General features: G+C 44.5%; 62 protein-coding genes and 5 pseudogenes (1 of these 67 only partly in view). 20 read left to right on the forward strand and 47 right to left on the reverse strand.

The annotated features are described in order from the left end of the window. Positions 1-436: DUF1565 domain-containing protein (locus B2751_RS07140; RefSeq protein WP_290773840.1), on the reverse strand; the 436-nt coding region annotated here is incomplete at its 3' end. Between the two features lie 116 nt (positions 437-552). Here B2751_RS07140 and B2751_RS07145 point away from each other — a divergent pair. Together B2751_RS07145 and B2751_RS07150 are read left to right on the forward strand one after the other, a co-directional pair. After that, a complete protein-coding gene (locus tag B2751_RS07145) occupies positions 553-807 on the forward strand; it encodes a hypothetical protein (RefSeq protein WP_290773843.1) in 255 nt (84 codons plus the stop codon). Positions 808-815: 8 nt separating this feature from the next. Then, positions 816-1,100: a hypothetical protein gene (locus tag B2751_RS07150; RefSeq protein WP_290773845.1), complete on the forward strand. Its 285-nt coding sequence runs from the start codon at positions 816-818 to the stop codon at positions 1,098-1,100. Between the two features lie 36 nt (positions 1,101-1,136). Here the strand turns inward: B2751_RS07150 and B2751_RS07155 are convergent, their stop codons facing one another. After that, entirely contained in the window at positions 1,137-1,751 is a 615-nt protein-coding gene (locus B2751_RS07155; RefSeq protein WP_023468438.1) for a histidine phosphatase family protein, read from the reverse strand. 144 nt (positions 1,752-1,895) lie between these two features. Here B2751_RS07155 and B2751_RS07160 point away from each other — a divergent pair, with 144 nt between their 5' ends. Further along, entirely contained in the window at positions 1,896-2,783 is an 888-nt protein-coding gene (locus B2751_RS07160; RefSeq protein WP_290773848.1) for an alpha/beta hydrolase, read from the forward strand. Positions 2,784-2,853: 70 nt separating this feature from the next. Here the strand turns inward: B2751_RS07160 and B2751_RS07165 are convergent, their stop codons facing one another. The 19 genes and pseudogenes from B2751_RS07165 to B2751_RS07260 all read right to left on the reverse strand — a co-directional run bounded on the left by B2751_RS07165 (position 2,854) and on the right by B2751_RS07260 (position 22,411). Beyond that, on the reverse strand, positions 2,854-4,254 hold the full coding sequence (locus B2751_RS07165) for an MFS transporter (protein WP_035407717.1): 1,401 nt from the start codon (positions 4,252-4,254) through the stop codon (positions 2,854-2,856). A gap of 204 nt (positions 4,255-4,458) precedes the next feature. Beyond that, positions 4,459-5,145, reverse strand: a complete 687-nt coding sequence (locus tag B2751_RS07170) for a hypothetical protein (RefSeq protein WP_290773853.1) — start codon at positions 5,143-5,145, stop codon at positions 4,459-4,461. Positions 5,146-5,165: 20 nt separating this feature from the next. After that, positions 5,166-5,608 (reverse strand): annotated as a pseudogene (locus B2751_RS07175) (nucleotidyltransferase family protein). Continuing rightward, positions 5,559-5,687: a hypothetical protein gene (locus B2751_RS07185; RefSeq protein ID WP_290773856.1), complete on the reverse strand. Its 129-nt coding sequence runs from the start codon at positions 5,685-5,687 to the stop codon at positions 5,559-5,561. Before B2751_RS07185 ends, B2751_RS07175 begins: the two are co-directional and overlap by 50 nt. 155 nt (positions 5,688-5,842) lie before the next feature. Further along, a complete protein-coding gene (locus B2751_RS07190; protein ID WP_290773859.1) occupies positions 5,843-6,766 on the reverse strand; it encodes a DMT family transporter in 924 nt (307 codons plus the stop codon). Positions 6,767-6,871: 105 nt separating this feature from the next. Further along, positions 6,872-7,342 carry a hypothetical protein gene (locus B2751_RS07195; protein WP_290773862.1) on the reverse strand — a complete coding sequence of 157 codons (471 nt, stop codon included), beginning with the start codon at positions 7,340-7,342 and terminating at the stop codon, positions 6,872-6,874. A gap of 31 nt (positions 7,343-7,373) precedes the next feature. Continuing rightward, positions 7,374-7,691, reverse strand: a complete 318-nt coding sequence (locus tag B2751_RS07200; protein ID WP_035407705.1) for a hypothetical protein — start codon at positions 7,689-7,691, stop codon at positions 7,374-7,376. Between the two features lie 29 nt (positions 7,692-7,720). Beyond that, positions 7,721-10,165, reverse strand: a complete 2,445-nt coding sequence (locus B2751_RS07205; protein ID WP_290773865.1) for an ABC transporter permease — start codon at positions 10,163-10,165, stop codon at positions 7,721-7,723. Beyond that, entirely contained in the window at positions 10,162-10,908 is a 747-nt protein-coding gene (locus B2751_RS07210; RefSeq protein WP_396210756.1) for an ABC transporter ATP-binding protein, read from the reverse strand. Before B2751_RS07210 ends, B2751_RS07205 begins: the two co-directional genes overlap by 4 nt. Before the next feature lie 483 nt (positions 10,909-11,391). Further along, complete coding sequence (locus tag B2751_RS07215; RefSeq protein WP_290773871.1) at positions 11,392-13,452, reverse strand: beta-galactosidase; 2,061 nt, start codon at positions 13,450-13,452, stop codon at positions 11,392-11,394. Positions 13,453-13,488: 36 nt separating this feature from the next. Continuing rightward, positions 13,489-14,304, reverse strand: coding sequence for a sugar ABC transporter permease (locus B2751_RS07220; protein WP_214854717.1), 816 nt, complete (start codon positions 14,302-14,304; stop codon positions 13,489-13,491). A 38-nt stretch (positions 14,305-14,342) separates the two neighbouring features. After that, positions 14,343-15,599, reverse strand: a complete 1,257-nt coding sequence (locus tag B2751_RS07225; RefSeq protein ID WP_214854061.1) for a carbohydrate ABC transporter permease — start codon at positions 15,597-15,599, stop codon at positions 14,343-14,345. A gap of 75 nt (positions 15,600-15,674) precedes the next feature. Further along, complete coding sequence (locus B2751_RS07230; RefSeq protein WP_290773875.1) at positions 15,675-16,943, reverse strand: sugar ABC transporter substrate-binding protein; 1,269 nt, start codon at positions 16,941-16,943, stop codon at positions 15,675-15,677. 115 nt (positions 16,944-17,058) lie between these two features. Continuing rightward, positions 17,059-18,023 (reverse strand): annotated as a pseudogene (locus B2751_RS07235) (LacI family DNA-binding transcriptional regulator). A 284-nt stretch (positions 18,024-18,307) separates the two neighbouring features. Beyond that, positions 18,308-18,730, reverse strand: coding sequence for a cytidine deaminase (locus B2751_RS07240; RefSeq protein WP_290773877.1), 423 nt, complete (start codon positions 18,728-18,730; stop codon positions 18,308-18,310). Between the two features lie 10 nt (positions 18,731-18,740). Beyond that, entirely contained in the window at positions 18,741-19,511 is a 771-nt protein-coding gene (locus tag B2751_RS07245; RefSeq protein WP_149427472.1) for an ABC transporter permease, read from the reverse strand. Continuing rightward, a complete protein-coding gene (locus tag B2751_RS07250) occupies positions 19,508-20,209 on the reverse strand; it encodes an ABC transporter ATP-binding protein (protein WP_290773881.1) in 702 nt (233 codons plus the stop codon). The genes B2751_RS07245 and B2751_RS07250 overlap by 4 nt, the downstream gene beginning before the upstream one ends. 96 nt (positions 20,210-20,305) lie before the next feature. Beyond that, positions 20,306-20,746, reverse strand: a complete 441-nt coding sequence (locus B2751_RS07255; protein WP_290773883.1) for an NUDIX domain-containing protein — start codon at positions 20,744-20,746, stop codon at positions 20,306-20,308. Positions 20,747-20,785: 39 nt separating this feature from the next. Further along, positions 20,786-22,411: a M3 family metallopeptidase gene (locus B2751_RS07260; RefSeq protein WP_290773885.1), complete on the reverse strand. Its 1,626-nt coding sequence runs from the start codon at positions 22,409-22,411 to the stop codon at positions 20,786-20,788. A gap of 159 nt (positions 22,412-22,570) precedes the next feature. Here B2751_RS07260 and B2751_RS07265 point away from each other — a divergent pair, with 159 nt between their 5' ends. Together B2751_RS07265 and B2751_RS07270 are read left to right on the forward strand one after the other, a co-directional pair. Further along, a complete protein-coding gene (locus B2751_RS07265) occupies positions 22,571-22,777 on the forward strand; it encodes a helix-turn-helix transcriptional regulator (protein WP_035407684.1) in 207 nt (68 codons plus the stop codon). Continuing rightward, positions 22,774-23,472: a DUF3169 family protein gene (locus B2751_RS07270; protein WP_290773888.1), complete on the forward strand. Its 699-nt coding sequence runs from the start codon at positions 22,774-22,776 to the stop codon at positions 23,470-23,472. The genes B2751_RS07265 and B2751_RS07270 overlap by 4 nt, the downstream gene beginning before the upstream one ends. Positions 23,473-23,516: 44 nt before the next feature. Here B2751_RS07270 and B2751_RS07275 read toward each other — a convergent pair whose 3' ends face one another. Further along, a complete protein-coding gene (locus B2751_RS07275; protein WP_290773891.1) occupies positions 23,517-23,666 on the reverse strand; it encodes a hypothetical protein in 150 nt (49 codons plus the stop codon). Between the two features lie 100 nt (positions 23,667-23,766). Here B2751_RS07275 and B2751_RS07280 point away from each other — a divergent pair, with 100 nt between their 5' ends. Beyond that, the gene (locus B2751_RS07280; RefSeq protein ID WP_035407678.1) at positions 23,767-23,949 is read left to right on the forward strand and encodes a hypothetical protein; all 183 of its coding nucleotides are present in this window, start codon (positions 23,767-23,769) and stop codon (positions 23,947-23,949) included. A 5-nt stretch (positions 23,950-23,954) separates the two neighbouring features. Further along, complete coding sequence (locus B2751_RS07285) at positions 23,955-24,818, forward strand: NAD-dependent epimerase/dehydratase family protein (RefSeq protein ID WP_290773893.1); 864 nt, start codon at positions 23,955-23,957, stop codon at positions 24,816-24,818. Between the two features lie 48 nt (positions 24,819-24,866). On the opposite strand, the gene B2751_RS07290 is transcribed toward B2751_RS07285, so the two are convergent. Continuing rightward, on the reverse strand, positions 24,867-25,832 hold the full coding sequence (locus B2751_RS07290) for a phosphotransferase (RefSeq protein WP_290773895.1): 966 nt from the start codon (positions 25,830-25,832) through the stop codon (positions 24,867-24,869). Between the two features lie 106 nt (positions 25,833-25,938). Between B2751_RS07290 and B2751_RS07295 the strand changes: the two genes are divergently transcribed. After that, positions 25,939-26,340: a VOC family protein gene (locus B2751_RS07295; RefSeq protein WP_290773897.1), complete on the forward strand. Its 402-nt coding sequence runs from the start codon at positions 25,939-25,941 to the stop codon at positions 26,338-26,340. 9 nt (positions 26,341-26,349) lie between these two features. Then, a complete protein-coding gene (locus B2751_RS07300) occupies positions 26,350-26,673 on the forward strand; it encodes a YnfA family protein (protein ID WP_396210757.1) in 324 nt (107 codons plus the stop codon). A gap of 96 nt (positions 26,674-26,769) precedes the next feature. Here the strand turns inward: B2751_RS07300 and B2751_RS07305 are convergent, their stop codons facing one another. The 7 genes from B2751_RS07305 to B2751_RS15270 form a co-directional block, all read right to left on the reverse strand. Continuing rightward, on the reverse strand, positions 26,770-28,221 hold the full coding sequence (locus B2751_RS07305; protein WP_290773900.1) for a 6-phospho-beta-glucosidase: 1,452 nt from the start codon (positions 28,219-28,221) through the stop codon (positions 26,770-26,772). A gap of 14 nt (positions 28,222-28,235) precedes the next feature. Beyond that, complete coding sequence (locus B2751_RS07310; RefSeq protein ID WP_290773903.1) at positions 28,236-30,074, reverse strand: beta-glucoside-specific PTS transporter subunit IIABC; 1,839 nt, start codon at positions 30,072-30,074, stop codon at positions 28,236-28,238. A gap of 166 nt (positions 30,075-30,240) precedes the next feature. Continuing rightward, positions 30,241-31,083 (reverse strand): BglG family transcription antiterminator LicT, encoded by an 843-nt coding sequence (licT, locus tag B2751_RS07315; RefSeq protein WP_290773905.1) that lies wholly within the window; start codon positions 31,081-31,083, stop codon positions 30,241-30,243. Positions 31,084-31,258: 175 nt separating this feature from the next. Continuing rightward, on the reverse strand, positions 31,259-31,612 hold the full coding sequence (locus B2751_RS07320; protein WP_290773908.1) for a hypothetical protein: 354 nt from the start codon (positions 31,610-31,612) through the stop codon (positions 31,259-31,261). Next, positions 31,609-31,824 carry a helix-turn-helix transcriptional regulator gene (locus tag B2751_RS07325; protein WP_290773911.1) on the reverse strand — a complete coding sequence of 72 codons (216 nt, stop codon included), beginning with the start codon at positions 31,822-31,824 and terminating at the stop codon, positions 31,609-31,611. The genes B2751_RS07320 and B2751_RS07325 overlap by 4 nt, the downstream gene beginning before the upstream one ends. 63 nt (positions 31,825-31,887) lie before the next feature. Further along, positions 31,888-32,229, reverse strand: coding sequence for a GNAT family N-acetyltransferase (locus B2751_RS07330; protein ID WP_290773914.1), 342 nt, complete (start codon positions 32,227-32,229; stop codon positions 31,888-31,890). Positions 32,230-32,849: 620 nt separating this feature from the next. Next, positions 32,850-33,071 carry a MarR family transcriptional regulator gene (locus B2751_RS15270; RefSeq protein WP_396210758.1) on the reverse strand — a complete coding sequence of 74 codons (222 nt, stop codon included), beginning with the start codon at positions 33,069-33,071 and terminating at the stop codon, positions 32,850-32,852. A gap of 90 nt (positions 33,072-33,161) precedes the next feature. Between B2751_RS15270 and B2751_RS07335 the strand changes: the two genes are divergently transcribed. Further along, positions 33,162-33,518, forward strand: coding sequence for a hypothetical protein (locus B2751_RS07335; RefSeq protein ID WP_290750790.1), 357 nt, complete (start codon positions 33,162-33,164; stop codon positions 33,516-33,518). Positions 33,519-33,617: 99 nt separating this feature from the next. Continuing rightward, positions 33,618-34,298 (forward strand): nucleotidyltransferase domain-containing protein, encoded by a 681-nt coding sequence (locus tag B2751_RS07340; protein WP_290773918.1) that lies wholly within the window; start codon positions 33,618-33,620, stop codon positions 34,296-34,298. Here B2751_RS07340 and B2751_RS07345 read toward each other — a convergent pair. Further along, on the reverse strand, positions 34,287-34,904 hold the full coding sequence (locus B2751_RS07345) for an SAM-dependent methyltransferase (protein WP_290773921.1): 618 nt from the start codon (positions 34,902-34,904) through the stop codon (positions 34,287-34,289). The two genes, B2751_RS07340 and B2751_RS07345, sit on opposite strands and share 12 nt — an antisense overlap. Positions 34,905-35,024: 120 nt before the next feature. Between B2751_RS07345 and B2751_RS07350 the strand changes: the two genes are divergently transcribed. Then, complete coding sequence (locus B2751_RS07350; protein ID WP_290773924.1) at positions 35,025-35,660, forward strand: homing endonuclease associated repeat-containing protein; 636 nt, start codon at positions 35,025-35,027, stop codon at positions 35,658-35,660. A gap of 48 nt (positions 35,661-35,708) precedes the next feature. Here B2751_RS07350 and B2751_RS07355 read toward each other — a convergent pair whose 3' ends face one another. Genes B2751_RS07355 through B2751_RS07365 form a run of 3 tightly spaced genes read right to left on the reverse strand, consistent with a single transcriptional unit; the run spans position 35,709 to position 36,981 of the window. Next, entirely contained in the window at positions 35,709-36,119 is a 411-nt protein-coding gene (locus B2751_RS07355) for a DUF4362 domain-containing protein (RefSeq protein WP_290773927.1), read from the reverse strand. A gap of 18 nt (positions 36,120-36,137) precedes the next feature. Further along, positions 36,138-36,644, reverse strand: a complete 507-nt coding sequence (locus tag B2751_RS07360) for an SRPBCC family protein (protein WP_290773929.1) — start codon at positions 36,642-36,644, stop codon at positions 36,138-36,140. After that, positions 36,616-36,981, reverse strand: a complete 366-nt coding sequence (locus B2751_RS07365) for an ArsR/SmtB family transcription factor (RefSeq protein WP_056061757.1) — start codon at positions 36,979-36,981, stop codon at positions 36,616-36,618. Before B2751_RS07365 ends, B2751_RS07360 begins: the two co-directional genes overlap by 29 nt. 151 nt (positions 36,982-37,132) lie before the next feature. Between B2751_RS07365 and B2751_RS07370 the strand changes: the two genes are divergently transcribed. Next, positions 37,133-37,981, forward strand: a complete 849-nt coding sequence (locus tag B2751_RS07370; RefSeq protein WP_422653597.1) for a LysR family transcriptional regulator — start codon at positions 37,133-37,135, stop codon at positions 37,979-37,981. On the opposite strand, the gene B2751_RS07375 is transcribed toward B2751_RS07370, so the two are convergent. Next, a complete protein-coding gene (locus tag B2751_RS07375; protein WP_290773937.1) occupies positions 37,969-38,595 on the reverse strand; it encodes a hypothetical protein in 627 nt (208 codons plus the stop codon). The two genes, B2751_RS07370 and B2751_RS07375, sit on opposite strands and share 13 nt — an antisense overlap. 118 nt (positions 38,596-38,713) lie before the next feature. Here B2751_RS07375 and B2751_RS07380 point away from each other — a divergent pair, with 118 nt between their 5' ends. Both B2751_RS07380 and B2751_RS07385 read left to right on the forward strand, forming a co-directional pair. Continuing rightward, positions 38,714-39,481, forward strand: coding sequence for an SDR family NAD(P)-dependent oxidoreductase (locus B2751_RS07380; RefSeq protein ID WP_290773940.1), 768 nt, complete (start codon positions 38,714-38,716; stop codon positions 39,479-39,481). 62 nt (positions 39,482-39,543) lie between these two features. Continuing rightward, positions 39,544-40,356: pseudogene (locus B2751_RS07385) on the forward strand (SDR family NAD(P)-dependent oxidoreductase). Between the two features lie 11 nt (positions 40,357-40,367). Here B2751_RS07385 and B2751_RS07390 read toward each other — a convergent pair. After that, positions 40,368-41,615, reverse strand: a complete 1,248-nt coding sequence (locus B2751_RS07390) for a polysaccharide deacetylase family protein (protein WP_290773943.1) — start codon at positions 41,613-41,615, stop codon at positions 40,368-40,370. 192 nt (positions 41,616-41,807) lie between these two features. Between B2751_RS07390 and B2751_RS07395 the strand changes: the two are divergent. Further along, positions 41,808-43,224 (forward strand): annotated as a pseudogene (locus B2751_RS07395) (NAD-dependent succinate-semialdehyde dehydrogenase). Between the two features lie 157 nt (positions 43,225-43,381). Then, a complete protein-coding gene (locus B2751_RS07400) occupies positions 43,382-43,837 on the forward strand; it encodes an NUDIX hydrolase (protein ID WP_290773946.1) in 456 nt (151 codons plus the stop codon). Positions 43,838-43,848: 11 nt separating this feature from the next. Here the strand turns inward: B2751_RS07400 and B2751_RS07405 are convergent, their stop codons facing one another. After that, entirely contained in the window at positions 43,849-44,268 is a 420-nt protein-coding gene (locus tag B2751_RS07405; RefSeq protein WP_035407609.1) for a carboxymuconolactone decarboxylase family protein, read from the reverse strand. Positions 44,269-44,387: 119 nt separating this feature from the next. On the opposite strand from B2751_RS07405, the gene B2751_RS07410 reads away from it, so the two are divergent. Beyond that, on the forward strand, positions 44,388-44,819 hold the full coding sequence (locus tag B2751_RS07410) for an Lrp/AsnC family transcriptional regulator (RefSeq protein WP_035407606.1): 432 nt from the start codon (positions 44,388-44,390) through the stop codon (positions 44,817-44,819). A gap of 51 nt (positions 44,820-44,870) precedes the next feature. Here the strand turns inward: B2751_RS07410 and B2751_RS07415 are convergent, their stop codons facing one another. Together B2751_RS07415 and B2751_RS07420 are read right to left on the reverse strand one after the other, a co-directional pair. Next, positions 44,871-46,886 carry a Na+/H+ antiporter gene (locus B2751_RS07415; protein WP_290773949.1) on the reverse strand — a complete coding sequence of 672 codons (2,016 nt, stop codon included), beginning with the start codon at positions 46,884-46,886 and terminating at the stop codon, positions 44,871-44,873. A gap of 56 nt (positions 46,887-46,942) precedes the next feature. Beyond that, positions 46,943-47,851 carry a helix-turn-helix transcriptional regulator gene (locus B2751_RS07420; RefSeq protein ID WP_290773952.1) on the reverse strand — a complete coding sequence of 303 codons (909 nt, stop codon included), beginning with the start codon at positions 47,849-47,851 and terminating at the stop codon, positions 46,943-46,945. An 82-nt stretch (positions 47,852-47,933) separates the two neighbouring features. On the opposite strand from B2751_RS07420, the gene B2751_RS07425 reads away from it, so the two are divergent. Then, positions 47,934-48,458, forward strand: a complete 525-nt coding sequence (locus B2751_RS07425) for a dihydrofolate reductase family protein (protein ID WP_035407598.1) — start codon at positions 47,934-47,936, stop codon at positions 48,456-48,458. A gap of 53 nt (positions 48,459-48,511) precedes the next feature. Here the strand turns inward: B2751_RS07425 and B2751_RS07430 are convergent, their stop codons facing one another. The 5 genes from B2751_RS07430 to B2751_RS07450 all read right to left on the reverse strand — a co-directional run bounded on the left by B2751_RS07430 (position 48,512) and on the right by B2751_RS07450 (position 52,483). Beyond that, the gene (locus tag B2751_RS07430; RefSeq protein ID WP_290773957.1) at positions 48,512-49,816 is read right to left on the reverse strand and encodes a cation:proton antiporter; all 1,305 of its coding nucleotides are present in this window, start codon (positions 49,814-49,816) and stop codon (positions 48,512-48,514) included. 3 nt (positions 49,817-49,819) lie between these two features. Next, positions 49,820-50,320 (reverse strand): cation:proton antiporter regulatory subunit, encoded by a 501-nt coding sequence (locus B2751_RS07435; protein ID WP_035407594.1) that lies wholly within the window; start codon positions 50,318-50,320, stop codon positions 49,820-49,822. A 26-nt stretch (positions 50,321-50,346) separates the two neighbouring features. Further along, entirely contained in the window at positions 50,347-50,565 is a 219-nt protein-coding gene (locus B2751_RS07440; RefSeq protein WP_035407592.1) for an AbrB/MazE/SpoVT family DNA-binding domain-containing protein, read from the reverse strand. 158 nt (positions 50,566-50,723) lie between these two features. Then, entirely contained in the window at positions 50,724-51,830 is a 1,107-nt protein-coding gene (locus tag B2751_RS07445; RefSeq protein ID WP_290773962.1) for a type I restriction endonuclease, read from the reverse strand. 80 nt (positions 51,831-51,910) lie between these two features. After that, positions 51,911-52,483, reverse strand: a complete 573-nt coding sequence (locus tag B2751_RS07450; protein WP_290773965.1) for a GNAT family N-acetyltransferase — start codon at positions 52,481-52,483, stop codon at positions 51,911-51,913. Between the two features lie 130 nt (positions 52,484-52,613). Here B2751_RS07450 and B2751_RS07455 point away from each other — a divergent pair, with 130 nt between their 5' ends. After that, a complete protein-coding gene (locus tag B2751_RS07455) occupies positions 52,614-53,825 on the forward strand; it encodes an MFS transporter (RefSeq protein WP_290773969.1) in 1,212 nt (403 codons plus the stop codon). Between the two features lie 16 nt (positions 53,826-53,841). Here the strand turns inward: B2751_RS07455 and B2751_RS07460 are convergent, their stop codons facing one another. From B2751_RS07460 to B2751_RS07470, 3 genes and pseudogenes are all read right to left on the reverse strand, one after another. Then, a complete protein-coding gene (locus B2751_RS07460) occupies positions 53,842-54,399 on the reverse strand; it encodes a DUF402 domain-containing protein (protein WP_290773972.1) in 558 nt (185 codons plus the stop codon). A gap of 102 nt (positions 54,400-54,501) precedes the next feature. After that, entirely contained in the window at positions 54,502-55,959 is a 1,458-nt protein-coding gene (gene bglA, locus B2751_RS07465) for a 6-phospho-beta-glucosidase BglA (protein WP_290773975.1), read from the reverse strand. A 24-nt stretch (positions 55,960-55,983) separates the two neighbouring features. Further along, positions 55,984-57,297 (reverse strand): annotated as a pseudogene (locus B2751_RS07470) (beta-glucoside-specific PTS transporter subunit IIABC); it runs 575 nt beyond the window's last position.

A 57,297-nucleotide genomic window follows, 5' to 3' on the forward strand; every position in this document is an offset into this window, starting at 1 on the left:
TGACCAAAATGCCGATCGGTGTCGCATCCGACCGTTTCGACTGAACGGCTTCGATCGTCAGTCCTTGGATTGTCACATATGTTCGATTTTTCACCTGAACGATCGGTAAGGTTGCGTTCCGATCTTTGATATTTTTCCCGCTTAACGTGACCTGCTCGTCTTGATAGTTTCGGAATGTGATCGGGCGTTCTTTCGTTCCGTTCTGTCTAACGTTCAGCTTTTCGTGATACGTTCCTTTTCGCAAATAGACCGTCGTACCGGCAGTCGCTTTTTGTGTCGCCTGTCGAATCGTTTTAAACGGATGCTTCAACGTGCCAGTATTTTTATCACTGCCGTTCGGTGCGACGTATAACGATTTTGCCGTCGATTCGGCCTCTTCACTTGTCGAGGCACAACCGACGAGCAGGACGGTTGCTAATAACCATTTGCCTTTCATGATTTCCTCCTTTATTTAGCAAAAACATTGTTGGTATAATCTAGGTATCATTTCTAATTTTTTGAATATTTTATTTTTTCTCGATTCACTATGACTTTGGAAAAGAGTAACACGTCATGAAATACGCGCTCTTATTTACTCTTCCCTTCTTGCTTGGTGGTTGCACAACGGAAGCAACCGTCCTTCCTAAAGAGACCGTCAAGATCAAGAAGTCGTACTTTTCGATCACACCCTCTACCGCGAAAGGCGAGTCGCAGCAACAGCGGACATTTTTCTTAACTGGTACACTCGATCGCCCGCTCGAGCTCAAAGCGGTCCAATTTGACGATACAGAACCACCAGAGGTGCTGATCGCACACCGTTCCAGTTGACATATGATTTGAACCTGCTCAAGGATTCGCATGCCTTCACCTATTCGCTTGATGCGAAGAATGGTATTACTGAGACGAAAACGGTCTATACCTTACCTCAAAATGTCCAGACTGACAGCGGTCAATTCAATGATCAGAAACAGACGAATGCTTTGTTCTACCCCTTACTCCTCAAACGCTATACGACAGGAGAATCGATCATCGGTCGCTCGATTGACACGTTATCCTCTCCTCACCTAAAGGTCAGAAAACAAGAAGGCGCAATTTTGATCTATTTGATGAAATCACGATAAGGAGAACGGCGGACCGAGAAAAAGTCCGCCGTTTTTTTAGTCCGCTATGACATGCGACATGTCAGCTTCTAATCGAATCACGGCTTCCCCATCCCTGTATTCGACGATCGTCAAACTCGTTCCATGAATGAACGGCGGATCCCATAATGTCGCGAACGGCTTACGTTGAAGATATGTCAGCAAGATGTTAAGGAAGATGCCGTGGGTGACGATTAAGATGTTTTCGTCTTCTTCATGGTCTGCCAGTCGTTCCAAAAACGATAGGATGCGCTCGCGGACCGCATCAAAGGATTCTCCACTCTCCGGTATGTAGGTATGCGGCGTTTGCCAAAATGCAGCATGAGCAAGCGGATGCGCGACTTCAATTTCCGCCGCCGTCCGTCCTTCCCAGGTTCCCATGTGCATTTCACGCAATCGATCGTCGATGGTGACCGGAATCGCTGGATCGAGATCCATCATTCGAACTGTTTCTCGGACGCGACCAATCGGACTGATATAGAGATGATCCAGATGAATTTCACGTAAGCGGTGACCAAGGTCCCGCGCATTCTGTCTGCCCTTTGCTGTCAGAGGAGAGTCTTCCCAGCCTTGCATGCGTTTTTCTAAGTTCCATTCCGTCTCGCCATGACGCGTAATGTAAAGTGTTGGCATCTATTCCATCCTTTCGGTTTCTAGTTTCTTTCAAAAGTGTATCAAAACCTGACTGTTTTTTCCTGTAACTAGAGAAAACAAATCCAAAAGAGAAATTCACCAATCTGTTCGGTATGATGAAGGTAGACATAAAGGAGGAATTCGATGAATCGTCAACAAATGATTGACCTTGCCGAACAGATCCGCTCGGGAGAGGAACGCCCTAAAGTCATACCCCCTCAACCACCGCAAGCTATAACGACTACGTTACAGGTGCCGACATCAATCGGCGATGTCCGAGTATTGCTGCACTCGCCGATCGACGCAGCAGACATATTACCTGGATTCATCAGTTTCCATGGTGGCGGTTTCATCACAGGAACGCCAGAGATGGACAAACCATGGAATCTGTTTCTTGCTGAGACCGTCAACTGTCATGTTTTTAATATCGAGTACCCATTAGCACCGGAGCATCCATTCCCCGTTCCAGTCCTCGTCACCTATGAGGTCGTCCAGTGGATATTTCAACATGCTGATACGCTACACCTCGATGCTGCGCGTATCGCGATCGGGGGACATAGTGCTGGTGGGAACCTCGCTACTGCCATATCGTTATGGAACGCCGAGCAGACACATCCGGTTCCGCTCATTGCTCAAATCCTTGACTACCCTCCACTCGATCTCGCAACGGACCCAGCGGACAAACCGTTTTTTAAAGAAGCCATACCTACTGAGCAGGCACGTCAGTTCAATGCGATGTACATCGCTCGCGCGGAAGATGCGTATCATCACCTTGCTTCGCCACTCTATGCGGCTCAACTTGAAGCACTACCGCGAACACTCATTTTGACGGCTGAGCACGACTCACTGGCGCAGGAAGCCCAGCAGTATGCTAAACGACTTCAAGCAGCAGGTGTTCACGTCGAACACCTGGAATTTGCCGGACAACCCCATGCCTTTACGCATCACGGTGACGCAAACGTAGCGCTTCAGGCTTGGCAACGGATTGCTGATTTTCTTAGACATGTCTTTCAGTCTGCTAAACGTTCGTAACGTTGCATCACAAATTCATGAAAAGCAACAGTCCCTCACTCCATCGAGTAAGGGACTGTTCGTTTTATCGTCATTCTTTTTTGTCATCTTCTTTCCACCACAGCGCATCTTCTGGATTTTTTGCGACTTCATGTACTTCCTGTTCCGAAGCAACCGTCGGATGTGATCCTTTGAGCGCCTTACCTGCTGTGTTCTCAAAGAAAAAGAAGAATGTGATGAAGCCAATGACGCTGACGGCTGTCAGGTAATAGGCTGGAGCGAGTGGATCTTCTGTCGTGTGCACAAGCCAGGTCGAGACGAGTGGGGTCGTCCCACCAAAGATTGACACTGCGATATTAAAGGTAACGGAAAGCGTCCGGTATCGCACATCTGAATAAAAAATACTTGGCAACAGACTTGGCATTGTTCCCTCGAAAATTGACAAAAAGAAACCAATAATGAAGATCCCGATGCCGACGAATAACAACCAGTCTTGCCCGATTAGGAAGAATGAGAGGATCGATGTTAAGGCTAACCCCGTCAATCCAAGCAGTACCAATCGTCGATTGCCGCGTCGATCGCTCAAGCGACCGAACGAGAAAGCGAGCGGAATCATGATGATCATGACACCGGTGATTAACATCGTACTCGTTGCACTCGGTAGACCGATGATTTCATCCAGATAAGACGGCATATAGGATAACAACATATAGTTCGTGATGTTATAGAAAGCAACGGCGATAAAGCAGACGATGATGTCTTTCCGGTGTTCTTGGATGATCGTCCGAAACGTCGCTTGTTCCTGTTCACTCTCATCGATCTCATTCTCGAAAATCGGTGACTCATCCAGGTGTCGCCGAAGATAAAGACCAAATAATCCGAGTGGTGCGCCTAAGATGAAGGGAATACGCCATCCCCAAGATGACATTTGATCGTCTGATAGAGAGACGAACAAGATCGTCGCTAACACGGAAGCAAGAATATACCCAGCTAATGTTCCAATTTCAAGACCACTACCGTACGCGCTCCGGTGTTTATCGGGTGAAGACTCGGCGATATAGACCATCGCACCAGCATATTCACCACCAGTCGAAAAGCCTTGCAAGATCCTTGCCAACAGTAAAAGAATCGGTGCCCAGACACCGATTTGATCGTAGGTCGGCAGCAGACCAATCAACAAGGTCGAAAATGCCATCATGACGATCGTCGTCGTCAAGACGACTTTTCGTCCCAGACGATCGCCCATTCGTCCAAAGATCAATCCGCCGAGTGGTCGCATCAAAAAGGCGATCGCAAACGTCGCAAACGTAAAGACCAGCTTCAGTTCATCATTTTCTACACCACTAAAGAAATTTTGACTGATGATGACGGCGAGGTAGGAGTACAACCCAAAATCAAACCATTCCATCGCATTGCCGATTCCGGTCGCATAGACACTCTTTTTCGTTTGCGCCGGATCAACGACATTGACATGCTCCCTTCTGAATCGCATGAAGTTCTCACTTCCTTTTCTATGAATGCGTTACGGTTAACATCTCACCTCACCTTTTTGATCATCGATCGTTTCATTATTTTCAACATATGATTGCATGAATAAGATTCCCGCTATGCATGACCGATAAACGCTTCTTGACCTCAACTATATACAATTTCTCGTAGGGTTACGGAAAATAAAAAAAGACCCACCGAGGCGGATCTAAAAGTCATCGGATAGTTCCGAAATCGGACTGTCAGGAGATGCCGTTATGAGCCGAAGCAGGACTTGTTCCGGTCGATCACTGACGATCCACATCACGTCCGTTCCGTTTTGGTAGGCAAGATTGAGCTGTTTTCCCTGCTTTTGAACATGTACTTCTAATCTCTTGACGGTACGTGTCCGGTCTCCAAACCGTGCCGGAATCTTCTCACTTTTCAGTCGTGTCTCGATCATCGTGTAATGACGATTCGTGACAATTTTCGTCGTCATTTTTTTCTTGTTTCCTTCCCACGCTAGACTCCCTGCGATCACCTCACCTTTTGTTGGTTGATCTCGAATGAGTTCCATCGAACTTCTTAATATCCAGTTCGACTTCTTTTCATAAATCATTAGCGAATCATATCGTCCATCGATGACGCTTGCTAGCAGTAAATTATAGTCATCGAATCGCGCGTCCACTCGGAAATCGTCTTGCTTTAACGTATAGGTGGACTTGTCACTCAAGTCATATTTAAACTGATGCTCGGCCGTCTCTACAGCAGTCGGATAGGAGCCACTGTCGAACAAACTCGTACCATCAACGTGAATCTTTTCCTTCACCTCGTTCTTTTCCGGTGCGCATCCGCTGATACAGAGGAGTCCTACTAGTAGAAGCGGTATCGTTTTTTTATAACTGATTCGTTTCATCACATACGCTCCTTCTTGTTTCATTTACATATTTGTAGACCCGGGTCGTCTTGCCATCCTTTTTCGATCACACGTCGCTGAAAAATCGAATGACGCGCGGTACCGACTTGAAAAGGTGGCGTCGGTCGAATGATCCGATCCATAAAGTCATCTGCTCCATATGGAAGGTAAAGTTCAAAGTCTGGTCGTCTCGTCACGCCGATTGCTGTGACGGTCTCAGGAAACTGTGAAATCGCATCCTTTGCGGACTGATAAGGTGGTAATCCATTGACGAGATGCATTCGCGTTTGATTTTTAACAGACCACGGTAAATCTATCCATTCACATAATTGCCGCTCATGTTTTTTTCCGTCGTTTCAGAAATATCCGATGGGTCAAAATAGACGATATCGATGTCCGACTGTGCGTTTTGATCAATGCCCCAAATCTTCGAACGAAGGACACCGGCACAAATCCGGTAAATCGAGTCGTTCCACGATCGTCAGCATGAACTGCACTTCTGAGTCCTCTCGTAATCGTCGTTCGATATCCACTAAATTCATGCACTTCTCCTCCGAATCTACTTCCTAAATGATGACTCTTTCTTCAGTTTATCTCAATTCATCGATTAGGAAATCATTTCCTTCTTTTTATTGAGAACGATTAAACAAACAGCTCGTTCTCAACATATCTATCCATACGTTCGAACGAGCTGTTCTTAAATGCGGATCAACACGATACCTCCAAGCATGACAAGCAGACTGACGATTTGAACACCCGTGACCGGTTGTTTCTTTGCACCGAACCAACCGAAACGATCAATCAACAGACTGCCAGTCAGTAAACCAATCGTGACGATCACGACAGCGAGACCTGTACCGACGAGCGGAACGATGAAGGCATTGCCGGCAACGAATAATGCACCAATCAATCCACCGATCCAAACCCAGGCGGGGAATGGTTGCGAGCGATCAATTTGCCACTTCGTTCGTAAAATCAGATTCAGCAACAACAAAGCGATCGTTCCGATGACGAACGAAATCAAGGCACCTTTCACGGCTGAACCGAGAACACTTCCAAGATGACCATTGATAGCCGTTTGAGCAGCACCCAACGTACCAGTCAGAATCCCGAACACACGCCAGAGAAACAACGATTTTTCTGTTGATGCCATCTGTTGCTTGTGGCGCCGTGCTAAATAGTCACCGAGCGCGACCGTTCCGACGACACCGAGTAACACAAGCGTTGCACCGATGATCCGCGTTAACGAAAGTGTCGTGACGTTCGCTTCAAACAATCCGAAATGATCAATCAACAGTCCCATGATGACCTGACCAAAAATCGGCATGATGACCGTTTGGACGCCTCCGAGTCGCGGAAACAACAAGATGTTCCCGGTCAAATAGATGACACCGAGTACCCCTCCAGCCCAGATCCAGTACGGTTCATCGGCAGCAGCTGTGAGACCTGTGAGGTTCCCGTCGACCAGCAACACGAGAATCAATAAGAATAATGAGCCAATCGAAAAGGAAATCAGCGAAGCGAGGAATGGCGAACCGACGACGCCCCGCAATCGCGTATTGACACTCGTTTGAACCGGTACGAGCAAACCGATGATAAATCCAATGATGATTGCAAGCATACGAGGACCTCCTTATTCATGTGCCCTTTCATCATACGGCAGTCTCGCACGCTGAAGCGACCGGAATGCTCAAAAAGGAGCCGGTTCAACGACCGGCTCCACGAATTAAATCTTTTTCCACGACTTCGGATGCGTCCGCAATTCCTTCTTCGTCGGATGCTCGACATCGAGACGTTTTCCGTTTCGTTCAAGTAGCATATCTGATACGAGCAAAGCGATAGCAAACACGACGTAGACGGCAAAACTTAGGAAAAATGGTAAATCGAATACGATTAGTATTGGAAAGAATAATCCCATTAAGATGACGAACAGAAAATCCGTTACATACTGCCATTGAATGATTTTCTTCATCTGTGGTTCTATCGTTAAAGCCATATCACGTTCGACTTCTTGCGAGTGAATCCGCGCAATCCAGACTAGTGCTACAAATAATAAAAATAGTGGCCAGTACATGTCCTGATTGGCGACGACCAACAGGATGCTAAAGCCGTACAGTAACGAGCTGTACAAACGTGGTTTAGCGAGTTGACGTTTTTCTTCTTGAATGAACGCGATACGTTCGGCTTTCGTTTTCATTTAAATCCCCCAACTGATTCAACGTACCTGTTTAATCTGATCGAACGGTTCGTGATCGACCAATGTATTCGACCTTATTCTGAAATACGCGGTACATCCGGTATTCTCCAGTCGGTGCCGATTTCAATTGAACGGCAATCTGGTGACGTCGTGATTTTGATGATTCGGACGCTACGAAATAAGGTTTGACTGACGCGATATTGTCGCGCCCGAACTGCTTCGTCACGTGCCGAACGACTTGCACTTCAACAATCTGCTCATAGGTTGCATCCCGTTCATCTGCGATCATCCACCAACCAACACCGCCAATCACTACAAGTAATAAAATCGCCCCGATCGTTTTTCGCAATTCGATCCCCCCGGTTCACTTGCCCATACTTACTGTTTCAATTCGTGAACGAGGTTTTCCTGCTTCCGTCGGGTGACGAACCAAGCGATGGCTAGGACAAGCACCACCAAACCGGCAATAGTTCCAGCAATCGTCGGGACGTTGAGATAGAATGATCCTGTATCATCAATCCGTGTCACGAAGATTGTCGCACCAAGACCACTGATCAGTCCGAAGATGATGCCGCTCCCAATGAACAAGAGCATTTGAATGAGTGTCAATTGACGCAGCCTGTTTCGAGTCAGCGCAATCGTTCGTAGCAAGGCATACTCGCCTCGTTTTCCACTCACGAAACTGAGTAAGGCGTTCGCAAGTCCGAACCAGACGGATCCACTCATGACGACAAGCGCAATGATGAAGACGAACCAACGTTCCGTCGTTTGTTGCTCCGCATCGTGAAGCGCGTCAGATAGTCGATTCATTTGCAATGTCGGATAACTTTGCGTGATCTCTGATAATTTTTTTGTCACTTGCGCCTTCTTTAACTCGGATGGAACGTCGATAAAGACATTCAACATGTGATCGCTTGGTTGCCGTAGCTCCTCGTTCCGCCAATCCACGAGGACGTCTGGTGCTATCTTCTTTTCGATTCCAACGATTCGGAATTGACCGAGCGAAACACTTCGCTCTTGTTCCCCGTCCCATCGGCCGAGCGGCAACGTATCGCCTTTTTGGAGACTGTGTTTTTTAGCGAAGGTACGTGAGATGATGATTCCGTCTGTGTCACTCGTCTGTTCTCCTTCTAAGACGTCAAGACGACGATAGTCCGTCACTTCGTACTCGATTGAGACATCTTCCTGAGGCAACTGGTATTCAAAGGAGCTTCGAGACGATAGGAAGGTCGCTTTTGCGCCAGGTAACTCGGTTTCAATCCGTCGAATCAATTGCAGCGGATCCCCTTGCGATCCTTCATCCAAGCGACTCTGTAAGACGACTTCCGTCGGATATTGGCTGATGATGTAGTTCCGCTCGTTTTGTTGTACCGTCTCAAGGAACGTCGATCCAATGACGACGATAATCATCAATACTTGAACGATCAGCATCAACCAGGCGTTTTTCCGAAGTTGCGGCAACACGCCCCGGAAGGCGACGAAACTCGTCGGTCCCGCTAACCGACGAACGATCGGTTCCGCTCGATGGAGCACTCCTTTCAAGAGGAGCGGCGTCGCGAGATACATCGTCAGTAAAAAAGCGACGGTCGCACCGAGCCAGGCGATCGCCCGTGACCCACCCGTACTGGCAATCACTTCAGCGAATAATACTAAGCTGCCGGTCAATCCACTGCTGAACAGGACGAGACGTTTTCGCCGGGTCGGTCGTGACGCCGTTTTCAGATTTTCTCGCAAAACGTGGAGTGGTAACACATCCCGTTTTCGATAAGCCGTACTCGCGAGCAACAGCAGAATTAACAAGGCACTACCGAACGTTACGAGCATCAAGAACGCTCCCTGATCAATCATGAGGGAGACGATCATTTTACCCTCTGTCGGCCATACGAGTTGACCAAGTAACGGTAAGCAAATACTGCCTAGAATCGTAAGCATCATTCCGGCTAAGACAATCAACCCAGATTGAACGAAGAACAGCTGGAACAGTTGTCGTGTTGTCGCTCCAAGCGTCCGCATGATCGCAAATTGGACAGCATGTTTGCGTAAATACAAGTCGAAGTTCGCCATCAAGATGAAGCCGGAGACGACAAGGATCAGTACTGACAAGATTCCGATGTAGCCGTTCAGCGCCGGTGAGAGCGCTTGCCCCTCCGCAAGTTCAACCCGGAGCTTCGGATTCGCTTTGACGAGTGTATCGGCATAGTGGACGAAATCCACCTCTTTTTTTAGATTGAGCAAGACGGCTTTCGTTTCGATTGGATGGTTCTTTTTCAGATCAGCATACGAAAGCAAGACTTGATCGTGCGAAGCTTCAGATGTTTTTGTATTTGGTAAAATCTCACGGATTCGATACGTCGCTTCTCCAACGCGAAGCGTTTGTCCGACACTACGATTAAACGACGTCGCGAGTCGAGCTGACACGATCGCTTCTCCCTGTTTCAAATCGTTCGTGAAATGATACCGACTTTTCGTCAGAGCATCCGAATGAACTCCCATCGTTTCCACGTCGGCCATCGTTTGACCAGCGACGCGCGCTGTCGTCTGTAAGATCGACTCTGCGTCCAAGACATCGTGATCCTTTTTAAGTTGCTCAAACACGGACTGATCCGCCTGCTCATCTTCAGGTGTATATTTGACCGTCAGATCGACTTGACCATATTTTTGTACACGTTCTGTCTCGATCGTAGCTTGATTATGTAGTAAAAAAATGACCATCGTTAAGACGAGACCAATCGAAATCATGACGCTTCCGATTGAGGTCAATAGAATCATCGGACTTTTACGGTACAGTCGGTGAGAAAGACGGAAGAGATGTTGTCGTTTCATACAGCCCCCACGAACTGCTCGTATGTCTCTAAGATCGGTGCCACGTCTCCGGTCGACAGCTGATCGGCAACGATCTGTCCATCATGGAAATACAGTACACGTTTCGCATGAGCAGCTACGGTCGCATCATGGGTCACGAGCAGGATGCTCGTCTGTTGTTCGCGATTGATTTCTTGAAGCAATTGCATGATTTCAGCAGATGTCTTGAAATCGAGGTTACCCGTCGGTTCATCCGCTAAGATGATCGGTGGTCGACTGATCAAGGCACGGGCGATCGCGACGCGCTGTTGTTGTCCACCAGACAGTTCTTGCGGTCGATGTTCTTTCCACTTCGTCAGTCCGACTCGTTTGAGCCAAATTTCTACTGCTTGATTGATCGTTTTGTCATCCATCCCCTTCAACATCAACGGTAAGGCGATATTCTCATGGACCGTCAAATCATCAAGCAGGTGAAACGATTGAAAGATAAAACCGATGTGCTGCTGACGATACAGCGTCGCAACAGGTTCAGTGAAGATATCGCGTTGTCGTTTTCCCTTTAGCGCCAACGTTCCACTAGTTGGTGTGTCAAGTGCCCCTACTATATTCAATAGTGTACTTTTTCCGGAGCCACTTGTTCCCATGATGGCGATGAAACCACCTTCTTCTAACGTGAAGGAGATTTGTTTTAATGCCTCGACCGTTTCTGTTCCCCGCGTATAGGTTTTTGATAATCGTTCTATTTCTAATAAACTGTCCACCAAGATCCCTCCAGCAACATGATATCATTATAATAACCAATATAAGTATTTTTTAGAAGTAAATACATAAAAAGCTGTTATACGCAAATTATCATGGGAATAAAAGGAGTTGTACTCATTTAAACGAACTATTTTTAGTAAGGAAAAGATAAAACATACAAAATAGAAAGTAAGTGAACAGATGATTACTACGTTAGATCACTACATTCAAGAACAGAAGGTTTACTCGAAATAAAAAACACGAACATCGAACACTCTTAGTTGTTCAAGGCAGTTTGGAATTCGATCAACTCGAAATCAAGTCAAAGACAATTTAAGCCGATTGACTATTACTTCGTAAACTCGAAAGGACCTCCTTACCGAATGATAAGGAGGTCCTACGTTTTTTCAATTTCGATAACGATTCACAACACAGTCTCGTTTTCTGAGTTTATTTTATACAATCCCTTCCATCAGATATCCACAATACACTTTCAAACAACATTGTTATTCGGCGCTACACTTCACAATCTTTACTTCATACGGTTGTAGTAATACATTTCCGATGAGTCGTTCTTTCGTCAAGTATTCTTCGACTGGATTTTTCAGTTCAATCGCTTTGACTTCTTCCGAAAAATTCATGATAAATCCGTAGATAGACGACGCATCGATTCTCACCTGCACCGAGACACCTTCTGGATGTTCAATCTGAAGAGGCGACAGCAAATTCAACGAAGAGATGATTTCTGCATAAAAATCGTTTTGGAATCGCTCCTCCAACCTTCCACCAATGTACCAAGCGACGCCCTCTCCGTGATTATTCCGCGTCACTGCCGCTGTGTCAGCATAAAAGTCTTCTGTATAAACTCCAACTGTTTCAGCTGTCACTACTTTCAAGACTGTCGCATAATCCTTTAGTTCATATGTCTTATCGCGGAACTTCACTCCATTTTTATCCATTGGGTATAGCGTATCGTTTTCAACTGGCTCGATTCCGAACATCGTTGTTAACTCACTTGGCCATCCACCAAAATAAGTTAAGTCAGATTCATCAACTAGCCCGGTCAAATACGTCGATATGAGAGTCCCACCTTGCGCGACGAATCGATTTAACCGTTCGATTGTCTCTTGACTGACTAAATAAAGCATCGGAACGATCAACAGTTTGTAACCATCAAAATCTTGTTCTTTTGTAATGACATCTACCGGAATATCACGCTCGTAAAACGCCCGGTAATGTTCTTGGAGTGTTTGGGGATAACGCTTCGTGTCATTCGAAAATCCTTGCGCATCGTCAAATGCCCAGTTGTTCTCCCAGTCGTATAAAATCGCAACTTCGGCTGGACGATGTGTACCAACGACTTCATCTAAATGTTCTAACAAACGACCGACTTCTGCAACTTCTTGAAAGACACGATTATCAGAACTTCCATCATGATCGACGACTGCCCCATGAAATTTTTCAGATGACCCTCGAGATTTACGCCACTGGAAGTAAAGTACGCTATCCGAACCATGGGCAATCATTTGCATCGAAGATAACAAATGCATTCCTGGTCGTTTAGCTTTATTGACAGGATGCCAATTAACGGCACTCGGCGTCGATTCCATTAACAAGAACGGTTGTTGTTTTAGATTACGAAATAGATCGTTAATAAATCCGACCTTCATCGCCAAACGACTCGTTGACTCCCTGTCGTTATGCCAAGCTGGATACGCATCCCAGCTCACGACATCAACATATTTCGCGAACTGACTATAATCAAGCGACTGGAAGGGAATCAAGTCATCCGTATCTGCCATGAAATTGGTAGTCACCGGTATATTCGGAGTCACTTCGCGTAATGGCTGAATTTCATTTTGATAGAAATTAATGGTTTGATCCGTGATAAAACGACGCCAATCTAAATTTAAGCCGTGGACCATGCTTTCGCCGATTGGCGACGGCGATTCAATCTGAGACCACTCATTGAACGTATGGCTCCAAAATGCTCCCCACCAAGCAGCATTCAGCCGATCAAGTGTTTTATATTTTTCTTGTAACCAGACACGAAAAGCGGATTGGCATTGATCACAATGACACTCTCCCCCGTATTCATTCGAGATATGCCACATCAATAATGCCGGATGTTTCCCATAACGATTCGCCAATAGTCGATTGATGTGTTGCGTTTTTTGCCGATAAACACGCGAACTGAAACAATGATTATGACGTCCGCCATGAAGCTGTCGAACCCGTCGTTCATCGACGCGCAATACTTCAGGATATGCTTGCGATAACCATGCGGGTCTCGCTCCACTCGGTGTCGCTAAAATTACATTTCCACCATTTTGATGAATGTCATCTATGATTCGATCCAACCACTCGAACGTATAAACCCCTTCTTCCGGCTCTAATGCACTCCAGGCAAAAATGCCGATGGAGTACGTATTCGTATGAGCGAGACGCATCAATTCGATATCTTGGCGTAAGACATGCGGAACATCCAACCATTGATCTGGATTATAGTCTCCACCATGGAGCATTCGCCTAGCAGACGTTACATAAGATTTACCTGATTTCTCCATAGATATTCCTCTCCTAAAAAAACTGATTTCTATCTATTACCCTTTTGTTCCACCAGCCGTCAAACCGGCTACGAAATGCTTCTGGAGCAGAACGAAGACGACAGCGATCGGAATACTAATCAAAATCGCACCTGCTGCAAATGTCGTATAACTTGCTCCCATCGCTTCATTCACTAAGTTAAATAGACCGATGGGTAATGTATAGGATTCTTGTGTTCGAAGTATCGTCGATGCCAAAACAAAGTCTCCAAGTGGTCCGGTGAACCCATTCATCGCAATGACCGCTAACATTGGTCGACATAATGGCATGATGATTTGAAGGAATATTCTTGTATTACTTGCACCATCCAACTTTGCACTTTCATCTAAGTCTAATGGAATTGAGTCCATATAACCCTTCATCAAGTACGTATTCATCGGAATTTGCCCGCCTATGTACAATAAAATTAACAACCAATGGCTGTTCATCATCCCTAGAATTTGCGCTAGCACGAACAACGCGATTAAAGCCGAAAATTGAGGAATCATTTGAAGTAACAAAAATAAAGTCAATGCTTGATTACGTCCTTTGAAACGAAAACGCGAAAAAGCATATGCAGTGAAAGAGACACTAATGACAGTTCCAATCATCGTAAACAAACTGATTTTCAATGAGTTCATGTACCACTGACTATATTGAAGGCTTTCTTTTCCAGCAAATAATTCGCGGTAGTGATCAAGTGTAGGATTTTTCGGAATGAGCGATGTACTGACCAAACTATTTCCTGGATTAAAACTCGCACCAATCGTCCATAGGAGTGGATAAAAGATGGCGAGCGATACGACTAACAAAATGACATAGGTGATCGTCATACGAATGAAACGTAGTCTTTTTATATTCGACACTAGCGTCACGCTCCTTCCTTAAACGAATTTGTTCGTCTAAACTGCCAAAGCGCAATTGTAATGACAAAAATCGATAGTAAAATCGTTAAAGCCGCGGCTAGTGCATATTGACCTGATTGCATCGTCAATTTGTAAATCCAAGATACGAGAATATCGGTCCCTCCCGCATTCGATCCAGGTACAGACGGACCACCACCATTGAACAGATAAATGATATTGAAGTTGTTGAAATTAAATGTAAACTGCGTAATGATGATTGGCGACATCGCAAGTAATACCATCGGCATCGTGATGAAGCGGAATTTTGCAAAGAATGAAGCGCCATCGATTGTCGCCGCTTCATATAAATCTTCAGGAATCGATTGCAAGACTCCTGTCGTGACAAGAAACACATAGGGAAAGCCTAACCACCCTTGCATGAATACGAGTGCCACCCTTGTCCACTTTTCGTTCGTCAGCCAAGGTATGGCGTCGATGCCAAAAAATGCGAGGACATCGTTGTTAATTGAACCAAAACTATCATTGAATAGTCCCGCAAATACTAGAATCGTCACGAATCCTGGAACTGCCCAAGGAAGGACGAATATTGTTCGAATGACTTTTTTAAAACGAACTTCTTTCTGGTTGACAAGAACCGCTAAAAATATACCGACTGAAATTTGTAAGGTCGATGCGACTAATGTCCAAACAATCGTCCATGACAACACATCAAAAAATGTCGATCGCCATATATCGACTGTGAATATTTGAAGAAATGTAGAAAAACCGACCCAATCAGCTAATTTTGCTGGTGGAGAATGATAAAGATCATAGTTCGTGAAGGCTAAAGCAAAACTAAATAAAATCGGAAAAATAACCGCAAAAATCAAGAGAAACAATGCTGGACTACTTACTAAATAAGGGTATCCTTGTCCAATCAGGTTCAAGTAATCTGATTTGAATGAACTTATATGTAATCCATCGTCTCTTTTTTGTCCTGTTCGATATGCATCTCGAAGATTATAAAAATATAGGGCAAGACCGAACATCAATACAATAATAGCGATGATACCTTGTGCTAGTAAGAATATAGAGTTGTCTCGCGGCACTTCCGTACCAAGCGTCACGATACCCCACAACCCCATATTCAACAAGTCAGCGAACGCAATTAAAAATGCAATACTTACCGTAAATAACAACACGCCTTTAATCCACTGACGATGATACAATTGCCCGAGTCCGGGAATCACTGACAAAAGCATACCTATTCTACGATGTTGCACGCCTTTCACCTCTTCACAAATTATTTAGCAACAGACTGCATCAATGGGCTAACCGACGGATCGGAGTCATCCTTCTCATTTTGAGCTGTGCTTCGCTTTAATTTGTCCTTCAATGGTATCAACGGCTTGAGTCATCGCCTGTTTCGGTTCAGCTTTTCCTGTTGCGATAGTTTGAAGGGCTGCATCGACTGGTTTCCAAACTTCATTCATTTCCGGGATATTTGGTGTCAACTCAGCAAATTTTGATTGTTCTGCCACGGCTTGAGCTGCTGGACTTTTTGTAACAATCGGATCATTCGCTAATGCACTGATTGCAGGTACTTCTTTTGTGATTTCGAAGCGTTTTTTTGAATTTTCTTCGTTCGTTAAATAGAGCGCTAATTTTTCAGTAAGCTCTGCGTGTTTTGAATAGCTACTAACGTTATAACTTTTTACACCTAAAAATGAACTCATATTTTTCCCATTTTCAAGCTCAGGAAGTTTGGCGACCCCAAAATCGATGCCCGCTTTCTCAAATGGTCCAACATTCCATGGACCAGAGATGATAGCTGCTGCCTTTCCTTCAATAAACAGTGATTCCAAAACGTTAATCCCTTGTTCACCAATAATTCCCGACGGAAACAGCTTCTCCTTGTAGAATTTTTGAATGTGGTTTGCTCCTTCGATTGCGCCAGCATTCGCTAAACCGATGTCTTTTGTGTCGTATACTCCACTTTCCGAACGCTTGAATATGTAACTGCCATATCCACTCATGACACTCTGCGCATAATAAACTTGGTCAAACAATGCTAAAAAACCGAACGACTTTTCAGTTTTCATCTTTTTCGACAATGTATACCAGTCTTCTATCGTTTTAGGTAACGCTTTATCTGAGACTAATTTCTTGTTGTAATATAGAATCGTCGTCTCCACAGCTTTAGGCACGCCGTAAATTTTGCCCTTGACGATTTGTGAATCAAGTGCAACATCCGTATATTGAGACTGGACTTCTTTCGAAACCTTTATTTCTTTTATGATTCCTTCCGTTACTGCCGTTCCGATTTGGTCTCCAGGCATCGTCAATAAATCGGGACCTGTTCCGGCAGGTCCGTCCAACCGGAGATCTTCAATTTGTTTTGCGTACGGTTTTTCAACAACTTTGATGTTAACATCATTCTCTTTTTCAAATCGTTTCACAGCAGACTTGATTCCTTCGCTTTTTTCGATATCTTCCCAAACAATCAATTTGATTTTTCCATTTTGAGTCTCTGTATTTTTTGCTTCATCTTGCGGACCACACGCAGCTAACGACATACTCAATACAAAACCACTAAGCACAGCAGAATATTTTAATTGTTTTTTCATAAAAAAACCAAACCTCCTTAGAGAATTGTAAAACACAAATGAAAGCGCTTTAACAAATAAAATATAACACTCTAAAAAGATTTAGTAAATAATTTTAGTAAAAATTTTACTAAAATTAAATGGTGCTCTTTCTCATAATTAACTCAGAACCTATATACAATGTTTTTACTACTTTTCGTTTTTCAATGATTTGTTCAAGTAATAAGTGAATCGCGTTTTTACAAATTTCTTCAATATCAATATTGAAAGTCGTCAAGGGAGGCGAAACATACTTCGCGATACTCGTATTATTCACACTGATCAGGCTGACGCGGTTCGGGACATCAATTTGTTTTTCGTGAAGTGCTTGCAGACAGCCGACGGCGATTGGATCTGCCGCTACAAAAAAAGCGGTTGGCATATTTTCACCAAGGCGTTCAATCGCTTGACTCATTAAAAAATAGCCATTATCAACTGAAAAACCATGATGACAGAAGATAAATGTCTCATTTAGCATTCCTTCTTGCTGCATATACTTACGAAAAGCACGTTCCCGCCCATCCATTTCTTCTACATTTGTATCAGCATTCTGAAAAGTTCCACCGATAAATCCAATTTCTTTATGTCCCTGCTGCTTCAGAACTTCTATTGTCTTTCGTGTGATTTGGTCAAGGTCTGGACGCACCGAATCATAGTGTTCAGCATCTGGTGTCGAATCTATGAAGACTCCATTAGTCGTCAACTCTCTTAAATATTCCAGTTCTCGATCCATAAAAGAACCCACTGCAATAAATCCCTCGATGTTTAGCANNAGGTCGTTAACTCCATGTTATTCTCCCTAGCCAATCTCTCGATCGCAATTCGCATCGTGTGAAAATAAATATCTTCAAGCTCCTCTTTATCTGTCAACCAATACAAAAAAGCAATATTTTTAACGAGTGATTTCATCGTCTTTTTTTTGTAACCAAGCTCTTCAGCCACCTCAAATATCCGCGTTCGCGTCTCATCACCAACCGATAAACTTAAATCATTATTTAATACTCGTGAAACTGTCGAAATGGAACAACCTACTTTTTTAGCAATATCTTTAATCGTCGCCAAATGATAACACTCCTTTTAAATTTAGATTTAAGTAAAATTTTTAAGTAAAATTACAAATTTTATATTTTTAAATTATACCTTTCTTTTTTTATATTACTTCATAATTCATAAAAAGAGGAAGGAAACCATAATGAGAAGAAAAGAATGCATTAACGATGTTGAGCTTTTTTCAATTACAAAACTAAGTGTTCTACAAAAAGAAAAACGAAGAAACTACACATCTCAGACGATGATAGTTCCTTCGTTTCTTTTTTAAATCAACGAATTTTTTTCCATTCTTATAATCACGAACGAACATATTTAAGTGGAATTAAGTCTGCAATCCGCACTTTCGTCAACTGATCGTCGATCTTCAAGAGGACAAACGCGTCCGGTGCATAATCGGAAATCAATTCGCGACACATGCCGCACGGACTGACGACACGAATCGTTCGGTCCGTTTCATCCGAATAGGGATGTCGAACTGCGACGATCGTTTCAAAATCTGTCAATCCATCCGTGATGGCGGAACCGATTGTGATGGCTTCCGCGCACACCGTCACTCGTCCGATATACGCTTCGACGTGAACGCCCACTTTCGTCGCGCCATCTTTCGTCCGTAGAGCAGCTGCGACGTGATGTTTATCGTCAGCATAGCGGCTTTGAATCGTTTCGGTTGCTAGTTCGACCAGTTGCAGGTCGGCTTCAGTAATCGGATAAGTCTGCATAACGTGCTCCTTACGTGTCTTTTTTCTTATAGGTCAAACCGATGAATTGTGCTTTTTCATTGAATAGTCGACGGTAGGATAGAAAACCAACGAGGACCGATGCCATCGCCGCCGTCGTCAAGATCAGGAATAGAATCAATAGTTGATAAAGGACCGCTTCCATCGGATCCGCGCCACCGATGATCAACCCACTCATCATCCCAGGCAATTGGACGAGCCCCATCGTTTTTTGCGCTTCAATCGTTGGAATCATGCTTGTCCGGATCGCGCCTTTTAAGCTCGTATCAATCGCTGTCTTCGCGTCTCCACCAAGTGAAAGAATTAGTTCGATGACCTCGTCACTCCGTTCGACCTCGTCCTTGAACTTATTAAGGAACAACAAGGACAAGATCATACAGTTCCCAATGACCATCCCGCTGATCGGAATGACTTGCTGGGCTTCAAACGGAATGATTCGTAACCCGAGCAAAATGCCCATCGTCAAAGCTTCGACCGCAATCAGTGTGAACAAGATGATCCACTGGATCCCGGGAATCCCGTCTCCTTTACGGATGACGTTCAGTGTCGCTGCACCGATCATCAACAAAATCATCAGTAACATGAAGATTGGACTACCGCTTTCAAAGACGAACGTCAGGATATACCCGATGATCAAGAGTTGGACGATTGATCGAACGGTTGCGATGAGGATGTCCTTCTCTAGACCAAGCCGTAACGTCCGCGCTAAGACGAGGGGGATCAAAATGAAGATCAGCGAAGTCGCCAGTTGGAGGTAACTCATACCGATACCCCCTTCAAGAACGCTTGTGTCTCTGCTTGACCACTTGAAACGAGTTCTTTAAAAGCACCAGACTCGATCAATCGACCGTCTTTTAAAAACCAGACGTCGTCGCTGACCCGCTTGGCTTGCTCTAAGTCATGCGTAATCCAAATGATCGTCGTCTGCAACTCCTGCTGTAAATCAAGAATCAGCTTCTCAATTTCTTGTACCATCCGGTAATCGAGACTTGCCGTGATTTCGTCAAGCAACAGGACGTCCGGTCGATTAACGAGTGTTCGTGCGATTCCGAGTCGGCTCCGTTCGCCACCGGACAAATCTTTGACCGGTCGTTCAAGTTCGACGGATAGTTCGACTTGTTGTAGCAAGCGTTCCGCCTCTTCGCGTGGTAACGATTCCCCGAAGATCGATTTCGGTAAATTAATATTATCGTAGACGGTACCTGGAATCATCGGCGCGCTTTGGAACGCCATTCCGATCCGTTTGCGGACGTCGAGCAGATTCATCTGCTCGAGTGGTTCGCCTCGAAAACAAATTTCGCCGCGATCGGGAGAAATAAGTCCGTTGATGTGTTTCAATGTCGTGGATTTTCCGGCACCACTCGGTCCGACGAGCGTCGTAATGACACCTTCGCGGAACTCACCCGTTATTTCGTGTAAGATGTGTTGATAGCTGACTTCGTGAAACGTAAGAATCGACATACTGTGTGTTCACCTGACTTTCTGCAAATTTCGGGTAAGGCTCCTGTAGTGTTGTACCCGAAAATCCGTCACCTTAGTACGTCAAGTAACACTTCCTTACGTATGAACGATTTCTCCGGCAAAATCATATGGTACCGTTCGACCAGCAAAAAGCGACTCTTTTGACGCTTCCGGTAAATTAAGATGTTTGAACGCTTCTTCACGGTCCATCCAGACGAGTCCGGAAATTTCTTCTGGAACATTCGTCTTCAATTGACCGGAAGTGATTTCTCCCGCGAAGAAGAAAAACAGACAATGTTCCCCCGCTTGCGGGAAGAATGCTTCCGCCACATGGACGATGTCACCTGGAATGATGGTAAAGCCCGTCTCCTCCAGTACTTCACGCGTGATTGCAGTATGTAGCGTTTCGTCATGTTCGACGGTTCCTCCCGGCAGTGTATAGTAGTCACCGTGTTCGCCACGGTTCTCGACCATCAATATCTGACTGCCTGTAGTATTGAATAACGTCGCATAGACAATGTTTTTACGTATATTCATGTTCGTCCTCCTATCGTTTTGTACATCTGTCGCTCCGGATTAAGACTTTCTCTTTTTAACATCTTCATCGTCTAATTGATCTAACTCATTTATCCAAGCTATGATTTGACCTTCTAGAAATGTCAGCAACTCTCTCATTTTCGCATCACTCGGTAAGAATGACACACCCGCTCTCGCATAAACCTCTTGAACCGAATGGGTTTGACTGAGCGTTAAAGCTGCAAGGAAGTCCTTCATCGTTTGGTCAGGATCTTTCGTATAACGGTGATACAACTGAAGAGCGGCAAGCTGCGCTATAGCATACTCAATGTAATAGAAAGGCGTCTCAAAGAGATGAATGACACTCATCCATTCGAGTCCTTTCCAATCAGGCGTTTCCGACCAATCGAGGATGTCCGTATCATAGGTCTCCCGGAGACGTGCAAAAGAAGCTTGTCGTTCTTCCGGCAGATGGTCAGGGTGAGCATAGAGCCATGATTGAAAACGATCGACGATGATCGTTTGCGGCAAGAACTCCACTATCGAACGGATCTGTTCGAGTTTCGCTCGGGCAACGTCTCTTCGATCTGGAATCACTTGGTGCCACTCGTTCATCGTCAACAGCTCAAGTGACATGGCGGCGAATTCCCCTACTTCGAGCGGAATCGGTTGAAGTCCATCATACGTCTCTTTCATTGCATCGTGATGGACGGCATGCCCCATCTCGTGCATGAAGATGACGAGATCATCGAATGTTTGCATACGATTCATGAACAAGAATGATTGACGTTCGACGGGTAAATACTCACAAAATCCTCCTCCAGCTTTGTTTGAACGGGCATCGATATCGAGATGAACCGCTTGGCGCATTTCTTGTAATATGTCAGCAAAAGACGGATGAACGCTCTCAAGAATCGCTTGTGCCTTATCTAAAAATGAAGCGTCAGAACCGGTTATGCGATGATCAATCTGCGTATAGGCCGATTGCCGGACGTCCCACGGATGGAGCGCCTGTTTGCCAAGAAACGTTTGTTGCTCGAGCTGAAATTGCTGTTTAATCGGTCGGAAATAAGTTTGAACGATGCTGGCGTAATGATTGACATCCTTGCTTGAATAATCGATACGACCAAGCTCCGAAAAAGCCAATTCTTCGTAACCCGCCTGATGGCTTGCAGAAGCACGCACTTGTCGCAAGTCGACAAGTTGCGAAAATAATCGTTGAATGACGGATTCATTCGTCCGGAACGCTTCTTCAATCGATAAGAATGCTTGTTTCCGTGTCGGCTCATCTGCATCAAATAAGGCGGCATAGAGCTCAGAAACCGCTTCTCCTGATTGTGTCAGCATCGTTGCCTCAATCCGAAGATACTCTTGGATGAGACGCGCTTCCTCTTCCGTTACACGCGTCGCTCTGAGTGACTGTTTCCAGAGTGCTCGCGTTCGGAGCGGGACATCGTCGCGAGAGATAAGATTCATTTTTACCGAACGTCTTAACGTATCGAGTTTGTCTGATAGCTGCTGACGTCCTTGTTCGTATGTATTACTTGCGTCCGAGTCTGTCACGTCTTGGAGATAGGTGATTTTTTGTTTGAGTAGTGTCTCTTCGATTTGTAGAACCGAAGCGATTTGGCACGTACCATCCTCATCATGATAAAAAACATCGTTTACAGATGACTGAGATTTCATCGATGTGTTTCACATCTCCTTTCGACTTATTCTAGTATACAATTTATCCCATCGATATGATTGATTTACATATTAATGACCATCATATTATCTTTTTTGACTATTATAGTTGTCAAAAAGACTATGATAAGTTACATTATATAGGAGGTGAATCCCTATATGAAATCCCGCTTAAAAGAATTACGTGCTCGTCACGGATGGAATCAGTCTGAACTGGCGCGGCGTGCAAACATTTCACGCCAGACAATCAGCTTAATCGAGCGTGAAGAATTCATGCCTTCGCTATTGATTGCTGTCAAAATTTCTCGTGTGTTTGATACGCCGTTAGAAGAAATTTTTTATTTCGATGAGGAGGAATTAATATGAAAAAAGAAGCAATCAAAGTCATCATCGCAGCACTGCTCGGTTTCATTAGTAGCTATATCGTCATGTCTGTCTTCAAACATACCAGTTTGTCAAAGTTCGAACTATCTCTCTATCTTAATTACATATTCACTGGTCTTTTCGTTATCTTGACGGTTCTTACCCTCAGTTATATCGTGCGCTATTTGCAAATTCGTCAATTGACTCGACGCTCTGTTTCTTCAGACGACGAGGATGCGATTGACGGTCAAGTGAATCGATACTATGCGGATGGCATGATGATGGTTCAGGTTTCTACTCTTCTCAGCATCGGTCTCGCATCTTTTAGCATCATCGAAAATCATTTCGGACTTCATTTATTACTAAGTGGTCTCTTTTTCATCATCAGTAGTTTTGCATCCTATTATTATCTTAATCTTATGCGTCACATCTACCCAAATCGTGATTTCCCAAAGTACTCGGAAACAAACTATGTCAAAAAGCTATTTGCCGCCTCAGATGACGGAGAACGACACGTCATGTTAGAAGGTCTCATTCGTTCACAATCTTCGTTGCAACTCCTATTGATAGGTGTCATCGTCGTATTAGTCGTGTATTCGTATGAAACCGGACAGTCTCAGATCTTCGCAATCAGTTTATTGATTATCGCCTTGATTTGGAGCAACGCGAAATATTTCCTTTATGTACGCAATCGCTAAAAAGGAGCATCCAGTCGATTGACTGGATGCTCCTTGACATGCCTTCAAAAATCACGATGATTTTGCTGCTGATGGACGTCGTGCTGGTTCAGCGTATATTCCTGATCATCGAGCGACTGATGTTTCGACTGACTGCGCGCTGAAATGAACCAGACGACTCCACCAACGGCGAGAAAAATAGCAATGAAGATCATAGACACCTTCCTTTAGATGCCTTTTTTACTTTATTCTTCCAACACCCTTAATTTTCCTTTACGATAAGGTAGAAGATAAAAATATATAGGGGGCGATAGGATGTTTGGTAAAGAACCGACATGCATTCATTGTGGCAAAACGATCGAAGGAAACGAAAAGGTTTATATCCAGATGCGTTATCCAAAACATCGCGGGATGACGGAAGTCAAAGCATACCTAAAAAGCGAAGGTCGTTTCATTTGTGAGAAATGTTTCGCTGAAAAGACGGAGTCAAAGGAGTAAGCATCATGAACTTAAACGAGAGTACGATTTTGATTACAGGGATGACCGGGACGCTTGGCTCACGTGTCGCGCGACGTTTTCTTAAAGAAGCGTGTGAAGTTCGAGGACTCCATCGTTCTCAGGAACAGGCGGATCACTATTCAACAAATGACGTTATTCCGATCATCGGTGAGCTCGGTAATCCGGCTTCGCTTCTTGCAGCACTTCAAGGCGTCGATCTCTTGATCCACTGTGCTGCCTACCTTGGGGATGACCCCGACTTAGCGGAAGAAGCAAACGTCACAGGTGTGAAACATCTCGCCGATGCTGCAACAAATGCTTGTGTCAAGCGCATCATACATATCTCGACGACTTCCGTTTACGGAGAAGTCGTGAGTGGACATTTTTCGGAAACGTCACCGCTCCTACCGTCAGAGCACGTCTACATTCATACAAAGCAGTTATCGGAACGCCTGTTACAGGAATATACACCCGATTCCGATTTAATCATCCTCCGACCTGGTTCTATTTGTGCCGAGGAACAATCCTACTGGGGGGATCGACAAGTCGAGCGGATGAAAGTGGCAGATCTCATTACTTGGGTACACCCGGAAGACGTCGTTCCGTGGATCCATGCGGATAACCTAGTCGAGATGATTGTTCTTGCTGCAACAAATGCGCAAGATGGGGACATCTTTAATGCGATTGATGTCAATCTGCCAGAAACAGATTTCCGCATGAAATTGATTGAAGCAAGTGGTAAACCATTTCAAGCACCAGATCGTCCAGCGGAACAAGCGACATTTTCGAATGATTGCATCAAGCAACTCGGGTATGTTCCGTTTCGTACTCCTGAATCAACCGTTGAACTTCTAGTCAAGTCGTTTTAATAACGAAAGAGGCATCGAATCGAATGATTCAGTGCCTCTTTCTTATGATCATCTTGCTATTATCCACTTAATCCAGAGATTCCGATCGTGAACCTGTAGTTCTTTTATCGTCAAAAGAACCTGTTCTGTCCCGAGCATCCGTTCCACTTCAGGTATACCATGTTTCCCGAGTGAACGATCCAGATTAAACTTCAGCCAATCCAACTTTCCTTGGACACTGATATCGATGACATGAAGCCAGTCGACATCAGGCAAACGTTGATTTATCGTATAACCAGCAAGAACTGCGTTAAATCGATCACGATCAAACGTATCGTCTTTACGTTTTGACCAATAACAGGCGGTTTCAAATACGTCGACGGCACGATGAATCAACCCTGCAGACTCCCAGTCGATCAAGACCGGATCATTTGTTGTCCAGAGAACATTTTTCGGATCAAGATCACGATGGCTGACGATCCAATCCGCAGGTAGTTGCAGTTTTGCTTCTTGTGCTAATCGCTCCAGTCGTTGTAGCTGTTCCTGCTCTTCGACTAGCAACTGTAGCCAGTCTGATTGCTGTCGCTTTCCTTCTTCTATATATCCGTTCCAATCGATTGGCATACTGGAGGTATCCGGCTGTGAAAAACCAGTCGTCGCCACGCAAAGACCGTGTAACCTTCCTAGTTGAACTCCGATTTGTCGTGCATGTGTCGGTCGAATTTGATCGGCTGATAACGTCTCGCCGTCGACCCAATCAAACAAAAGGTAATCAGAACCATTAATCGTCTGTACCACTTGATCGTTGACGCGACGTGCTGGTAATGCTGCTAAGTAAAGAGATGCTTGCATCGCAACGTTTTCTGACATCTTAAAGTTGTTTCGTGCTTCAAGACGTCTCATGATTTCCGGATTCAATCGTTTTAAGACATAGAATCCTGTCGTTGTCTGTAGTCGCCACGACTCATGCAGAAGACCATCCGTCAATCGGACAGGTTCGCTGATCGTTTGCCCTAACGAAAAACGTTCACACATCAAATTTATGGNNGCATAGTATTCTCCATTTCTATCACTCCAACTGATCCGCGAAATGCTACACTAGTTCTGCATGATTTCATTGAACACGAAGGAAGGTTTTAGTATGAAACAAATTCATCACATCTGTATTCAGACGACGGATTACGTCGCGTCTAAACAATTTTATGAACAGCTCGGCTTTTCGCTCGTTCAAGAAACACCCGATTTTCATGATCGCGACTTTAACAGCTGGTTACGTCTCGGTGATTTCTACATCGAGTTACAGACATCCAAATCCGGTCAACCGTTCACCGATTACACGAAACAAGCAGCGGGTCCTGTTCATTTCGCCCTTTATGTTGACGACTTACAAGAGGAAGTAACACGACTGGAACAACTCGGGATGCCTTTTTTACCAAAACACGGTGGCAACATCTATTTCGTCGTCAATGGACATCTGAGTAAATTAAAAGCACCGGAAGGAACGATCATTGAATTGCGTGATACGTTTGCGATCGAGGGTTGAATCGTGATCATGTCGGCTTTCATTTTCTTTATTGCTGGTTTAAGTGAGATTGGTGGCGGATATCTGATTTGGCTATGGCTAAGAGAGGGACGACCTTCGTACTTCGGTCTGATTGGTGGATTGATCCTGATTTTATATGGCATCATTGCTACGTTTCAGCAATTTCCAACATTCAGTCGCGTCTATGCAGCTTATGGTGGTGTATTCATCGTCATGTCCGTATTTTGGGGCTGGATCGTAGATCGTAAATCACCAGATACCTATGACATAATTGGTACCTTAATCTGTTTAATCGGTGTCAGCATCATGCTGTTTGCTCCACGCCACGGTTAAAGTAACATAACTTCTTACTACATATCATTAATAATAGCTAAATAGCTAACGACGCGTATCTTAGAAGTACTCAGGTACGCATCGTTAGCTATACTTTTATTTAATTTTAATATGTTTTTGATCTTCTATACAGGCACCATTAGATGCAATTACTTTTTTATACCAATCAAAGGACGCCTTCTTCCGTCTACTATTCGTTCCGCTACCATCATCATGACGATCTACATAAATATAGCCATACCGTTTTGCATATTCTCCGGAAGACGCACTGACGAGATCGATACATCCCCAACTCGTATAACCGATGAGTTCTACTCCGTCTTGTATCGATTCGTACATTGCTCGAATATGATCTGTTAAATAAGAAATCCGATAGTCATCTTGAATGTTTCCTTCTCCATCCAATTCATCAAATGCACCTAAGCCATTTTCGACGATGAATAAGGGAAGTTGATAACGGTCGTATAGCTGATTTGCCGTTAGACGGAGTCCTCTCGGATCAATCGTCCATCCCCATTCTGATTGATTCAAATATGGATTTTTGACAGTCGGGAACACATTCCCCGCCGTCATTTTATCCAGTATTTCTGGATCAGTACTGATACAGCGACTCGAATAATAGCTAAAACCAATAAAGTCCACTGTGTGGTTGCGTAATAGTTCAATATCACCTGGTTCCATCTGAATTTCAATACCAGCCTCTTTCAATTGTCTTAATGCATAACCCGGATAGGCACCGCGAGCTTGTACATCAATGAAGAAGAAATTCTCACGATCACGTTCCATTGCTTTTTCGACGTCATCTGGATTACAGGTATAAGGATACGTCATGGCTGCTGCCAACATACACCCTACTTGAAGATTCGGATTGATCGTATGAGCAATTTCCACGGCACGCGCACTCGCTACCAATTGATGATGTGCCGCTTGATACTGAATCTGTTGTCGATTCTCTCCTTCTGCGAATACTAATCCAGCTCCCATGTAAGGAAGATGGAACATCATATTTATTTCATTGAAAGTCATCCAATAACGTACTTTCGAATGATAACGAGATACGATCGCCTCAACATATCGTTCGAAGAATGTGACCATTTTTCGATTACGCCAACTTCCATAATGCTCTACTAAATGAACGGGTACATCAAAGTGTGCCATTGTAACGACTGGCTCAATTCCATATTTTAATAATTCATCGAACACCTCATCGTAAAACTTCAATCCTTGTTCATTTGGTTGTTCTTCATCACCCTTTGGGAAGATACGTGCCCATGAAATCGATAAACGAAGCGCTTTAAACCCCATTTCAGCGAATAGAGCGATATCCTCCTTATAACGATGATAAAAATCAATCGCCTCATGGGATGGATAAATTAATTCTGGAAGGGGCTCATAATGCGATAATTCTCCCTTCATAACGGCTCTTCGAGTTGAACCACTAGGAATTAAATCAACGGAAGATAATCCTTTCCCATCGGATAAATAGGCACCTTCTGCTTGATTGGCCGCAATAGCGCCACCCCATAAAAAGTTTTTTGGAAATTGCATCGTCTCATCCTTTCTTATGCAAAAGCAGGTTTATTGTATTCACTTACTGAAATTTGATCTTGATCAATCGTAATTTGTCGTTCTTCTGATAAATTCGTGAAAATCACAGGTGTGATGATGTCATATCCTTCCGCTTGAATCGATTCAATATCAAAAGTGATTAATACATCTCCTGGTTCGATTTTCTGGTCTTGTGCGACGTGTAATTCAAAGTGAGTTCCATCTAAGCGTACCGTATCAATCCCAACATGAATGAGGATTTCCATCCCATTCTCTGATCGAATACCAATCGCATGCTTGCTTGCAAATATAGCAGTTACTTGACCTGATACTGGGGCGATTACTTTTCCTTCAGTTGGAACGACTGCGAAACCTTGTCCCATCGCTCCACTCGCAAATACACTATCAGAAACTTTTTCGAGAGAAACGATTTGACCTGAAACTGGGCTTGGAATCGTCATATCTGTTGATGCACGAACATTTTTTTCTGCTTCTTTTTCAATCGGATCATCTTCAAATCCAAGGATGTATGTTAAGACCATCGATAAAAAGAATGAGACACCGACACCAATTAACAACCCGTAAAATGCTGTCATACTATCGCCAATGAAGACGGGTAACGTCAATAATCCCGGAGGACCAGAAGCTACTGCTACACTTCCAAAATGCCCTACGATCCCTCCACCCACTGCTGCACTAATGACAGCCGCAATGAAAGGACGCTTTAAGCGTAAAGTGACTCCATATACGGCAGGTTCTGTAATACCGAATAACGCGGTAATTCCCGTAGAACCTGCTAATGTTTTTAACTTTTTATTTTTTGAACGAAGCATGACACCGAACGATGCTCCTGCCTGTGCAAAAATTGCTGGAGCAGTTGCCGGTTTGATATAGTCATATCCTTTAGTGGCAATGTTATTGATGAAAATCGGAACGACTCCCCAGTGAATACCGAAAATGACGAGGACTTGCCATACACCAGCAATGAACGCCCCTGCTAAAATTGGGTTAAATGCTAATACCTTTAGAATGAAGGCAGCAATCAAGTCGCCTGACGTGACACCGATTGGTCCAAACACGATTAACGTTAATGGAACGATTGTAATGAGAGCAATCAAAGGTGTAACAAAATTTTTAACACTCTCATGGACATGTCGATTGAAGAATTTTTCAACATAACTCATGACCCAAACGGCAAGAATGATTGGAATGACCGTAGATGTATATGACATCATCGTCACGGGTATACCGAAGAATGTCGTCGCGACTGCATCCGTCTTCAGTTGAATGATTGTTGGATAGATCAAAGCACCCGCTACAGTCATGGCAACAAATTGATTGGCACCAAACTTTCGCGCTGATGTAACCGCTAACAAAATAGGTAAAAAGTAAAAGAGACTATCCGCTGTAGCATTTAAGATGATATACGTTGTTTCAGTAGGAATTAACCAACCTGCATTCGTCGCAATCGCAAGTAAACCCTTTAAGATACCAGCTCCCGCCATGACACCAAGCAATGGCGTAAAGATACTTGAAATAATATCGATTGCTCGACCAAAAATGTTTCCTTTTTCATTTGTCTTACTAGTTTCTGTCGACTCCTCCATCAGCTTTGTTTGTTTTCCAATTGCTTGATATACCTCAGGTACTGTATTTCCGACAACGACCTGAAACTGCCCTCCGCTCTCTTTTACAGCAATGACACCTTCTAGTTTTTCAAGTTTTAATTTATCAGCCTTTGCTTTGTCTTTAAGTACGAAACGTAGTCGAGTCGCGCAATGAACAAGTGAACTAACGTTTTGTTCGCCTCCGACAGATTCAATGATTTTTTTTGCTAATTGATCGTATTTCATAAGACACCTCCATAGTTGATAGACACAAAAAGAAACCTAGATGAGAACAAGTAACGTATTTCATGAAAATACGTCTTGTTTCACCTAGGTTTCGCCTGCTTGACCAGTAACAATCCCAATAAATATATATTTAATAAACAAATAATAACATTTTTACTTTTATATGTCAACTACTCTTTTTTTCTTTAATTAATCTTGTGATATGAACCGTTAGGTATAATTTTTCTTCATCCGTCAACCGATAATCATATTTTGTCTGAATAAAGGAAGAAATTTTTTCAGTACAAATATAGGACTTGGGATATTGCATTTTCACTAGATCAAAAAGCGCACTCTCATCTCCTTCATATTCGGTTCGCGTCACGAGTCGTTGTGCAAAAAATTTGAGATGAGTAACAAAACGATGATAGGCGAGAGTATTCTCATCCCACTCCAGTGCAAAGTGGTATTTTACGAGATTCAATACTTCTTGAATGACTTTTGTCATTGAAACGATATTCGGCATCTCTTCGTTTAATTCAGCATTCACTATATGAAGTGCAATATAGGCTGCTTCGTCTTCAGGTAATTTAATATTGAATTTTTCTTCAACCAATTTAAGCGCTTGCAAACCTACATTAAACTCATCTTGGTATAAACGCTTAATCTCCCAAAGCAATACATTTTTGATCTCTAAACCTTTTTCATGACGTTCTAATGCAAAATGCAAATGGTCGGCAAGAGCGATGTAGACAAGTTCATTGAGTTTTTTTCCAAGCGTCAATTTAGCAATCGTTACGATATCATCAGTCAAGACGATGATTTCTTCAGGAATTTCTTGAAGTAATAATTTAAATCGTTCATGATTACCTGCATCATCGAGATAAAAGACTTTTTCTACATCTGAGGCTAATATCGTCTGTCCTGAATTCCGCTTAAATCCGATTCCCTTCCCCATGACGACTCGCTCACGCCCTACTTCGTCAAATACACTAATAACATTGTTGTTAAAAATTTGGTGAATGATCATCGGTGACCTCCTTTCAAATCAGGAAAAATAGAAAAACCCAAATCAAACGTCACTCACGGTTTCAGTGACGCTGATTTGGGTTTCGCCTGCTTGACCAGTAACAATCCCTATTCCATTACATTCTATACCATTGTTGATAACGGTTACAAGTATCATTTTATAAACATTCAGTTCTTCATATCTTTCGATTCACGTACAACAATGTAATTGGGAAGAGTAAGATATGTCCTCCTAATGCCAATAACACCGCAAATTGAATGTCTTGAATAATCGACAGATTGACGAGTACTAAAATCAAGTAAAGATAACCAATACTAATTATATAGGCGATGTGTCCACTACGCGTCTTCACCTCTCTTTGTCGCTCGTCGTATGGTTCGTTTGCTGAGAAACTCATGCTTGTGATAAATGATGTGATACCTGCTAAAATCAGTACGATGCCAATCGTTTTTATTTCTGGAATTTCCTTCGTCATGTATATACCTATTACGATTAGAGCAATTTCAAACAATGTATTTAATCGTTTCATTTTACTCCCCCTTCGCTCGTTCGTCTCGGTGTAAAGATGTCTTCGATTCGTTGCTCAAACAAATCAGCCAGTGCAAAAGCGAGGTCAAGTGACGGATTATACCGCTCTTTTTCGATGGAAATGACCGTCTGACGCGATACGTTCAATCGTTTTGCCAGTTCGCCTTGCGACCAACCTCGTCCCTCGCGCATCTTCTTGACCTGATTTTTCATAGTTCCACCTCACTTATTCCACTATATGTAAATAACGCACCACCTGTCAAGTTTCCTTTACACCTACTTCAAACGCTCCCACATGATATACCGATCGTCGCTCCCAATCTGAATCAATTCCGCTTTTTCAAGCACCCTGATCGATGCTTGATTCGTCAAATCCGTCTTTGCGAGTACAGCCTTCACTTCGGTTTGGTCGAACACCCAATCAATCAAGGCTCGGACGGCTTCCGTCGCAAAACCTCGATTGAGAAACGCTGGTAACAAACCATAACCGATTTCGACTGCTTGTCGCGAGTCTGGTTTCCCTTTGAATCCAATATCTCCGACTACCTGCCCGTCTTTTGTCATGACGAGCCAACTTCCCCAGTACAGCATCAATGGATCTGACGCGAGTAACGTCAAGTGATGCTGTACTTCAGGTCCGTTCTCGTATTGCTATTGTTGTAAACGCGTTACGTCTGTCGCTGTGCATGGATAAATCGTCAATCGTTCTGTTTGAAGGGTTACCATCGCTTTCTCTCCTTTTCCGTTACGTCTGCCACCACTGTTGTAGATAACGTTGAACATACCAACAGACGATAAAAAAACTCGTTGCACCAACTATACTGAAAAACACAGGAATCCCTAAGCGAATGAGCCAATACAAGACAGCTAGCAATAAAAAATGTCGCCGGTAACCCGAGTAACACACTCTTTAAAAATGTACTAAGCTCGGTCCGTTCACTTCCTTGTTTGACGAGCCAGGCGAAACTGATCAGACTAACGACCGGCAACGCGGACAATACGCCACCTAGTGACGGTGAACGACGGGCAACTTCGGTAACGAGACCGATGACCACTGCGCTTGACAATACCTTAACGAGAAAAGCAATCATCTGCAGCCTCCCGCAATAATCGAAACGCCTGTTCACTCGTCTGTTGGTCTGTTTTTGACATCTTAGCAAGCACTCGATTCAACCGTTCAGGATCATGTTCTGTGTGACGCCGAACGATGGTATCTCCATCGTTTGTTAAATCGATCGTTACTTGACGTTGATCTTCCGGATTCCGTTTTTTTCGATATAACCTAATTTCTCCAACTTTTTGACGTGCTCGGACGTCGTATTATGTGAGAGGCGAAATGCCTCGGCAATCTCCTTGATCGTCGGATTCGTCGCAAATTGAATTTGTTGGAGAATACGTACACTCTGGTGAGATAGGTTTTCTTTGAACCGTGACTGTAGTCGGTTGTAAATTTTTTTCAAAATCAGATGAAATCATGATGCTCCCCCTTATATCGCATAACCCGAATATATCGAAATTACGATATATAACTAGAAAAAGAGGTGTGTTTCATGAAAAAAGTTTTAGCTACTACAATGTTAATTGTTCTTTGTCTCAGTGGATGCCAGGAAGAGACGACGATTACAACGACAGACCTCATCGCGGCTGAAGCCATCGAACAAAATCAAGATGTGATCCGCTTAAATGACCGTGTTTATCGACTCGATCAATTAGTAACTGTCTCGGATCTCTCCTTAACACCTGGTCCACGTATCAAAAAAATGCGATCCGAAACGACACTCAAGGACGGCATGGCGAATCGACTTAAGAGCGGTACGGTCATCTATCAAGAAAAAGATGATACGATGTTTTTATATGTGCAGCGAAACAAGACCTGGTATCGCTATCAATCAATTCCTGAAGGATGAGGAGGAAGACAGATACAGTATCCAACGACATTTGGCACGAAAAATGGCTACATCCACAATCCAACTTCCGCTGAAGCAATTCCTGTCCGTTATCGTACCGTGATTCGCGACGTCGTCGCCTATGTACAAACCTTATCCGCGTTTCATGGCGTGTACTTGTATGGCAGCGTTGCAAAAGGAACGGCTCGTCCCTTTGAATCCGATCTCGATTTTACACTGATTTTGACAGAACCGTTGACGGAAGAAGAACACATGCAGTTAGATGAACGGACAGAACATTGGCTGACGAACTATCCATTTGTCACCAAAATCGATTATGACATCGGTCTGCTTGGCGACGTCATACGGGATGACGAAGCACTTCGCTGGGGCGTCTGGTTGAAGTCCGTCAACTTATTTTTGGCAGGCGAAAATCTCCAAAGTCGATTTCCGTCCCTTCGTCCGACACGCGCTCTTGGTTTCGCGTTAAACGGTGGATTATGCGAACAGTTGAAAACTGATTTATTTCTCCTAGAAACAGGTCAGGTCGCTCTGCTTGATTCGGATTCAATCGTGAAACGGATTGTTCGGAGCGCCTATCACCTCATCTTAGAGAAAGATCAAAGCTTCGTGCATGACCTAGAGACACTCCGACCGATCCTGTTTCATTATTTTCCTGACGAACCGCGCTTTTTGTCACTGTTCGCCGCTTACGATACGCAACAAATCGTCTCGCTGGAAGATGTCCGTTATTTTATTGATTGGTTCTCAACTCGGATGTCGGACGAGTCAATTCTTTAATCGAAACAAACCGGTCCACAGTCCAGCATGATCAAATAATGCCTCTGGATTGTCGACGGGTTTCATTTCCGTTAGTTCGATGATGTCGAATGCATCGAATATGGAGAGTAATCGCTCTTTCGTATAGCCAAGTCCACCTTGGAGACTATTTTCCTGATAGACTCCCCAGTCCGTCAACGTCGATCCGCCAAGCGGTCCGCCCGCAATAAAACAGGTCAGCCCAAAATATCCTCCTGGTCGTAGCATCTCTTTCAGTCGCGTCACGTAGATCAAACGGCGATGTGGCGCCATATGGTGAAAACAGCCTGAATCGTAAATGAAATCATATGTATTCTGTTCTGTCATCTCTAGAAAATCTTGCTTTCGAAACGCAACATGCGCTCTAGTCTGTTGTGCTTGTTCCGTTGCCCATTCTAACGCGGTTGCTGAAAGATCCAGTCCTGTCACCGAGAAATCGTGTGTTGCGAGATAGATCGCATTTCGCCCCGGTCCTGTTCCGAGATCTAGAACGTCATCTGGCGAGATCCAACCCTGTTCGACGTAGCGAACTAAGTTCTCATCAGGAATATTCTTAAAAAAACGGGACCGGTTTCTTCCGATCTTCATAAAACTTGTCCCAAAACGGGCTATTTTTCTTACCTTACGATATTGTTAGTATGTTCTCGAAATCGCTCATGCTACACTAGCCTTTAATTGAAACAACCATTCAAAAGGGAGATATCTTGCATGCGTCAACATCCGACTTCCACTTCTACCTTAGCAACGGATGAGAAGATCATCCGCTTGATTCAAGGTCTTCATCAAATGCACCATTCACCTATGAAAGCTACCCATTATCAAAAGTTAGCGGCTCAACTTCCTTACCCATCACTTGAAGAAATCAATGCACGATTCGGCTCGTGGGCACACCTTTTAGAGAAAGCTGGCATCGTCAAGGCTTCTCACTTATCGACCAAAGACCGGATGACGTTGAATCGCCCGGCTGCGGTCAAACGAACGAAACGGTGGTCAATCGAAGAAAGCGTCGCCTTTTATGTCACACAAAAAGGAACGAACATGACGATTCGCTCCTACACGGAATTACGGGATTTACATCCAGAGATGTTAAGTGCGAATACGATCATTCGTCGGTTCGGTACGTGGAAAAAAGCCTTAGCACACTTCGACCTCACCTCGAACGGTTTCTTCACTGACCAAGACTGCCTAGAAGCACTTAAACAAGCTGCAGAAACTCATGGACCGCTATTGACGAGTCAGCAGTATGCTAAGTGGGCACGTGTACACCAAGCACCTTCACTGACTTTATTGATTGAACGTTTTTCAAGTTGGCGTGAAGCTTTGCGTCGTCTTGATAGCGAATGAAAAGGATCGTGCCCGCTGATCATTTCGACGGGACACGATCCTTTTTGATTATTGTTTTGGTAATCGTAGCAATTCATGATCCGTTCCTTCAGCGCATTTACTTAACGCATAGATTGCCTCTTGCTTCACGATCGTTTTATCGAGTTGCTGACAGACTTCATTCTTTCGATCGTCGTCTGTTGAACCGAACTGATCACGTGATGCATCAGACGAATACTGATACGTCTTGCCGTCATACTCGACGTCATACACAATCGGATCTCCCTCGGTCGTGTAGGCTGTGATGCGAATCTGATCTGATTTTCCTTGCTTCGACTTATTCAAAAAAGACTCGAATCGGTCGCTGTTCTCAACACCTTTCTGGACGATGATGTCGCCGTTCTCCTTTGCCTCTTCCATCGTGTATTTTCCGCAACCTACTAAGAATAGGATACATAAAGCCAAACCGATCTTCCGCACCAAAACATCGACTCCTTCTTACTGTTTCGTCAATAGGTGGTCTAGGCGATACAGTTGCGACGTGAAACCTTCCTTCATTCCCATCCCCAGCACTTCTTGCACAGCTGCTTCCGTTTCGTAGGTCGATTCAAAGACAATCAAGGTCGTTTCTCCATGGTCAATGAATGTCGTGACATTTTCACTACCTGGTAAATTTTCAGAGATAGCTCCTGACGCGTCGGAGAAGTAATCGGCATGACTATAGGTGTTCGGGGCATCGATATGTCTAAAAATTGCTTTCCCCCACGACTCCATGCCATAAAAATCACCTTGTGTCGAATCGACACACCGCATGCAATAATGCCAAACGCCGTCCGGTTGAAATTCGAACGTCTTGATTGTCGTCTCCCAGCCTTCTGGTCCCCACCAGGCTTCGAGTTGCTCTTTTTCCGTGAATGCGGCAAAGACGATTTCTCGCGGTGCCTCACAAACCCATTCCATTCGTAGCACCTTACCATCAATCGATGTCTTCAGTTCCTTTTTCATTCGTCTCGTCTCCCTTCGCGGATGATTGCATCCGCTGCAAATGTTCATCTAGACGATACATGCGTGCTTCCATCTGAGCCATTGTGTTACTCCACGTGACAAGTTCTCGAAAAGCTTCTGGACGAAGGCTATACAAGCGACGATTCGCCTGCCGCTCGACAGTGATTAGTTCTGCGTCAAGCAACAGCTTTAAGTGCTTCGAGGTTTGCGGTTGGCGTAAGTGTAGTTGATCGGCTAACTCATTGACGGAGCGAGGACCTTTTCGTAATGCTTCGATGAGTTGTAATCGTATTGGGTCGCCGAGTGCTGAAAATCGTGCGGACATCTGCTCGTTCATATCCGTTCACCTCTTTATTTTATATATTCCCAATTCAGAATATTCCAAACCAAGAATATAAAAAGTGCAAAATGATTGTCAGACGCGTTCAAATAACGTACGTTCTAGACAACCTGTATGAAAAGAGCGTGAACCAATGAAGACCGAATGGATGGAAGCATTTCTCGTCACTGCAGAAACCGGAAGCCTGACGAAAGCAAGCGAAGTACTGCATATGACGCAACCGGCATTAAGTAAACAAATCAAGAGTCTTGAGAGTGCGCTCGAAGTCTCGCTGTTGCATCGATCAGCACATGGTGTCACGTTGACGCCTGCAGGCGAAATCGTCTTTGAAGAGAGCCGTGAACTCCTTGACCGGATTGATCAAATGAAACAGCGGATTGGTATCTNNGGTATGATCGATGAACGGACGACGCTGACGCTCGGATCATGGCCGAGCGTCGCGATGACGTATTTACCGCGTCATGTCTCACGTCACGCGACGGCCCCGGATCTCAAGTTGAAGACGGCGCATACGACGATCGATTTGATGCAAGGGCTTGAAGAACGCCGATACGATGCTGTCTTACTCGACGATCGTCACCATGTCCATCCGTATCATACGACGCATTTGTATACGGAGAATTTTTTGCTTTACGTGCATCAAGACGATGAACGATTCGCGGGCTGCACGTCAGTTGCGTTTGATCAAATTCGAAATGCCTCTTTTTTATCGCTCCCGATTGATTGCGATTCGACGAACATCCTAAAGGACGCGTTCATCGAACGAGGTGCCGTCTATCAGGCAGAAAACGAGATGGAATTCGGATCAAGCGTCCTCGGTTTCATTCGCGCCGGGCTCGGCATCGCCCTGTTACCGGAGATTTTTCAAGACGGACTATCCCCTGAAATCAAGACGTTACCGGTCGATGGGTTTGATGTTGTCCGCAAATTGTCACTCGTCTCACGAGACGCCTCCCATCATGCGATCCTGCTTGATTTACTCGGTCAGTCGCGCTGAAGGTGCACTTGTAGTTCATGTCTTAGATCATCGACCTGATCTTGTGAAATCGCCGAGTCCGGTGTCTCACCGTACCGGACGAGATGATAGATCGATGGATCGAGCGTGACATCAATCCGCTGTAACCATTCGCCGACCGTCTCTTCGGAGCGGCGGCGTTTTTGTCGTGTCAGTTTTCGATCGAACGTTTGTAACAGACGGCGAATCTCTGACTCTGATTCTTCACCAACAAGTGTTTGTCGTATCGAACGATTTGGGGAAAACACTGGCGGCGGCTCCATTAAATCGTCGATTACACTCTCCTGTTTGCGCCGTTTTCGTAAACGCTTCAAGAAGTAGCGTACACTGAAGAGGACAATCAGTAGTATGACAAGACCGACGACGCCATAAAAGGTAGCCACTCCTAATGCATCCTTATCCGCAAATCCCTCGCTTCGTACATCTATCTTTTGTTTGGTCGGTTTACCTTCTTCTCCTCCTCCATTAACTATAATTTGGGCTTGAGAAGTTGCTGGATCATAAAAGAAATAACGGTAGACTTTCGTTCCGACCAATTGAATAGCTAAAAGACTCACGAGTGCTATACATAATGTCATAACTAAACCACGCTTCATCTCATCCCTCCTTTTCAATATTTTACCATTATCATTTCGGAATGCATTGATTTTTCTTTCTTTTCAGTCTATTTTTCATTAGAGTAAGTGATAACTCTCATTCAAAGGACGTGACATCATGTATCTTCCTAGTTTTTCGTTAACGAATCAAATATTTCTCATCACCGGAGCTGGGCGAGGCATTGGACGGGCACTTGCTATCGGGATGGCAGAAGCTGGTGCCGACATCATTCTCGTCGCCCGGACGGAACGCGACTTAAAGGAGACAGCGCAAGAAATCGAACGACTCGGTCAAAAAGCTTACGTTTTCCTGTGTGACATCACTGACCGGAAACAAGTCGTCGAGACGGTGGCTCGAGCTTATGAACAAGTGCCGCAGATCGATGGGCTCGTCAACAACGCCGGGATGAACATTCGCTCGAAGGCACTCGATGTAACGGAAGACGAGTGGGAAACGATCCAACAGACGAATCTGAAATCCGCTTTCTTCTTTGCTCAAGAAATCGGGAAACGGATGCAAGAGACAGGTGGAAGTATTCTCAATATCGCCTCCGTCGCGGGGCACGTCGCTTTACGGACCGGTGTCGTGTATGCGACGACGAAGGCGGCGATGATTCAGATGACGAAGGTATTAGCCCTTGAATGGGGACCACAAAACATTCGTGTCAACGCGATCGGACCGTGGTATTTTAAAACACCGCTGACGGAACCCTTACTAAAAGATCCTACATATCTGCAGGAGATCGTTGACGTGACACCACTCGGTCGGGTGGGTGAATTAGAAGAGCTCGTTGGTCCAGTTGTCTTCTTATCATCTGCCGCTGCCCGTTACGTGACGGGACAAACACTTTATGTTGATGGCGGGATGACGATTAAAGGTTTTTAAAACAGAAGAAGACGGATGCGCATCTGCCCATCCGTCTTCTCATATCTGAAAGGAGTTTCATCATGCCAAAACGTATTGCACTCGTAGCTGGTGCCTCCCGTGGCGCCGGACGTGGCATCGCTTATGCTTTAGGTGACGCCGGAATGATTGTTTACGTCACGGGACGAAGTACGAATGAACAGACGACGGACAATCGTAGCGAGACGATCGAAGAGACGGCTGCTAGTGTCACGGCACGCGACGGACTTGGCATCCCGGTCGTTTGTGACCATACAAGTCTTGATGATATCGATCGTCTCATTCAGCAGATCCAACATCAACATGGTTGAATCGATCTCCTCATCAATTGTGTATTCGGTGGTTCGGAAAGCCACTTGCCGTCTGGAACCGGACGACGGTTTTGAGAGCGACCACCAGAACATTGGGACGCGATGATGTCTGCCGGACCACAAGCGTATTTGTGGACGATTCGGGCCGCGATGCCATTACTGCAACAGAGTCCAGCCGTGCTCGTCATCAATCTGACGTCATTCGCTCCAGATCAGGTGGCAGGAAACCTCTATTATGATTTGGCGATGCAAACGATTAATCGAATGACACACGTCATGGCGCAAGAGTTAGCTCAGACGACCATTTCTGTCATCGCGCTCTGCCCCGGTTTCATGCGAACGGAACGGGTCGTCGATGCTGGATTCGCGAGTGCCGCGACTGAATCGACGACCTATATCGGACGAGCCGTTGCAGNNATGACGCCGTTAGCCGTTATTCTGGACAAGCCATCTTCGTTGCCGATCTCGCGAAGACGTATCAATTTACAGATCAAGACGGGACGCAGCCACTACCGTTTTAATTGCTTTACTCGATGGATTAACTAGTTTTCAATCACTCACTTCCGTTCCGGTCGCGCTGGATCAAAGACCTTTTTCGCATTAAAGAATGGATCGAGGACACTCGTCTTTCCAGCAACGGCTTGACGTAGACGAATCCCGTCAACGTTGATTCGGGCTTGACGGAAATAGTCGGGTCCAACTTGTTTCCACGCATGTTGACTCGCATCCACATTAAAGAAATAGCGGAAACCGCTATCGATGAGCAAACGATATTTCTCACCAGAATAATCGTGCCAATCTCCGACATCACTGCCGTACGGATAAATCAATTGCAGCGTTTTTCCGATCAGCGGTGCTACGTCCTGTTTGTAGCGTTTAAGATCAGCGCGAATCGTCGTGACTGATTCTTTCCCGACCCAAATATGTCCGTACGTATGACTCGCGAACTGCCAGCCGTCCTGTTTTAATGCGACCGCGGCCTGCTTCGCTTGATTTCGTGCCGTTTCAACCTTTTCATTGTGTCCGTATTGATTGTAGGAGGAACGATAACCGAGCACCCCGTTGTAACCTGTGATGCCGAGCAACCCTTTTGCTCCTTTATAGGAAAAGTCAGGATGCGACTGGACGAACGCATCGACGATCGGTACGAGATCATAAGCACCATCCGGCTTTCCGACCATCTCGTTGACGATTTTACCATCCTTCACTTTCAAATTCTTCGCAAATCCATCCCCTTCCATGTATTCATAATAATTGACGTCGTCCTGAGAAAGAACGAGCGGTTGTTTTCCTTTTGGTAAACGGACGGGTGTCTCGACGATCTTGCCGTTCATCTCTTTTGCTAAATCCGTCGGTCGAACGAGTACGTAATCGTTTTTGTATAACGCATCCAAGATTCGTTCGAACTCCTGTTGCGTCACCATATAATCATCGTATCCTGCTTCCTTCCGGTCGCCGTCAAATGCTCGTTTTGGATCGGCAATCAATGAATGGAAAAAGAGATGTGGTACAGGTTTCGTCACAGGCAGGAGCGCCTGCTTTTTCTGTTCGTATTCTTTCGTTCTTTGTATCGTCTCTTTTGTGCGTACAGGTTTTAATACCTTGATTGCTCGCTCATAATCGTACTGGGCAGCGTAACGCTCGGCACGCTGTATCGTCTTTTCTATGTATGCTTGCTGAGTAGCTTGCCTTTTTTGTTCAGTTTCTCGTGGTTTTTCAGACTTTTTCTCGGCGACTTCGCTTCCCCCACATCCACTTAGTAGTAAACTTAGCACCACACCGCTAATGATCCAGTTCCGTTTCATGTCTTTCGACCCCTTCATTAATTTTGACATTTTCATTCTCTATTATTTTAACTGTTCCCGATTGTTCAGTCGATTAACTATTTTTTGAGTCATTCCGTTTCGTTATGACTGTCCATCCAAAGCGGAACTTCCGTTCACTCGTCTTGAGGTGTTTAATAAAAAACGTAACGAAATTCACGGAGGTGCAACAAGATGATTGAAAAGAACTTAATTAATGGGGAATGGTACGATAAGTCAGAAACGATTCCGGTCTATGACCCAGCAACGAAAGCGTTACTCGGACATGTTCCGGCCAGTTCAGCGGAAGACGCACAACGTTCCGTTGATGCAGCGAGCGAAGCATTCGTGAAGTGGTCAAACGAAACCGCAGACATACGTGCGAATTTAGTCGACGCCTGGTATCGCTTGATCAATGAACACCGCGAGGAACTCGCCCGAATCATGACGACGGAACAAGGGAAACCGTATGTCGAAGCGCTCGGTGAAGTCGATTACGGCAATCAATATGTTCGTTGGTACGCTGAAGAAGCACGTCGGATTTACGGTGAAACGATTCCGGCTTCCGTTCCAGGAAAGCGACTGTTCGTCGAAAAAGAACCGGTTGGTGTCGTTGCAGCAATCACACCGTGGAACTTCCCGGCAGCGATGATCACACGTAAACTCGCACCGGCTCTTGCAGCGGGTTGTACGATTGTCCTTAAACCATCGGAAGAGACACCGTTTACGGCACTTCGCCTCGTTGAACTAGCAGAAGAAGCAGGTATCCCTAAAGGTGTCATCAATGTCCTGNNCAGGTGACGCGGCAACAATCAGTGGTGTCTGGCAAGCCGATTCCCGTGTCCGGAAGATCACGTTCACAGGTTCAACAGCCGTCGGGAAATTGATCATGCGTCAAGCAGCCGATACGATGAAAAAACTATCACTTGAACTCGGTGGTCACGCACCCTTCATCGTCACGGAAAATGCGGATCTCGATAAAGCTGTCGAAGGGGCAATGCGTTCAAAATTCCGCAACGGTGGTCAAGCGTGTGTCGCGACGAACCGTTTCTATGTGCAAGCATCTGTCCTTGATGCATTCACGGAAAAATTCACAGCAGCCGTCAAACAACTACAAGTCGGGAACGGCATGGACGCTGACTCGACAGTTGGTCCATTGATCAATGCGAAAGCCGTTGCAAAAGTCAAAGCACACATCGATGACGCTGTCGCAAAAGGAGCAACGATCCTGACTGGTGGTACGATTGACGAATCGGTCGGCTACTTCGTCACACCGACTGTGCTTGCCAATGTCACGGAAGATATGCTTTGCATGCAGGAAGAGACGTTTGGTCCGCTCGCACCGATCTCTGTCTTTGAGACACTTGATGAAGTCATCGAACGGGCGAACAACACACCATACGGACTTGCGGCTTACGCGTTCTCTGAACGCATCGATGAAGCATTGATGCTCGGAAAACGACTCGAATACGGGATCGTCGGTCTGAACGATGGTGCGCCATCAGCTGCACAAGCCCCATTTGGTGGCTATAAAGAGAGTGGTCTTGGCCGTGAAGGTGGCGTCTACGGCATCGAAGATTATCTCGAAGTCAAATACTTGTCGCTCGGTTAATCCATTAGACATTTCGTTTGAAACGAACCATCTTTATTCATAGGTAACCCCTCATTTCTAAATCGAAATGAGGGGTTTTTGTACGGCTGATGCTTACATACTATTTTGTAAGGTATGATTGAATTCAAATGATTATACGAAAAGGAGTGATTAAACAATGGATGTCATCACATTCGGGCAGAGACAACAGAACCAACACTACATCACGAGACCTGCTGTTTATGCGGTCATGCGCGACCCTCAAACAGGTAAAATCGCCGTCATTCAAAAAAAGGACGGCAAGTTGTTTCTTCCGGGTGGCGGTATTGAGGCCAATGAGACGCCAGAAGAATGTTTAAAAAGAGAGGTACTTGAAGAAACGGGAATGGACGTCAATATCGGTGATTTCATCGGACGAGCCAATCAATATTTCTATTCACAAAATGAAACGACATATTATTTGAACGAAGGGCAGTTCTATCGTTGTGATGCTGGAGAGGAAGTACAAAGTCCAATCGAGGATGATCATGTCTTACAATGGATCGATCCGGCTGATGCAATCGATCATCTATTTCATGAACATCAAAGATGGACTGTTCAGAATGCACTAAAGAAAAAATATAAAAGTGTGTAAAAAAAGTAAAATCAGGGACTATCAATTGGCTGTAAATTCATGATTGCTCCGTAGTATTGAGATGCTGTACAAAATGTAATGAATGCACATAATTCACTGATTTCTGGAATAGTAAATGTTTCATTCATGAGTAAAAATATTGAATCAGGAATATTTCCTTTCACCTTTAAAAAAAGATCTGCAAATCCAGTTGCTAAAATCATTTTTTCATCCATCATTTTTTTCTTTGGCTTTCCTTTTGCCTTGCAATATGCACATCCATTTGATTGCGCTAATGTTCTTCTAACTTGTTCTTTCACATCCGAACTTAAGGCTCCCTCTTCAATCAAATCTTTTTCTAGCCTTGTCCAACTGGATAAGATTTTAGGATTATGACCTAGTAATTTTTGAAATGGTGTTTCTCCTATTTGGGATAAAGGTATTTTTGTCATTTTATTCACTCCTTCTACAATAATTTTATATAATTATTAAAAATTATCACATTTCATTTGAAACAAATATCGAACTAACACTTTATATCCAATAACTTATTTTGAAGGAGGATTTACATTTGAAAATCGATATGATTGATCGACAAATATTAAATGAACTGGCTCAAGATAGTCGACTGTCGATGCGTTCATTAGCTAAACGAATTAATTTATCAGCTCCTTCCGTAACAGAGCGTGTCCGACAAATGGAATCTTTTGGACTCATTAAAGAATACAGTTTAAAAATCGATTACGAAAAGCTAGGTTCTCCTATTGAATGTTTAGTAGAAGCAACCATTAAAGAAGGACGGTACGATTCATTTAAAAATCATATTCAGCAACTTACTAACGTTGACTTTTGTTATCGAATATCTGGTGATTCTTGCTTCATGCTAAAATTACATTTCCAAACGTTTCAAGAGGCAGAATTTTTTATAGAACAAATCCATCCTTATGCGCATACAGTTACTCGTTTTATTTTTTCAGAAGTTGGCACTCAAGTCGTGATATAAAAAAAGACAAGAAGAGCATTAAAAGTTTGCTCTTCTTGTCTTTTTTAAATATTATTCAACGTATTCGTAGAGAACGACACTCTCGATATAGTGAATGAAGCGGCGTAACTCCTTCTCCTCTTCGTTCGAGAGATCCCCTTCTTTTGACATATTGGCGATTTCAAGACGCTGGACTTCGATGGCTTTCAAGCAGAGCTCTTCCTTCTGCTGATCGACGTCCTTGCCACCGATTGGTGATGACCAACGCGTATGTTTAAAACGAAGTCGTTTATAGAACTCAAGCACACTTTGAACGATGTCTGGTGGATAAGACGTGCGGCAATTCTCGAGACGTTCGATGACTGTGCCCATGACCTTTTCATACAGATCATGCTCGACTTGCGTCATTTGAATTAACGCATCCGACGACATGTTCGATCGTTTCCGTTTCCACCACAATTTACGAATCGGCTGGACGATCTGGAAACGCGAATCCTTACCGATCGCCTTGCGACGATTTTCAATCGAGCGGAAAACATCCTTTTTCAGCAGATCCGGCACCTTGTTCTCAGCGACGAAACGTTTTGATTCTTCCTTTTCCCACTGGACGGCTTCAAGACGAAGTGCCTTCAACTGATCATTGAATTGATCGAGCTCTTCTTGACTTTTTTCCTGCGCGCGCAACAACCGGAGCATCACATGATACTCATTGAGTAAATCAAACGCAACGACCGCATTGTCTTCGTCCGTCACTTGTTTGATCTCTGAGATCGCCCGGCGAATCATCCGTTGTTTTTGGGCATTCAGGTCGAGTGCGATCGGCGTTGCCGCCTCACCACGGTTCAATACCGGTAAGAGAATCGTCGCGAGAACGAGCGTATAGATGATGACACCCGCTGCAAGGAAGATAATCAATGAGCGTTCCGGGAAGGCTTCGCCGGACTCCGTCAAGAACGGTAATGACAAGACCCCGACCATCGTGATCGTTCCGCGAACCCCGACCAGTGTCGTAATTAAATCTTGTTTGAAGGACGGTCGACGATGATCGCGGTCCTCTTTTTTAAAGAACCGATGATCGAACCAATTGAAGAACATCGTCCAGACGAGACGGATCGCGAGAATGAATGAACCGATTTCGATGACATATAGCATGAGACGCCAGTTGTTGATCGCGTCATCCGCAAAAATCTCGCGTGTCGCTTCTGGCAACGTCAAACCGAGCAATAAGAAGATAATCCCGTTTAACGTATACGCAATCATCGTCCAGATGTTATCCGTCAACGTCTGCTCTTGCGCAAAGAACGTTTCTGTTCGTTCTTTGATCAAGGCATGCAAGATACCACCTGTGACGACGGCGATGACGCCTGATGCATGAAATCCTTCTTCAGCAACGAAGAAGATGATAAATGGTGTCAGGATTTGCAGTAAAGCGTAGAAGACGACATCTTCAATACCCGCTCGACGCAAGCGTACCTTGAGAAAGTTCATCGTGAGCGAAATCAACAATCCGATCAAGGCTCCAACGAAGAACATGTAAAAGAACTCTGTTGTCGCACTCTGAATCGAGAAGTAACCCGTGACAACAGCGGCAACAGCATAACTGAACGCGACTAATCCCGATGCATCATTGATCAGCGATTCTCCGCGAACGAGTGTCAAGATTTGTTCTGGAATCTGGACACGTTTTGCAATTCCGTTGACGGCAATTGGATCCGTTGGCGATAAGATTGCGGCTAAGGCAAACGCAGCAGCGACTGGAATGACCGGAATCAACCAATTGATGAAGTATCCTCCGACGATCGTCGTCAATAAGACGAGGATGATTGCATTACCGAAGATCGCTGTGCGCATCCGCCACAAATCTTCGCGCGGAAAGTGAGAGCTATCGTTATAAAGTAACGGAGCAATAAATAACAGGAGGAACCATTCGGATTCGACCTCAATCGTCAAGCCACTCATCAGGAGAGCGGCGACGGTTCCGGCAATGATTTGGATCAAAGCCGTTGGGATGAAACGGATGTAATGTCCGACGACTTGCGTCAGTAAGATGAGCGCAAGCATCAATAAAATCAGTGATAGTGTTTCCATGGAAGACCCCTTCCTCTATTGTTTCTTTCTAGCTATATCGTAACATAGTTTTTTGATCAATTCTGTCCGAACGGCTTATCGGACTGTTGCACAGCGATCATTTTTTCTGCTTGACGAATCAATTGTTCGCGGAGATCCTGCGGTTCTATGACTCGAACTTCCGGACCGAGCCGCATCAATTGTCGTCCTAAAAAAGTGAGCTCGCGAATCGGAATTTGCCATGTTCGGTCACGACGAAGAGGTAAAATGCCTTCGAGCATTCGTTCACCTAAAGAAGTTAATTCTAGTTTCACCGTCGTCATCGGTACATGTGTCATGTTCTTTTCTAAATCAGAAAAGGTCAAATCAGTTGCAGGCAACTCATGAAGCGATACACCTAGAACTCGGTCGACACGGAACTGCCGAAATCCACGGTCAGTCCGTCCATAAAAATACCAGCGATTGTGTTCGAACGATAAGCCGATCGGATCCACTACGATCGACTTTTGACCTTTTGTCGTCTCATAGAGAATATTCCCCATACGTCCGCTCTCTAAAAGGTCGAGTAACGCAGGATTTCGCGGTGACGGTGGTGTATCGACCGCTTTAAATCGAAAGCGGTCTTTCCATTTTACAATCTGTTGCTCCGTCATCTTCGGTAACTCGTTCGCATAGCGTTCAGCGACTTCCTGGCGGATCGTCCCGAACGGAAAATCTGGAATCTGACCGACCCATTCGAGTAGCATGAACAAGACAATCGTCTCTTCATTTGTCAAAACGAGTGGCGGCATATTCCGGTGCGGCAGCATCCGGTAGCCCCCGGCTACGCCCGGTTCACTATAAATCGGATAACCATTTGCTTCAAGAACCGTCATGTCTCGTTGAATCGTCCGGATCGATACCTTACATTCTTCCGCTAGCATACGTGCAGAAAAGTGTTCCCCCCGGTTTAATAAACGGACCAAACGCCATTGTCTCGTATTCATAAAGTTCCTCCTCAAATGACGACATCTTTTGTCGTCATTATACGCTAAGATGAAGTCACACAAATCCTAAGGAGGAATTTTAATGTCTCAATCTACGACCGTACTGTATATCGCTTGTAGTCTTGATGGAAAAATTGCTAGACACGATGGTTCCCTCGACTGGTTATTTGCTGTTGCTGGAGACGGTGATAATGGCTATCAAACTTTTTATGAACAGATTGGTGCCGTCATCATGGGTCGAAAAACGTATGAGGAAGTCCTTCAACTCAGCGAGACGTATCCATACGCGGATATTCCAAGTTATATTTACAGCCGGACGCAACGAACGTCAGAGACGGTCACCTATACGGATGAACCGCTCGATCAATTACTTGAGCGGATCACACCGACAATTGATGGCAAGGTCTGGCTTGTTGGTGGCGGCGAATTGATTCAAGAAGCGCTACGGTTACAGTGCGTCAGTTCAATCGAACTCGCGATGGCCCCTGTCATTCTCGGAACGGGTATCCCGTTATTTCCAGAAGGAACCGTTGAAACGAATCTTCACTTGAAGGACAGTCGTCAATCGGGACAATTCCTGATGGCGACATATGATGTCTTGACTTAAACAAAACAACAGCCAGTTCGAGAAATCCGAACTGGCTGTTCGTTTACATCGTATTACGCATTTTTCTTTGTCTTTTTCTCTTTCGGTTCCGTCCATTTGAAGATTTTATTCATGACGTTGTAAATGCGTTTCGATTCCTTTGTCATCAGTGGTCCGAGAATCGCGAGAATCAAGACGTACAGAGCCGAAAATGGTGACAAGATATCCATNNTTTTCGATTCCTTCGTCATCAACGGTCCAAGAATGGCGAGAATCAAGACATATAAGGCAGAGAATGGTGACAAGATATCCATCAATCCACACGCGATTCCGAGATTCGCGACGATGATCGAGAACTCCCCGCGCGAGACGATCGTCAAGCCGATGTTCGATGAAGCTTTATGCGAAAGTCCTGCTTTACGTCCTGCAATCATTCCCGCGACATAGTTTCCGACAATCGTGATGACGACGGCACCAAGTGCGAGCCAGACAGCATCTAAGAGCATCGTTGGATCGATACTCAATCCGAAACTAAAGAAGAAGATGGCACCGAAGAAGTCACGGAACGGGACGACAAGATGTTCGATCCGCTCTCCTTGATCGGTTTCCGAGAAAACGAGACCGAGTAACAAGGCACCAATTGCTTCTGCGACATGAATCGTTTCCGAAAAACCAGCAACGAAGAACAGGGCAGCAAAGACAACGATGATGAAGACTTCATCCGAAGCGATTTTTAGCATTTTGTTCAAGAGTGGTGTCGCTTTTCGAGCAATGATGAAGAACAACAACATATACCCAAGAGCAATCAAAATCGATGTGACAGAAGACATTAAGGTTGTTCCGTCACCAAGCAAGAGTCCAGATAAAACAGACAAGTAAACTGCTAGGAAAATATCCTCGAACATAATGATTCCAAGGATCAATTCTGTCTCCGTATTACCAGTCCGACGTAAGTCGACTAAGACTTTTGCGACGATCGCACTCGAGGAAATCGTGATGATTCCAGCGATGATCAACACTTCGTAAAGTGGGAACCCGGCGATGAATCCATAGAGTAGACCACCCGTAAAGTTAATGGATAAATAAATCGTTCCACTCGTAACGATTGATTTCCCAGACCGGATCAATTTACCAATCGAGAACTCGAGTCCGAGATAGAATAAAAGGAACAGGACGCCGATTCGTCCGAGAAAACTGATGAACTCAGCACTTTCGATGAACTTGAAGTCTAGTATCCCGATTGTCGGAGCGTGCGGTCCAACAATCATTCCTAAAACAATTAAAAACGGAATGATCGAGAAGTTAAGTTTGTTCGCGAGCAACGCCGCGATCGCCACTAAGATAAGCGCGGTACCGACTTCAAATATGAGATGATCCATATATTATCCGCCTCCTTCGATTGAGAATAATGCTTTCGTGATGTGACGGACGTTTTGACGCTCACCTGATAAGACGATCGTATCTCCCACTTCAAGACGCGTTTCTGGTCCAGGATTCAGCGATTTTGAACGGTCATGCTTGAGCACGGCAATAATCGAGATATCGTACTGGTTGCGGATATCGAGTTCCCCAATCGTTTGATTGTTGACTTTTGAATCCTGACCAACTTTAAACCATTCGATCACAAGATCATCAAATGCTAATTCGATTTTCTCGAGATCTTTCGGCTTATAGGACAGTCCTCCGAGAATTCCTGCCATTTGACGAGCTTCTGCGTCATTAAACGTCACACTCGAGATGCTCTCATCAAAATCATCGTCATCATAATGATGGACCTCTCGACGTCCGTCGTCGTGAACGATGACGACCACCTTATCTCCTCGTGTCGTGATGCCTTCGAACTTCCGTCCGATTCCTGGTAAATCTACTTCTCGCATATCCATGTTATATTTCCTCCTATTTTTAAATTTTACAAATGGTGATTCGCTTTGTGGATGAGTGCCTTGAACGTCTCATCACTCAATATATCTTGAAGATCATGCAGCTGTTTCAAATCCGCTTTCGCCATGATGACAAATCCGTCCTCCTCAATGAATGCCACGCGATCTCCTTCCTCCACTTGCAAGGCTTGCCTAATTTTTTTAGGAATGGTGATCTGTCCTTTTGACGTTAACTTTGATAGCTCCATTACGAACTTCCTTCTTCCTGTGTTTTTCTTGTATTCCTTACTTCCTTACTTTTCTTATTTCCAGTTTAACATGTTTCTAAACTTATTCCGAGTATTTTGCTTTGAATAAAAAAATTCTCTGAATTCAAAAAAATGAATGCAGAGAATTTTTTTAATATTTATTCACTTTTTATTTTTGGTTTAATCAAATCTTCGACGATTTTTATCAATCGATCCTTAAAATCTTCAATTTCGTAAACGTGATCTATTTTATTTCGAATATTCGGTTCATCTCTAAGAGTAATGTATTTATTATTTACAGAATTTAAATGAAGACGACAAATCCATTTTCTATTACTATCATCTATTAGAATATTAAAATAACTGGCGTTATCACGATAAAAAATTCTATTTTTATCAATTGCAGATCCTAATAAAACCTTTACTGTGGCGTATCCTTCAATTTCTTCTTGAGTAGTTTCAATTGATTTAGGAATAGGAATGTCATTTTGAATTTCAGTTATTTCTTGATTTTCTACATTTCTTTCCATTGAATCTATTGTTGTTTCTTGTTCGCCTGAGATAACATTTTTAAGTTTTTCATTCAAACTTTCATTTATAAACTGGTTGAAAGACTTTTGAACAATAGGTCTAAATTTATCAATTACTGCTTGAGTTTTAATTCCTTGATACGAATCTTGTATCAACATTTTAATGAAATCATCACTTGGAGTTTCTGAAATGGTTTTTAACTGATCTTTTATAGCATTTAAATATTTAAGTTCTTCAGCAGTAGAAAGAATTGTATCAACATTAAATTCCTGTTTCTTAAACTTTTGAAGTTCTTTTATATCACTATCCTTTATTGCGGATAGTGTGATTTCAAAAAACGGGACTGAATCCATAACATTTGGTGTTTCTAAATCTGTGTAAAACCTATAAACATCTCCGTTAGTTAGTATTGCAAATTTTGCGTTTGTAGTACCAAAATATCTAAATAATTGAGAATCATGTTTTGTTAGACGTTCTTTTATAGACTTTGCCTCAATTAAGATTGTCGGTATTCCTTGATTCATGATTGCATAATCTACTTTTTCTCCTTTTTTTATTCCAACATCTGCAATATATTCTGGAGTGAACTCTGCAGGATTAAATACATCATATCCAAGCATTTGAAAAAAAGGCATAATTAGAGCAGTCTTGGTAGCTTCTTCAGTAGAGATTGAATCTTTCATTTGATTTATTCTTTGTGAAATATTTCGAATTTCCAATGCGAAGTTTTCCATTTGTTCCACTCCTTATAAATATTAGTTGCATTAATTATACACTATTATAAATACTTATCCTTTTAAAAATAAAATAACTATTATTTCCTTTTGATATAATCTTCTTTTATAATCGCATAAATCTTTAAATCCCAGAAACGCTCTTTAACGTACAAAGCACTCCGAGAGACGCCTTCAAATGTCATGCCGATCTTTTCCATGACACGAGCTGATCCGTCATTCGCAACAAAACAGCGTGCTTGAATACGTTCAAGACCGAGCGTCTCGAAACCGTACTGCACAAGACGCGCTGCTGCTTCCGGCATCAAACCCTTTCCCCAGTTGTCGCGCGACAGCGCATAACCGAGTTCTGCTTGGTGTTGCTCAAACGACACTTTGATGAAATCAATCGTGCCAATAACTCGACCGCTTGCTTTGTCTTCGATCGCCCAAGGTGCAGGATTACCTTGTTCGTATTGTCGGAGGATGTATTCAACGAATTTCTCCGAATCCGCGAGCGTCTCATGGGCATACCAGCTGACATATCGCGCCGTCTCTTCGTCTTTCGTATAGGCATAGATATCTGCTGCATCTTCTGTGCGAACTGGTCGCAAACGGAGTCGTTCCGTTTCAAGTACAGGCAAAGCTTGATATAAATCGATGGTCGTTAACATGATCGAACCCTTCTTCCTTTGATTTTTTCCAAGTATACCCACTCTTTCTTAAAAAGTATAGAGATATATGAAAACGTTATCTGAATTTTCTGGTATACTATTGGAAAATGATGTAAGAAAGGATGCTGTCATGTCTTCTCGTGAACGGACGCTCTTAAGTGCGCTCGGTATTTCACAGTTCGGTGACTTCATTTATCTTGTTGCGATTAACGTTTATATTTATCGCTTAACCAGCTCCGCGTCCGCTGTTGCTACGCTTTGGATCATCAGTCCAGTCGTCTCTCTCGTCATCAAGTCGTTCGCAGGTAGTTGGGTCGACCGATCCGACTTACGTCGCTTATTGATTCAGACCGATTTACTCCGTGCAATCTTGATTGGCATTTTGCCATTTCTACCACTATCCATGCTCTACATCAACTTGCTTGCCTTAGCCGTCATTAAATCTATCGTCGAACCAGCGACCTTAACCTATATCACGACGCTTGTACCGAAAGACGACCGGACATCATTTAATGCCTATCGTAGTCTGATCACGTCAGGTGCCTTTTTGATTGGTCCTGCTCTCGCTGGAGGATTGCTCTATGTTGCTTCTGCCGACGTTGCCATTTGGCTCAACGCTGTCTCGTTTTTCGGATCAGCTGTTCTGCTGATGCGCTTGCCGCGTTTTACCGCTTCGGTCGAACGAGGGATGCGGCTGCAAGACATTATATCCGATTGGCGGCTTGTCTATCAGTTCAGTAAAGACGCGCATTATGTGACTGGATTGTATGTCCTCGCGATGCTAATGATGATTGCGACGCTTGCACTCGATACGCAAGAAGTCGTCTTTTTACAGCGAAGCATCGGCTTATCAGAAACCGACTACGGCTTACTCATGAGCCTGACGGGGATTGGTTCTGTTGCCGGTAGCTGGATCGTCGCTCGCTACGCTAAAACCCTTTCCGTTCGGATGATGCTGACGATTGGCTATACGTTTGTCGCTATCGGTTATATGCTGTACGCAAGTGCAAATTCGTTTTCAATCGTCTGTACTGGTTTCTTGTTGCTCGGATGTTTCCACGCATTTGCAGGAACCGGTTTTCTGACGTTCCAACAGACGAATATTCCGCTTCATTTGATGGGACGCTTTACGAGTCTTTACGGTGTCGGCGTCAGTCTGCTCCAGATTCTAGCGATCGTCAGCATTGGTCTACTCGGCGATATTTGGTCGTTTCGCTTCAGTACGATCCTGTTCGCTGGTTTGCTCGTGTTGGTGACAATCTGTTTTCTCGGATTGGTTCTCCTCCCGAGCAAGCAACGGTACTTTACGACGAACGAAGTTGAAGCAGAACGACACGCCTAAAAAACAGGGAATCCCGTCAGCGCGGTGTTCCCTGTTTAAATTGCTGTTCTAGCCGTTCTTTTATCACTTCTGCGTGTGTGACGAGCAGAAAAGTTCCATTTTGTAGTTGTTTCTGCAATTGTTTAGCTTCCACCCAAGCAAGCGTGTATTCCGCTTCTGAGATAATCCCTTGCTCCTGCGCTGCTTCCAGTTCGTCCGCATCGACTAATAAGACTTCTCCCGATGGCAAAACGATCAGATCGAGAAACAGATCGTCCCAGTAGACACGTCCGTTTTCCATTCCAGTACGAAGGCAGATATCAATATAGGTTTGTACCAACTGACCTGAAGCATCAAACATCGAGGTCACGGCATAATGTGCATCACTTGGAAATTGTTGTACCCAAACGTAACCAGCGTCAGCGATTTGAATCGTTTCGTCGCCATAACGGACGTCTAATGGTGAAGCGACTTCAATAAGTTGAAGAAGCGTCACTTGCCCTTGAAACACTTCATTCTCGACCTGTTCTTGAACATAGTGTCGTTGTGTGATGCGACGCCAGTCACGCCGATCAGCATATCGTTTTTTGATCATCTATTTATCCTCCGTTTTTCTTTAGTGTGCCATACCCCGTCTCTTTTTCATTCCAATCCTTAAAAAAAGAGGCAACGGATTTTTCCGTTACCCCTTGCTTCATCATTTTGCTGTCTCTGAACTGTGTAACGCAGTACCATTCGTCTCAATGACGTGACGATACCAGTCAAACGAATCCTTCTTCATCCGTTCCATCGATCCGTTGCCTTCGTTATCTCGGTCGACGTAAATCATACCGTAGCGTTTTTTCATTTCCCCCGTCGTAAAGGAGACGATGTCGATGACGCCCCACGGCGTATACCCAATCAACTCAACACCATCTTCGAGGACGGCTGCTTTGAACGCTTCGATATGCGCACGCAAGTAATCGATTCGCGCCGTGTCATGAATCTGACCATCCTCGATTGTATCAATCGCACCAAAGCCGTTCTCGACGATGAACAACGGAATCTGGTAGCGGTCATAGAGACGATTCATCGCGTATCGAAGACCAACCGGATCAATCGCCCAGCCCCAGTCACTCGACTGGATGTACGGATTCTCAACACCTTGTGCGAGACCACCGTTAACGATGTTACCTGTATTATTGACGACGGCATCATGTTTGACAGTCGTCGACATGTAGTAACTGAATCCGAGATAGTCGACCGTTCCGTTACGAAGAATCTCCGCATCACCGTCTAAGATTGGAATGTCATATCCTTCTCGTTTGAACTCATTCAATGCGTAAGACGGATAATAACCACGGACTTGAACATCCGGGAAGAAGTAACGCTGACGCATCGATGTCTCAGCAAGTAGAATATCTTCCGGGTGCGATGAGTACGGATAGATTGGCACGTGCGAAACCATTGCCCCGATCTCGAAGTCTGGGTTGATCGCTTTCCCTTTTGCGACGGCAAGCGCACTTGCGAGCAATTCATGATGTCCCGTTTGATACATGACTTCCATCGCGTTCTCTTCCGGATCGAGGAGGACACCTGAATTCGTCCAGAGGAACAGTGGATTGCTGACATCCATCTTGTTATTGATCTCATTGAACGTCATCCAGTACTTGACCTTGTCTTTATAGCGCGTGAAACAGACTTCTGCGAATTTCTCGAAGAACAATGCTACTTTCCGATTACGGAAACCGCCATATTCACGCGCAAGGTGAAGCGGCATCTCAAAATGTGACAACGTAATGATTGGTTCGATACCGTATTTGAGTAGTTCGTCAAAGACGTCATCATAAAACTTCAGTCCTTCTTCGTTCGGTTCAGCTTCGTCTCCGTTCGGGAAAATCCGGCTCCAACCGATCGATGTCCGAAGGCACTTCAGTCCCATTTCAGCGAACAGCGCGATATCTTCTTTATAACGGTGATAAAAATCAATCGCCTCGTGATTCGGATAGAATTCATTCTCCTCTACCTGATCCGTGATACGTCGTGCGACGCCGTGTGCTCCTGCCGTCAATACATCAACGACACTCGGTCCTTTGCCACCAGCGTTCCAGCCACCCTCAAATTGATGCGCTGCTAGCGCACCGCCCCATAGAAAATCGTTTGGTAATGTCTTCATCTTCATGTCCTCCTTCTATTTCTCTTACTTGATGATCGTTAAAATCTGTGTGTTTGCCGTCGTGACGGTCTCGTCCGTCGGTAAGATTTGCGCATAACTTTGGGTGTTCGTGATGATGATCGGCGTAATCGTCTCGAGTCCATGCGCTTCAATTGCTGTCGCATCAAACGTCAACAAGCGGTCACCGGTCGTCACAGCTTCACCTTCTTTGACGTGTAACGTGAACGGTTTACCGTCGAGCATCACCGTCTCGAGACCGACATGGATCAAAACTTCGACGCCAGTCGTTGACCGTAGCCCGATTGCGTGACCGGACGGGGCAATCATGACGATAGTCCCATCAAATGGTGCGGTTACCACATTGCCAGTTGGACGAATCGCTACTCCCTGACCCATTGCACCGGATGCAAAGACAGGATCCGGTACATCCGATAAGGCAACGATTGTTCCTTCAAGCGGTGCACGCAGCGTCTCTTCGTTCGTTAGTGTCGCACTGACTTCTTGTTCAGCAACAGGGGTCGCTGTCGTTTCCGTTGCGACGACAGGTGATGCTTGTTCACCGAAACCGAATACTTGAATCAAGACAATCGGCAGGATCAAGGCAATCGCTGTTCCAATCAATAAACCGATGATGGACGACGGGTAGTCGGAATCGATTCCATTGACGAGCGTCAATGGTCCCGGTAATCCGGCGTAAGCAAAGTAATACGGTTTAAAGAAACTCGCCGTGACGGCGCCGATCGCACCAGAGATACAACCGTAGATGAACGGTTTCTTAAAACGAAGGGTCACACCATAGATGGCTGGTTCTGTAATGCCGAAGATACCTGTTAGTCCTGCTGAGACACCGACTTTTTTTGTTTCTTTGTTGCGTGCTTTCAAGATGACGCCGATGACAGCACCGATTTGAGCGATGACGGCAATCGTTTGATACGCCTGGAATGAATCACGACCATATTGTTCGAAGTTCGCAAGCACCATCGGCGTGACACCCCAGTGGACACCGAAGATGACGATGACTTGCCAGAAGCCACCAATGATCAGACCAGCGACCGCAGGAGCATTCTCTGCTAAGTAGTTATACCCATTTGCAATCCCTTCTGCACCAAGTGTCGTAATCGGTCCGATCAAGAGAATCGTGAATGGAACCATCAACACCATACTAAAGAATGGCACGAACAATGGACGAACGACTTCGTGGATCGTCTTGTTCAGGAATCGTTCGACGTAGGACAAAATCCAGACGAGGAATAATGGAGGTAAGACCGATGATGTATAAGTTGTTCCGGATAAAGCAATTCCTAGAAACGTGATGGATTCACCTGCAGTAATCTANNG

The organism is Exiguobacterium sp. UBA6282, from assembly GCF_002440475.1.
Lineage (GTDB): Bacteria > Bacillota > Bacilli > Exiguobacteriales > Exiguobacteriaceae > Exiguobacterium_A.

Excerpts from the sequence above, each read along its gene's own strand:
- B2751_RS07145 (WP_290773843.1), top strand. The coding sequence starts at position 553 with ATGAAATACGCGCTCTTATTTACTCTTCCCTTCTTGCTTGGTGGTTGC.
- B2751_RS07155 (WP_023468438.1), bottom strand. The coding sequence starts at position 1,751 with ATGCCAACACTTTACATTACGCGTCATGGCGAGACGGAATGGAACTTA.
- B2751_RS07160 (WP_290773848.1), top strand. The coding sequence starts at position 1,896 with ATGAATCGTCAACAAATGATTGACCTTGCCGAACAGATCCGCTCGGGA.
- B2751_RS07165 (WP_035407717.1), bottom strand. The coding sequence starts at position 4,254 with ATGCGATTCAGAAGGGAGCATGTCAATGTCGTTGATCCGGCGCAAACG.
- B2751_RS07170 (WP_290773853.1), bottom strand. The coding sequence starts at position 5,145 with ATGAAACGAATCAGTTATAAAAAAACGATACCGCTTCTACTAGTAGGA.
- B2751_RS07185 (WP_290773856.1), bottom strand. The coding sequence starts at position 5,687 with ATGAATTTAGTGGATATCGAACGACGATTACGAGAGGACTCAGAAGTG.
- B2751_RS07190 (WP_290773859.1), bottom strand. The coding sequence starts at position 6,766 with ATGCTTGCAATCATCATTGGATTTATCATCGGTTTGCTCGTACCGGTT.
- B2751_RS07195 (WP_290773862.1), bottom strand. The coding sequence starts at position 7,342 with ATGAAAACGAAAGCCGAACGTATCGCGTTCATTCAAGAAGAAAAACGT.
- B2751_RS07205 (WP_290773865.1), bottom strand. The coding sequence starts at position 10,165 with ATGAAACGACAACATCTCTTCCGTCTTTCTCACCGACTGTACCGTAAA.
- B2751_RS07215 (WP_290773871.1), bottom strand. The coding sequence starts at position 13,452 with ATGGAGAAATCAGGTAAATCTTATGTAACGTCTGCTAGGCGAATGCTC.
- B2751_RS07220 (WP_214854717.1), bottom strand. The coding sequence starts at position 14,304 with ATGACGATCACCTATGTCATTTTGTTAGTCGTATCGCTCGCCATCTTT.
- B2751_RS07230 (WP_290773875.1), bottom strand. The coding sequence starts at position 16,943 with ATGAAAAAACAATTAAAATATTCTGCTGTGCTTAGTGGTTTTGTATTG.
- B2751_RS07240 (WP_290773877.1), bottom strand. The coding sequence starts at position 18,730 with ATGCAGACTTATCCGATTACTGAAGCCGACCTGCAACTGGTCGAACTA.
- B2751_RS07245 (WP_149427472.1), bottom strand. The coding sequence starts at position 19,511 with ATGAGTTACCTCCAACTGGCGACTTCGCTGATCTTCATTTTGATCCCC.
- B2751_RS07250 (WP_290773881.1), bottom strand. The coding sequence starts at position 20,209 with ATGTCGATTCTTACGTTTCACGAAGTCAGCTATCAACACATCTTACAC.
- B2751_RS07255 (WP_290773883.1), bottom strand. The coding sequence starts at position 20,746 with ATGAATATACGTAAAAACATTGTCTATGCGACGTTATTCAATACTACA.
- B2751_RS07260 (WP_290773885.1), bottom strand. The coding sequence starts at position 22,411 with ATGAAATCTCAGTCATCTGTAAACGATGTTTTTTATCATGATGAGGAT.
- B2751_RS07265 (WP_035407684.1), top strand. The coding sequence starts at position 22,571 with ATGAAATCCCGCTTAAAAGAATTACGTGCTCGTCACGGATGGAATCAG.
- B2751_RS07270 (WP_290773888.1), top strand. The coding sequence starts at position 22,774 with ATGAAAAAAGAAGCAATCAAAGTCATCATCGCAGCACTGCTCGGTTTC.
- B2751_RS07275 (WP_290773891.1), bottom strand. The coding sequence starts at position 23,666 with ATGATCTTCATTGCTATTTTTCTCGCCGTTGGTGGAGTCGTCTGGTTC.
- B2751_RS07280 (WP_035407678.1), top strand. The coding sequence starts at position 23,767 with ATGTTTGGTAAAGAACCGACATGCATTCATTGTGGCAAAACGATCGAA.
- B2751_RS07285 (WP_290773893.1), top strand. The coding sequence starts at position 23,955 with ATGAACTTAAACGAGAGTACGATTTTGATTACAGGGATGACCGGGACG.
- B2751_RS07290 (WP_290773895.1), bottom strand. The coding sequence starts at position 25,832 with ATGTGTGAACGTTTTTCGTTAGGGCAAACGATCAGCGAACCTGTCCGA.
- B2751_RS07295 (WP_290773897.1), top strand. The coding sequence starts at position 25,939 with ATGAAACAAATTCATCACATCTGTATTCAGACGACGGATTACGTCGCG.
- B2751_RS07300 (WP_396210757.1), top strand. The coding sequence starts at position 26,350 with ATGTCGGCTTTCATTTTCTTTATTGCTGGTTTAAGTGAGATTGGTGGC.
- B2751_RS07305 (WP_290773900.1), bottom strand. The coding sequence starts at position 28,221 with ATGCAATTTCCAAAAAACTTTTTATGGGGTGGCGCTATTGCGGCCAAT.
- B2751_RS07310 (WP_290773903.1), bottom strand. The coding sequence starts at position 30,074 with ATGAAATACGATCAATTAGCAAAAAAAATCATTGAATCTGTCGGAGGC.
- licT (WP_290773905.1), bottom strand. The coding sequence starts at position 31,083 with ATGATCATTCACCAAATTTTTAACAACAATGTTATTAGTGTATTTGAC.
- B2751_RS07320 (WP_290773908.1), bottom strand. The coding sequence starts at position 31,612 with ATGAAACGATTAAATACATTGTTTGAAATTGCTCTAATCGTAATAGGT.
- B2751_RS07325 (WP_290773911.1), bottom strand. The coding sequence starts at position 31,824 with ATGAAAAATCAGGTCAAGAAGATGCGCGAGGGACGAGGTTGGTCGCAA.
- B2751_RS07335 (WP_290750790.1), top strand. The coding sequence starts at position 33,162 with ATGAAAAAAGTTTTAGCTACTACAATGTTAATTGTTCTTTGTCTCAGT.
- B2751_RS07345 (WP_290773921.1), bottom strand. The coding sequence starts at position 34,904 with ATGAAGATCGGAAGAAACCGGTCCCGTTTTTTTAAGAATATTCCTGAT.
- B2751_RS07350 (WP_290773924.1), top strand. The coding sequence starts at position 35,025 with ATGCGTCAACATCCGACTTCCACTTCTACCTTAGCAACGGATGAGAAG.
- B2751_RS07360 (WP_290773929.1), bottom strand. The coding sequence starts at position 36,644 with ATGAAAAAGGAACTGAAGACATCGATTGATGGTAAGGTGCTACGAATG.
- B2751_RS07365 (WP_056061757.1), bottom strand. The coding sequence starts at position 36,981 with ATGAACGAGCAGATGTCCGCACGATTTTCAGCACTCGGCGACCCAATA.
- B2751_RS07375 (WP_290773937.1), bottom strand. The coding sequence starts at position 38,595 with ATGAAGCGTGGTTTAGTTATGACATTATGTATAGCACTCGTGAGTCTT.
- B2751_RS07380 (WP_290773940.1), top strand. The coding sequence starts at position 38,714 with ATGTATCTTCCTAGTTTTTCGTTAACGAATCAAATATTTCTCATCACC.
- B2751_RS07390 (WP_290773943.1), bottom strand. The coding sequence starts at position 41,615 with ATGAAACGGAACTGGATCATTAGCGGTGTGGTGCTAAGTTTACTACTA.
- B2751_RS07400 (WP_290773946.1), top strand. The coding sequence starts at position 43,382 with ATGGATGTCATCACATTCGGGCAGAGACAACAGAACCAACACTACATC.
- B2751_RS07405 (WP_035407609.1), bottom strand. The coding sequence starts at position 44,268 with ATGACAAAAATACCTTTATCCCAAATAGGAGAAACACCATTTCAAAAA.
- B2751_RS07415 (WP_290773949.1), bottom strand. The coding sequence starts at position 46,886 with ATGGAAACACTATCACTGATTTTATTGATGCTTGCGCTCATCTTACTG.
- B2751_RS07420 (WP_290773952.1), bottom strand. The coding sequence starts at position 47,851 with ATGAATACGAGACAATGGCGTTTGGTCCGTTTATTAAACCGGGGGGAA.
- B2751_RS07425 (WP_035407598.1), top strand. The coding sequence starts at position 47,934 with ATGTCTCAATCTACGACCGTACTGTATATCGCTTGTAGTCTTGATGGA.
- B2751_RS07435 (WP_035407594.1), bottom strand. The coding sequence starts at position 50,320 with ATGGATATGCGAGAAGTAGATTTACCAGGAATCGGACGGAAGTTCGAA.
- B2751_RS07440 (WP_035407592.1), bottom strand. The coding sequence starts at position 50,565 with ATGGAGCTATCAAAGTTAACGTCAAAAGGACAGATCACCATTCCTAAA.
- B2751_RS07445 (WP_290773962.1), bottom strand. The coding sequence starts at position 51,830 with ATGGAAAACTTCGCATTGGAAATTCGAAATATTTCACAAAGAATAAAT.
- B2751_RS07450 (WP_290773965.1), bottom strand. The coding sequence starts at position 52,483 with ATGTTAACGACCATCGATTTATATCAAGCTTTGCCTGTACTTGAAACG.
- B2751_RS07455 (WP_290773969.1), top strand. The coding sequence starts at position 52,614 with ATGTCTTCTCGTGAACGGACGCTCTTAAGTGCGCTCGGTATTTCACAG.
- B2751_RS07460 (WP_290773972.1), bottom strand. The coding sequence starts at position 54,399 with ATGATCAAAAAACGATATGCTGATCGGCGTGACTGGCGTCGCATCACA.
- bglA (WP_290773975.1), bottom strand. The coding sequence starts at position 55,959 with ATGAAGACATTACCAAACGATTTTCTATGGGGCGGTGCGCTAGCAGCG.